Raw genomic sequence first — 47386 nt, forward strand, 5'->3', positions numbered from 1 at the left:
CAACCGCCGCCCAGACGCTCGAGATGCAGGGCCTGCCGCGGATCGTGACGAGCTATGCCGAACAGCAGCTGGGGACCGAAGCCGCCAAGCAAATCGCTCCCGACGCCTGGCGCGATGTGGTCGCCGCGCTGGCCGAGGATCCCGCGCTGATCGGGCACAGCGAGGTCTTCCACCTGCCCACCACCTCTGCGCTCGGCTCGGCGCTCCGGGGCGAAGGCACGCCCGCGATGCAGGCGTTGGCGAACAGGCTCGCCGCCGACGGCAAGCTCGCGCGCAACTGGGACTGGGGCTTTCTCTCCCGCTCGGACGCGACCACGCCGCAATCGGTCGGCATCTGGGGCGCGCTCAAGGGTTCGATGCTGACCATGCTGGTGACGCTGGTGCTGGCCTTCCCGATCGGGGTGCTCTCGGCACTCTATCTCGAGGAATATGCACCGCGCGGCCGCTGGACCGACATCATCGAGGTCTCGATCAGCAACCTTGCCGCGGTGCCTTCGATCATCTTCGGCCTGCTCGGCCTTTCGCTGTTCCTCGCCGCCTTCCCGGGCCTGCGTTCGGCGCCGCTGATCGGCGGCATGACGCTGGCCCTGATGACCATGCCGGTGATCGTCATCTCCGGGCGCAACGCGATCAAGGCGGTGCCCCCTTCGATCCGCGACGGCGCACTCGCGATCGGCGCATCGCCCGTGCAGGTGGTGTTCCACCACGTCCTGCCGCTCGCGCTCCCCGGCATGCTGACCGGCACGATCATCGGCATGGCCCGCGCGCTGGGCGAGACCGCGCCGCTGCTGCTGATCGGCATGCGCATCTTCGTTGCCACCCCGCCCGAAGGCTTCACCTCGCCCGCCACGGTGCTGCCGATGCAGATCTTCCTGTGGTCCGACGAGATCGACCGCGGCTTTGTCGAGCGCACCAGCGCGGCCATCATCGTGCTGTTGGTGTTCCTGCTCGCCATGAACGGCCTTGCCATCTACCTCCGCAACAAGTTCGAGAAACGCTGGTGACTGTGATCCATCCCAACATGGCTGACGAAGGCGCCAAGATCCGCGCGCGCGACGTCTGTGTCTTCTACGGCGAAAAGCGCGCGATCGATAATGTGTCGCTCGACATCTCGCCCGATTACGTGACCGCCTTCATCGGCCCCTCGGGCTGCGGCAAGTCGACCTTCCTGCGGTGTTTCAACCGCATGAACGACACCATCGGCGCCGCCAAGGTGACCGGCCTCATCGAGCTCGATGGCGAGGACATCCACGGATCGGGCATGGATGTCGTGCAGCTGCGCGCGCGGGTGGGCATGGTGTTCCAGAAGCCCAACCCCTTCCCCAAGTCGATCTACGAGAACATCGCCTACGGCCCCAAGATCCACGGGCTCGCCGAAAAGAAGGCCGATCTCGACGTGATCGTCGAACGCTCGCTGACCCGCGCGGGTCTGTGGGACGAGGTCAAGGACCGGCTCGATGATTCGGGCACGGCACTTTCGGGCGGGCAGCAGCAGCGCCTGTGCATCGCGCGCGCGATCGCGGTGGACCCCGAGGTGATCCTGATGGACGAGCCGGCCTCCGCATTGGACCCCATCGCCACCGCCAAGATCGAGGAACTGATCGACGAGCTCTCGGGCCGTTACGCGATCGTCATCGTCACCCATTCGATGCAGCAGGCCGCACGTGTCAGCCAACGCACCGCATTCTTCCACCTCGGCAAAATGGTCGAGTATGGTCCCACCTCCGAGATCTTCACCAATCCCATCGAGGAGCGGACGAAGGACTATATCACAGGGCGTTACGGCTGATGGCTGAACACACCGTCAAGGCATTCGACGAAGACATCACTCGCCTGCGCGGGCTGATTGCCGAGATGGGCGGCCTCGCCGAGGTCGCCATCGCGGAGAGCCTTGACGCGCTGGTGCGCGGGGACGAGGTGCTGGCCGATCAGGTGGTGGCCCGCGACAAGCGGATCGACGCGCTGGAAACCGAGGTCGACAAGCTCGCCGTCCGCATCATCGCCCTGCGTGCGCCGATGGCCGATGATCTGCGCGAAGTGATCGCCGCGCTCAAGATCGGCGGCGTGCTCGAACGCATCGGCGACTACTCCAAGAACATCGCCAAGCGCACCGGCATGATCGAGGGCCGCGCCCGGTTCGAACCGCTCACCCTGCTGCCCACGATGGGCGAACTCGCCGGCGAGATGGTCCACGACGTGCTCACCGCCTATGCCGCGCGCGACCCGGACCTCGCGCGCGAGGTGATCGCCACCGATGCCAAGGTCGATGGCTTCTACAATTCAATCTTCCGCAACCTGGTCAGTTACATGGTCGAGAACCCTTCGACCATTTCGAGCGCTGCGCAGCTGCTGTTCGTCGCCCGCAACATCGAACGGATCGGCGACCATGCGACCAACGTCGCCGAAATGGTCCACTTTGCCGCGACCGGCGTCTATCCCCCCGAGGGTGACCGCTGAGGCGCTATCGGCGCTGTAACGCTCCTGTTGAAAACTTGCCATGTGCGTTTTCATCAAAATGTAGCGGAAGTGAAACATAGGGGCGGCGAAGCGACCTCGTGGGGGAGGCGCAAGGAGGCAAGAGCCGCATGTCCGGTGCCAAACTTCTGCTGGTCGAAGACGATCCGGCGCTGTCCGAACTGCTCGAATACCGCTTCCAGAACGAAGGCTATGCCGTGCGCTGCACCGGCGATGGTGACGAGGCGCTGGTGCTCGCTTCCGAGGAAGTGCCCGATCTCATCATCCTCGACTGGATGATCGAGGGCACCAGCGGCATCGAGGTCTGCCGCCGGCTGCGCCGCGACAAGGACACCGCCCACGTCCCCATCATCATGCTCACCGCGCGCGAAGCCGAGGATGACCGCGTGCGCGGGCTCGAGACCGGGGCGGATGACTACCTTACCAAGCCCTTTTCCCCGCGCGAGCTGCTCGCCCGCGTTGCCGCGGTGATGCGCCGCATCCGCCCGGCGCTGGCCGGCGAGACGATCGAGGTCGGCGACCTCAGGCTCGATCCGGTTGCTCACAAGGTCCAGCGCCGCGGCCGCGCGCTGCAATTGGGGCCGACGGAATACCGCCTGCTCAAGTTCTTCATGGAGAGCCCGGGCCGCGTGTTCAGCCGCGGCCAGCTTTTGGACGGCGTGTGGGGCACGGGCTCGGATATCGAGCTGCGCACGGTCGACGTCCATATCCGGCGGCTGCGCAAAGCGATCACCGTCGATGCCGCCAAGGACCCGATTCGCACCGTGCGTTCAGCCGGTTACGCGCTCGAGGCGGTCTGAGGCCTTACCGGCACACGCCCGCCCAGCGATCGTCCTGATCGAGGTGGAAGTGGTCCGCGTGGGCCGCGTTGTAATCGGGCGAGAGCACGGTAGCAAAGCTCGTGCAGGCCCCTTTGCGCACGCTGCGCAGGAAGCGGGCCCTGGGGCCATCGCCGTTCCAGTCCTCGAGCACGCTGATCCGCCGGCCGTCTTCGAGCACGAAAGCGGCGATGTCGATCGCGTTGGCGGTGGCGTGCTCGCTCCACGGGCCGCGGCGGCCGCCATACATCCGGCGGCAGGAATAGGCGCCAAGGTGCTCGATTCGCGCGATTTCGCTGCCCATGATCCGGCGCGCTGCCGGGGCGACACTGTCGCGCCTCCAGATCTCCAGCGCGGCGGCGACGGGGCAGGTCACCGGCGGCGTGTCGGGCGCGAGCGGATAGTTGCCGAGCCTTGTGCGGTCGTGCCGCGCGCAGGGTCCCTCGCCGATCGGGGCGAGCGCGGTGAAGGCGATCTTGCTGCGTTCGAGCACCGCGCGGCATTCGGCAGCGTCACCTTTCAGCCGGGCGAGCTTGGCGCGAGTCGCCCAACCCGGCGGATCGTTGAGGTTCAGCGGCGCCCAGGGGTTGTGCTCGGGATGGCGAAGGAGCCACTGCCACCCGGCAAGGGCCAGCGCAAAGGGCACCAGTGCGGCAATCGCCAGACGGGCGGCGCGGTGGTGGCGATTGGCTGTCGTGCGGGGCATTGGCGGCGATCCTAGTGGAAATCCCGCGACTTGGGCAGAATTCTGTGATCGCGCGGGTGCCCGGTCACGTTGGGCTGGGGGGCGAGTTCATCGATCATGTCGCGCGGGCGGGGCCCGCGTTCGGGCATCGGCCTGTTGACCTCGTCCGCGCGGGCGAGCGGTGCATCGAGCAGATCGTCGGACAGCGCGTGGAGCCGCATCGTCGCATCGCTCATGTGGGCGGCGATCACATGGATCACCTCGTCGTCATACTCGACGCGGCCCCGCACCTCCATCAGCCGCGCGCCCATCACCACCTTGCGCTGCTTCTCCTTCAAGTCGGGCCAGACGACGAGATTGATCACCCCGGTCTCGTCCTCGAGGGTGATGAAGGTCACACCCTTGGCGCTGCCCGGGCGCTGGCGGATCAGCACGACGCCCGCAACCTGGACCATGCTGCGGAACTTGCGGGCCCGCAGATCGGCCGCGCGCACAAAGCCGCGCGCGGCAAGATCGGCGCGCAGGAAGGCCATGGGATGCGCCTTCAGGCTGAGGCGGGTGGTCTGGTAATCGGCCACCACTTCCTCGGACAGCGGCATGGCGGGCAGGCGGATCGCGGCGCGCTCGGCCCCCTCCTCGCGCGCACCCATGGCGCGGAACAGCGGCAGATCGGGCGCGGCGACGAGGCTCCTTGCATCCCACAGCGCCTGCCTGCGGGTGAGGCCCAATGACGTGAAGGCATCGGCGCTGGCGAGCCGCTCGATATGCGCCGGCGACAGCCCGCCCCGCGCGCGCAGATCGGCGATGTCGCGGAAAGCCCCCCCGCTCTCGCGCGCCGAGACCAGCGCGGCGGCGACGTGTTCGGGAAGGCCGTCGATCTGCCTGAGGCCAAGACGCAGCGCGAAGGGCTCGCCCTCGCCTTCCAAAGTGCAGTCCCATGCGGAGTGGTTCACATCGACCGGCAGCACCGCCACCCCGTGCCCCTGCGCATCGCGCACGATCTGCGCAGGCGCATAGAAGCCCATCGGCTGCGAATTGAGCAGCGCGGCTGCAAAGGCCGCCGGGTAGTGGCACTTGAGCCAGCTCGAGACATAGACCAGCTGCGCGAAGCTCGCCGCGTGGCTCTCGGGAAAGCCGTATTCGCCGAAGCCCCTGATCTGGTTGAAGCATCTCTGCGCGAAGTCGCGATCATAGCCGCGCGCGACCATGCGCTCGACCATCATGTCCTGGAGCTCGTCGACCATGCCCCGGCTGCGGAAAGTCGCCATCGCCTTCCTCAGCCGGTTGGCCTCGAGGCTGGAGAATTTCGCCGCGTCCAATGCGATCTTCATCGCCTGTTCCTGGAAGATCGGCACGCCCAAGGTGCGCCCGAGGATGCTGGTGAGCTCGTCCGGGGGGCCGTGCTCGGGCGCGGGCGCGGGGATGCGGACGGGCTCGGCACCCCGGCGGCGCTTGAGGTAGGGGTGCACCATGTCGCCCTGAATCGGCCCGGGGCGCACAATCGCGACCTGGATGACGAGATCGTAGAACTCGCGCGGGCGCAGGCGCGGCAGCATGTTCATCTGCGCGCGGCTCTCGACCTGGAACACGCCCAGCGAATCGCCCTTCCTCAGCATCGCGTAGGTCTCGTGGTCCTCGCGCGGGACGGTGGCCAGCGTCAGTGCGCGGTCGTGGTGCGCGCCCAGCAGATCGAGGCATTTGCGGATGCAGGTCAGCATCCCCAGTGCCAGCACATCGACCTTGAGGATGCCCAAGGCATCGATATCGTCCTTGTCCCACTCGATGAAGGAGCGTTCGGGCATCGCGCCGTTGCCGATCGGCACGGTCTCGCTGAGCGCGCCTTCGGTGAGGATGAAGCCGCCGACATGCTGACCCAGATGGCGGGGCATGCCGATCATCTGTTCGGTGAGCTTGAGCACGCGCCGCAGGTGCGGATCGGTGATGTCGAGGCCGGTTTCCGCCGCGTGCTTCTCGCTGATCTCGCGCCCCCACCCGCCCCACACGGTGCGCGCGAGCGCGCTGGTGACGTCCTCGGACAGGCCCATGGCCTTGCCCACCTCGCGGATCGCCATGCGCGGGCGGTAGTGGATCACGGTGGCGCACAGGCCGGCACGGTGGCGGCCATATTTGCGGTAGATGTACTGGATCACCTCCTCGCGCCGCTCGTGCTCGAAATCGACGTCGATATCGGGCGGTTCCTTGCGCTCCTCGGAGATGAAGCGGTCGAACAGGAGCTGGTGCTTGGCGGGGTCCACCGAGGTGATGCCGAGGACGTAGCAGACCGCCGAGTTCGCCGCCGAGCCGCGCCCCTGGCACAGGATCGGCGGCTCCTGGCTGCGCGCGAAATCGACGATGTCCTTGATGGTGAGGAAGTAGCGGGCAAGATCGAGCTTGGCGATCAGCGCGAGTTCGCGTCCGAGCGTCCGGCGCACATGGTCGGGCAGGCCGGAAGGATAGCGCCGCCCTGCCCCGGCCCACACCTCGCTTTCCAGAAAGGCCTGCGGGGTCTGGCCGTCGGGATGAATCTCCTCGGGGTATTCATAGCGCAATTCATCGAGGCTGAAATTGCACCGGTCCGCCACCTCGCGCGTGGCCGCGATCGCATGGGGCCAGCGGGCGAAGAGGCGCTGCATCTGTTCGGGCGATTTCAGATGCCGCTCGGCATTGGGATGGAGCAGGTGCCCGGCCGCCGCCACGGTGGTCTTGTGCCGGATCGCGGTCATCACGTCCTGCAGCGCGCGGCGTTCGGGGGCGTGGTAGTGGACATCGTTGGTGGCGAGCAGGCCGAGGCCGTTCGCGCGGGCAAGGGCGTCCAATCGCTCGATCCGGGCGATATCGTCGCCGCGGTAGAGGTGGCTTGCGGCGAGGTGCCTGAGCGCGGGGAGTTGGCGGACGAGATGGGGGAGGAGGTCGGTAAAGGGGGCGGTGAAGGGAGTGGGGCCGAAGGGGCTGGCGCTGATACTCCCCTCCCGCTTGCGGGAGGGGGTGATCGGAGGCGCGTGACTCCGATCACGGGTGGGCCCGTCCCCAAGCTCGCTGCGCTCGTGCCCAGCCCTAACCCCTCCCGCAAGCGGGAGGGGAATCACGTTGCTCGGCACTGCGATGGTCAGCCGTGCCTCCAGATCATCGGGCGGGAGCAGGATCAGCTGCACGCCCTCGGCATGGCCCGCCAGCATGGCGAGGTCGATCTCGCACACCCCCTTGTCCTGCCATTCGCCGGTGAGCGTCTGCATCCGCCCCGCGCTGATCAACCGGCACAGGCGTCCATAGGCGGCGCGGGTTTCGGGGTAGGCGAGGAAGGCGAGGCCACAGGTCGTCTCGATCCGGCAGCCGATCACGGGCCTGAGCTTCAGCGTCTTCGCCTCGGTGTGGATGCGCACCACCCCGGCCATCGAATTGACGTCGGCAATCCCCAGCGCGTCATAGCCCAGCGCGTGCGCCGCCAGCACCAGATCGACCGCATCGGACGCGCCGCGCAGGAAGCTGAAACAGCTGACGAGGCCGAGTTCCACAAAGGGCGCGCGCGGCGGGGGCACGATGCCATCGGGATCGACCTGCAAGGTGCGCTTGTCGGGGGTGAGCGGGCCCTCCGGCATCTCAGCCCGTCAGCGCCGCGAGCCGTGCCTGCACGGCCGCAAGGTCGGCTGAAAACAGCGCCGCCTGCTCCGCGCGTGCCGCCCCGTCGAGGCGCAGCAAATAGGACGGGTGAACCGTCACCCACAGCTCCGCCCCGTCATCGAGCCGGATCGCCCGCCCGCGCTCGCGCGTGACGCTGACGGTGCGGCCGAGAAGCCCGCGCGCCGCGCTCGCCCCCAGCGCCAGCACGATCCGGGGCCGGACCAGCGACCGCTCGGCCTCGAGCCACCAGCGGCAGGTGTCGATCTCCTTCGCGCCCGGCGACTGGTGGAGGCGGTGCTTGCCCTTCCACGTGAACTTGAAGTGCTTGACCGCATTGGTGACGTAGGCCGCCTCGCGCTCGATCCCGGCACGGGCGAGGTGATCGTCGAGCAGCTGCCCGGCAGGTCCCACGAAGGGCCGTCCGGCCTGATCCTCCTCATCGCCGGGCTGCTCGCCGATGATCATCAGGGGAGCGCCAGGCAGCCCCTCCCCCGCCACGGCGCGGGTGCCGCAGTCGGCGATTCCGCAATCGCGGCAGGCCCCGGCCCCTTGCGCGACCTCGGCGAGGCTGGCGGGCCGCGCCCGCTCGGCCCGCGCGCCCGCGGTCACCATCGCCGTCTCGCGCGCCTGCGCCCCGGCGATGAGCTGCGGGATCAGCTCGGCCTCGGGCAGGTTCTTCCAGTATTTCTTGGGCATCTCCGAAAGCATCGCACCGACCTTCAATCGCGCCGGATTGAAGATCGAGGCGTAGTAGGAACGCCACAGCGCCTCGACCGGATCGCCCTGCGGCGCATCCTCGCGCCGCGCCGGTGGCCCCTCGCGCATGGTCTCGCCGTCCCAGTGGATGCTCCCGCGCGGGGTCAGGATCGACCAGCGCATGTTGGCGAAGCGGCGTATGAAGAAGCCCGCTTCGGCGCGAAGGATGTGGTGATCGGGCTCGAACCAGGCGACGAAGTGGGGGGTGCCATCTTCCTCGATGACCTCGCGGAAGCGGACGAAGGCATGCATCTTGTGGGCGTCGCGCCGCACCGCTTTGGCGAGCTCTTCGCAGCGGCGGACTTCGGGGTCGGCCGTGTCCTCCATCAGGCGGGGGTTGCTCTGAAGCCGCCACAGCAGACGGTAGAGCAGGCCGAAGCGCGTGCGCTCGGAATGGAGCGCAGCGCTGCGGGCGACCGTCAGAAACCGCTGGCTGGCGCGCACGGGACGCGGATCGGCGGGCGGCGGGGGAAGGCGCTTCTCGCCGCGTGCCAAAGAACCTTGGTGCCCTTCGGAGGCGAACAGATCGCCCGTCCCGCCCGGCTCGATCCACGAGACGCGGTCGGGCGGCACATCGCCCTGGACGAGGCCCCGCGCCCGCTCACACCAGAAGGCGAAATCATCCGGAGCCGGCAGGTGGACGGCGTAGTGCGCGCCGAGGCTGACATGCTGCATCGCGGTCATTTTGCCCCCCTCCCGCCCGCGGGAGGGGTTGGGGGTGGGTGCGCGAAGCGCTGGGCCGGGAGGCCCACCCCGCTGCGACTAGCGAGCAAGCTCGCAAGTCTCGCTGCCCCTCCCGCAAGCGGGAGGGATGATGAGAGCGCCCGCACCATCAGAACAGCTCCAGCTGCTCGGACTTCGTCACCAGCAGCCCGCGCAGATCGGCGCGGTCGGTGAGGAAGGTCGGGCGCCAGTCCACCGTGCAGATGAAGGGCCGCACCTTGGCGACCGACGCCGTCAGCCGCGCCACATCGTCAAGCCGCAATGTCCGGTGCCGCCGCGAGGCGAGGATGCGCGCCACCGCCTTGGTGCCCAGCCCCGGGACCCGCAGCAGCATCTCCCGGGGCGCGCGGTTGACGTCGACCGGGAAGCTTGCGCGGAACTTCAATGCCCAGGCGAGCTTGGGGTCGATATCGAGCGGCAGGTTGCCATCCGCCCCGGCTGCGTCCGCCACGTCCTGCGGGGCAAAGCCGTAGAAACGCATCAGCCAGTCCGACTGGTAGAGCCGGTGCTCGCGCAGCAAGGGCGGGCGTTTCAAGGGCAGCACGGCAGAGGCATCGGGGATCGGCGAGAAGGCGCTGTAATAGACCCGCCTGAGGCCAAAATCGCCATAGAGCCGGCTCGCCTTGCCGATGATCGCGCTGTCCGAGGCTCCGTCCGCGCCGACGATCATCTGGGTCGATTGGCCCGCCGGTGCAAAGCGCGGGGCGTGGCGGAAGCGCTTGCGCTCGTCCCTGGCCTCGACGATCCGCGCCTTGGTCCGCGCAATCGCGCCCTCGATCTGCCCGGCATTCTTGTCGGGCGCGAGGCGGGTCAGCCCGGCGGTGGTGGGCAGTTCGACATTGATCGAGACCCGGTCGGCATAGAGCCCGGCCTGATGGATGATCTCAGGCTCGGCCTCGGGGATGGTCTTCAAGTGGATATAGCCGCGAAAGTCATGCTCCTCGCGCAGGATGCGCGCGACCTCGACCAGCTGCTCCATCGTGTGATTGGCGTTTCTGACGATCCCCGAGGACAGGAACAGCCCCTCGATATAGTTGCGGCGGTAGAAATTGAGCGTGAGGTCGACCACTTCCTGCGGGGTGAAGCGCGCGCGCGGGGTGTTCGCGCTCTTGCGGTTGATGCAGTAGTGGCAATCGAAGATGCAGTGGTTGGTCAGCAGGATCTTGAGCAGCGAAATGCAGCGGCCATCGGGTGCATAGGCGTGGCAGATCCCCATCCCCTCGGTCGATCCCACACCCTTGCCGCCCAGCGAATTCTTCTTCGCCGTGCCGGAGGACGCGCAGGAGGCATCATATTTCGCCGCATCGGCGAGGATTTCGAGACGCTGGCGTAAGGATTGCTGGGCCATGGGAACGCGGGAACACCTTTCGAGCGTTCCTTATATGTTCCTATGCCTCGCCTGCCAAATGCAAAGCTTGCAAGCAGTGCGTGCCTTGCGATCAGTGGACGGATCAGTAGATCCGGCGCAGCACCGGCGGGCTGTTTTGCAGGGCGCCGCCTTCGCACAGATAGTCGATCACCGCAGGGTGCATCGCGCCCTCGAAGGCGACCCCGGCAATCCCCCCTTCGACCCAGGCGATCACCCCGAGCGGGGCGTTGATGCCGCCCACCTTCATCGTCACCCGGTCGCCCACCTCGGCAAAACCGGGCTTTGCGCGGATCTTGCAGCCGCCTTCGGACAGGTCGACCAGATCGACGAACACCACCCGCGAGCGCACACGGCTCTTGACCGTCAGGCTCATCGGCCGACGCTCCGAAGCACGAGGGATCGAATTCAGGCTCATGGTGCCGGCATCGCATAAATGGGTAAAGGAATGCTGAGTGATGCGGCGCGAAAGTCAGGCATAAAGGCCTTGCAGGAACCAGTCGGGCACCCCGCCGCGCCCGTCTCCGGCAAGGCCTGCGCGGTAGATCCAGTAGCGCCGCCCGGCCGCATCCTCGATCCGGTAATAGTCGCGCAGCCGCGTGGTGGAGCGTTCGCGCCACCATTCGGGGGCGATGCGTTCGGGCCCCTCGACCCGCGCCACCTCGCGCACTTGCCCACGCCAGCGGAAGCGCTGGGGGACGCCGTCGGGCGCGGCATGGAGCACCGCGATCGGCTCCGGCCGGTCGAGCAGCTTGAGCGGGCGGGCGTGAAAGGCGAGCGGATGCTGGCTGGCGGGCACGGGTTCGAGCGGCGGCTGCCAGCTCTGTGCGCGTTCGGGGATGTGGCTCGCCCGGGCGACCGGGCGGGTGACAGCGCGGGGCCCGAGCCGCACGCCGAGCCGGTCGATGCAGGCGGCAAGCGCGGTGCCGTGGTCTTCGGCTGCGGCATCGAGATCGGCCTGGGCAAGGTGCAGCGGCTCGCTCCAGCTGGCGCGCAGCTGCACCATCTCGATCCCGAACCCGGCGTCGATATCGTCGAGTCGCGCCGCGAAGAGCCGGGTGATGTGCGCAGCCTCGCGGGTCGCGGCGGCAAGCTCGATGCGGCGCTGGAGGACCTCGCCGTCGACCCGCCACAGCGCCAGTTCGAGCCGCCGCGCGCCATGCCCGCGCGCCTCGAGCACGCGCACCATGTCGGCGGCAAGATCGGCAAGCACGGTGTCGAGCGGGGTGCGGTGGCGCAGCGGCTCCATCAACCGGCGCTGCACCAGCGGCATGGCTCGCGCGATCACCGGCAGCAGCGGTTCGGGCACCTTGCCCAGCAGCTGGTCCAAGCGCAGCAGCGGATTGGCGGCGGGCGAGTGGCGGTTGCGGAACCGGCGCCGCAGCGCGTCGCGTGCGGCGGCCTCGCGGTCCGCGTCATCCTCCCCCGCCCCGCCGACGCCTGCAAGCTCGCCCATGCGCTTGATCCCGAGGCGGCGCAGCGCGGTGAGCACGTCATCGTCAAGCCGCAGCGCCGCGACCGGCAGATCGGCGAGCAGGCGCAGCATATCCTCCCCGGCACGGGGAGGGGGACCGCGGCCCGCAGGGTCGGGGTGGAGGGGCGAGCGGCGCTGCCCCGATAGACCAGCTTTCGGATCGCGGTCGCTCGCCCCTCCACCACCTTCGGTGGTCCCTCTCCCCTGAAGGGGAGGAATGATCGCGCCGCCCCGCCCGTAATGCGACAGTGCCCAGGCCGCCCCCGCAGTGGGCGCGAGCGCAGGCCGGGCGGTAAGGCCGGCCCGGGCGAAGGCGGCGGCGACGTCCGCCAGCAGGCGCTCCTCACCGCCGAACAGATGGGCCGTGCCGGTGACATCGACCAGCAGGCTGTCGGGCGGATCGAGCGCGCTCCACGGCCCCCAGCGCTGCGCCCACACGGCGAGCTTCTCCAGCGCGGCAAGATCACCGGCCGGATCGGCGGGAACGGCGGCAAGATCGGGGCACAGCGCGCGCGCGTCGGCCAGCAGCATGCCGGCGCGCGCGCCCGCTGCAAGGCCGGCATCATTGGCGGCGGTGATGCGGGGGCCGTGCGCGGTCTCGAGGATCAGCGCGGTGGGGGCCCTATCGGCCTCAGGCGTGGACGCGCGCCGCCAGCGATCGACCGACAGTCGGACGAGCCAGATGGACAAGATCCGGCGCGGCCCCGGACTCCATTGGCTGTGCGAGATCGGGATCGCCGGCAAGGCGCAGGGTTCCGGCGTCATCGCAGAGGCTCCATTGACCAGGCGCGTGGCTGCGCGCGCGGAACAGTTCTGCCTGCCAGGTGGCAGGCCCGGGGGCGGCCGCGTCCCAGCGGCCCGGCGCGGAAGGGGCGGCGCGCGCGCTCCAGCGCATCCGGGCCGAGGAGAGATCGGGCGCGGCATCGAGGCGCACCAGCCACAGCCTGACCCCGTGGCGCTCGGCCGCCAGGCTGAGCCGGCGCGAGGCGGTGAAGGAGAGCGCGCGCGGATTGCCCGCGATCTCGCCGATCACGCAAGCAAGATCGCGGCACTTGAGGCCTTCCTCGAGCGCGAAAAGAGCATCCTCGGGCGTGGCGGCGGCAACGTGAATCAGGCGATGGGCGAGGTCTTGCGGCAGGCCCGCAAGGCATGGCCGCCCGCCCTGCCGGATCGTCGCGCGGTCCTGCACCCACATGACCTGGCGGGTGTCTTCCCCCTCCCCCGAAACCGCCGCCAGAGCGTCGCGCGCCAGTGCCAGCGCCAGCCCCGCCCCGCTCGCCTCCCCCGCAGGCGCGAAGATTTCCGAATGGAACGGCTGCGCATTGAGGCCCGGCCGCCAGCGCGGTTCAGGCTGGCCGCACGACAGGACGCGGGCGGGCGAGGGTTTGGAGAACATGGAGGAACGACTCATATGTTCACTTTATGTTCCATAATCGCTCCGCTGGCAATACATGAGGGCGCGGGAAGCGATGTGCCTCCCGCGCCCTCCGACGCCTTTCCCGCAGGTCAACGGTCAGTCGACCACCGGCCCCGGAAACTCGCCCATATCGGGCGCATCATCCTGCGGATCGCCGTGCTGGAGGTTCGAGTTGTGGATGCCGTAGATGAAATACAGCGCCACCCCGCCCACCATGTACCAGGCGAAGAAGGTCAGCACATTGAGCGGCACGGTGTAGATCAGGTAGGCGCAGGACAGGATCCCCAGCACCGGCACGACCGGATAGAGCGGCACCTTGAAGCCGCGCGGCAGCTCGGGCGCGACACGGCGCAGGTAGATCACCGAAAGGCACACGATCGCAAAGGCCGCCAGCGTTCCGACCGAGGTCATGTCGCCCAGCACGTTGATGTCGAAGAAGCCCGCCGCCACGGCGGTGACAAGGCCGACCACGAGCGTATTGAGCGCCGGCGTCTGGAAGCGCTTGTTGACCCGGCTGAACACCTTGGGCAGCAGCCCGTCGCGCGCCATGGTGTAGAAGATGCGCGTCTGCGCATACATCAGCACCAGCACCACGGACGTGAGGCCGATGATCGCGCCGATCTTGATGATCTTGGCAAGCCAGCCCCAGGCCGGGCCGAAATTGTCGACCACCACCGCGACCGGATCGGGCACGTTCAGGGTGTTGTAAGGCACCAGCAGCGTCATGATCGCGGCAACCAGCATGTAGATCACGGTGCACACCACAAGGCTGCCGATGATTCCGAAGGGCATGTCCTTGGCCGGATCCTTGGCTTCCTGCCCGGCGGTCGAGACCGCCTCGAAGCCGATATAGGCGAAGAACACGATCGAGGCGGCGCGCATGATCCCGTCGACCCCGAAGGCGCCCTCGCCCTTGTTGGCGGCGGCATCATAGGGCGGGATGAACGGCACCCAGTTCTGGGCCATCAGTTCGGGCAGGTTGGCAAGCACGATCGCACCGCCGACGAGGATGAAGGCGGCCAGCACGCTCACCTTGATCGCGACGATCACGTTGTTGACCTTGGCGCTCTCCGACACGCCCACCACCAGCAGCCCGGCCAGCGCCATGCAGATCAGGAAGGCGGGGAGGTTGAACAGCGTCGTCACCGTCTGGCCGTCGACCAGCACCGGCGCGCCGTCGCGCATCAGGGTGTAGCCCGCAGGGCCCGTCAATTGCGGCGGGATCTGCAACCCGAAATCGGCAAGCAGGCTCACGACATAGCCGCCCCAGCCCACCGCCACCACCGAGGCGGCCAGCCCGTATTCGAGCAGCAGCAGCGCGCCCATGATCCACGCGATGAATTCGCCCAGCGTGGTATAGCCATAGGTGTAGGCCGAGCCCGACACCGGCAGGGTCGAGCTGAGTTCGGCATAGCACAGGCCCGCAAAGGCGCACACGATCCCGGCGACAACGAAGCTCAGCAGCACCGCCGGCCCTGCATGGAGCGCCGCCGCACTGCCGGTGCGCACGAAAATGCCCGCCCCGATGATGCAGCCCACGCCCAGCAGCAGCAGGTTCCACTTGCCGAGCGAGCGCTTCAGCTCGCTCGCCTGGGTCTCGCGCTGGACCTGCGCGATCGATTTGCGCGCGAACATGCGCTGGATGACGGAACGGTTCGGTTGGCTGGCCATTAGCAGTTCCCCCTGCACGCCAGCGCAGCGCGCGGCATTACCCGATCAAGAAACATCTGGAATTGCACTCCCACTGATCGCGAGGCCAATTTCCCCCGCGCGATCGTCACGGCGTCATGCTAGCGCAACATCCACACAAGACAAGCGACAATCGCCGCTCTTTCCCCCGGGGCGCGCAGACGCTAGACCGCCGCCCATGTCCACAACCTTCCAGCTCGACACGAGCACGAGCCGCGCCAACCCCACACCCGCCCCGATGCGGCGCCTGACCGTGCCCGCGATCCGCGCGCGCAAGACCGATGGGGTGACCGGCGAACCGCTGGTCATGCTCACCGCCTACACCGCCCGCCAGGCCCAGCTGCTGGATAGCCATTGCGACCTCCTTCTGGTGGGCGATTCCCTCGGCCAGGTGATCTACGGCCTGCCCTCGACCGTGCCGGTCACGCTCGAGATGATGGCGAACCACGGCGCGGCGGTGGTGCGCGGATCGTATCATTCGGTGGTGGTCATCGACATGCCTTTCGGCTCCTACGAGGCCTCGCCAAGCCAAGCGTTCCAAAGCGCCGCCTTCCTGATGAAGCAGACCGGAGCGGCGGCGGTGAAGCTCGAAGGCGGGGCGGCGATGGCGCCGACAGTCGCCTTCCTCAACAGCCGCGGCATTCCGGTGATGGGGCACGTGGGCCTCACCCCGCAGGCGGTCAACGTGCTCGGCGGCTACGGCGCGCGGGGCCGCTCGGATGCCGAGGCCGAGAAGATCGTCTCCGACGCCAGGGCATTGGACGAGGCCGGGGCCTTCGCCATTGTCATCGAGGGCGTGGTCGAAACCATCGCCATCGCCGCCACCAAGGCGGTGGCCTGCCCCACCATCGGCATCGGCGCCTCGGCGCAGTGCGACGGGCAGGTGCTGGTCACCGAGGACATGCTCGGCATGTTCGAACGCGTGCCGCGCTTCGTGAAGCGCTACGAGGATATCGCCGGGGTGATTGACCGCACCGTGGCGAAATATGCCGAGGAAGTGCGCGCCCGCAGCTTCCCCACGGCAGACCAGACCTACCAGCCCAAGGCATAGACCCCCGTTTTCGAGGCTTCGAAGTTCACGAAGTTCACACCGTGAATTTCGCTTTCCTACAGGTATTTCTCTTTATTCCCAATATCTTCGCGCTGAAAAGCGAAGTTCACACATGGCGCGCGATTTGCGCGTTTTCGCGTCCGCTCAACAGGCTGGCCGACAATGTGAAAGAACAGGGGCGATCCTATACTGCCACGGCCGTGTAGGAAACCGCCCTAGCGCACCCCGCCGCGCGCGAGGCGCATCGCCAAGGGTGCCGCCAGCACCAGCTGGGCAAGGTGATAAAGCAGCAGCGGCGCGATCACGAAGCCCGCGCTCGCGGGCGGGAACAGGATCGCTGCCAGCGGCGCGCCGACCGCGACGCTCTTTTGCGAGCCGGCGAACAGGAACGCGATCCGGTCCCCGCGCGGCAGGCCCAGCAGGCCGCCCGTCCCCCATGCCGCCGCCAGCGCTGCCGCCAGCATCGCCAGCACCAGCACCACCAGCGCCGCCCAGTCGAAGCCCGAAAGCATCGTCCCCAGCCCCTGTTCGACCGCGCCCGAGAACGCGACATAGACCGCAATCCCGATCACCGAGCGGTCAAGCCAGGCAGCGGTGGCCTTGTGCGCGATCAGCCTGTCGATGAAGCGGTCCTGCACCGCCTGTCCGATGGCGAAGGGCAGAACCAGGATCAGGCCGATGCGGATGATCGCCTCGCCGCCGATATCGGCAGCCCCCACCCCTCCGGCCAGCGCGAAGAGCGGCGCGCTGATCGCGACGCCCGCGATGTTGATGAGGGCCGCGCCCACCACCGCCAGCGCGACATTGCCCTCGGCAAGGCTGGTGTAGGAGGTAGCCGATTGCACCGTCGAAGGCAGGCAGCCCAGAAACACGAAGCCCAGCGCCACCAGCGGCGGCAGCACCGCGCCCGCGAGCATCGCGAAGCCCGATCCGAGCAGCGCCATCGCGCCGAACACGAAGATCATCAGCGGCCCGAAATAGCGCCAGTTGGCGAAACCCCGCGCGATCTCGCTGCGGCGGATGCGCATGCCGTTGACCAGGAACAGCACGAAGATGCCGAGATTGGAAGCCAGGGTGGCGCTGCTGCGCGCATCGCCCGCCGCAGGCAGCACCAGCGCGAGCGCGGTCGCGATCACCAGCACGGCGATCATCGGGTCTCTGAGGAAGGGGAGGTGTTGCAGGATGCGGGGCATGGACTCCCCGCGTCCCTGCCCTGTGCGGCAGCGCTTGTCTATCGCGCCGTCAGCGCGCGCGGGCGGACCTCGGCAAGCAGGGCGGCGAAACGCTCCGCCTCGCCTGTCTGGCGCAGGCCGCGCGCGGCGCGCAGGCGCAGGCCGAGCAGCCAAGGATCGTGGCCCGCGCCCAGCACCATCGCATGATCGAGCAGCAGCGCGGTGCGCCGCCAGTCCCCGCGCGCGGCCTGCTTTTCGGCAAGCGCCACAAGCGCGCTGGCATTCCCGGTCTCGCCCGCGACCTGCCGGGAAAGCAGCATTTCGGCCGCCGCCGGGTTGCCGTGGCGCGTAAAGGTCCACACCGCCTTGCGGGTGATCGGCCAGGGCCGCCGCGCCTCGGAGGCGAGCACATAGGCCGTAAGCCCCGCGCGCGGATCGCCTGCGCCCAGCATCGCATCGCCCGCCAACGCGGCGACATCGGCCGATGCCGGAAAGCGTACGCGCAGCGCCAGCGCCTCGGCGCGGCCCCCCGCAGCATTGTCGTTCCACAAGGCGCGGCGCACCGCATTGGTGGGCTGTGGCAGATTGTCGCGCAGCGCCAGCAGCACCGGGCCGCGCCGGGGCGCATAGGCGCGGGCGAGCAGCGGCGCGGCGGCAGCGCGGTTGCCGAGCCGTTCGTGCGCGCGCGCAACCAGCATCAGCAGATAGGGCGAGGCTTCGGGCAGGCTTGCCTCCGGGCCGAAGCGGCGCACCAGTTCGGCATCGCGCCCGCCTTCATAGATCGCCCGGGCGAGCAATTCGCGCACCCGCGCATTGGCGGGCTGGCGGGCGGCGAGCACTTCGAGCATTGCCGCCGCGCTGTCGGCATTGCCTTCCGCGAGGCTGATCACCGCATCGAGCAGCTGCGCGGCCGGCACGCCCCTTGCGGCCATCCCGCTCTTGCCCAGCAGGCTGCGGGCGATGGTGAACTGGTGCCCGCGCGCCGCGATCACGGCCTGGACGTAGAGCGCGCGGGGGTCCCCCGGCGCCGCTTCGGCAAGCGCGCGCGCGGCCTTGAGGCTGGCGCTCGCCTCGCCGGCATCGCCGAGGGTGGCGGCATAATCGGCCAGCGTATCGGGATTGCCGGGATCGGCGGTGCGCGCGGCTTCGAACCACACCAGCGAATCCGCCGCGCCGTGGGCGTCGCGGACCATCAGCGCCCGCAGGCGCAGCGCGGGCGCGTAATCCGGGCCGAAGGCGAGTGCGCGGTCGGCGGCCTCCAGCGCGGTCAGGTGCTCACCGCCGCGCAGGCGCAGCCGGGCGATGGCGAGCCACAGGTCGGGGCTTTCCGGCGCGAGGCCCCGCGCCTCGTCGAGCAGGTGTCCGGCATCGGCGAGCTTGCCGTCGGCCATCGCGGTGTCGGCATCGGCAAGCAGGCGGGTGAAGGCCTCACTGCCCTCCCCGATCCCGCGATGCGGCCGCTGCGGGGGTGGCTGCGAGCAGGACGCCAGCACCAGCCCCGCCGCCGCAAGCGCAGCAAAGGCGCTAGGCCTGAAGGTCATACTGCTTGAGGAGGTCATAAAGCGTCGGGCGGCTGATCCCGAGCAGCTTGGCGGTGCTCGAGATATTGCCCTCGCTGCGCGACAGCGCGTGGCGGATCACGCGGCGGTCGGTCGCCTCGCGCGCGGCCTTCAGGTTGAGCAGCTGCGCGTCCTGGTCCTCGCGGTCGGCAAGGTCGAGGTCCTCGGCGTTGACGAGCTTGCCATCGGCCATGATCACCGCGCGCTTGATGCGGTTTTCGAGCTCGCGGACATTGCCCGGCCAGTCATGCGCATCGATCGCGGCAAGGGCATCGGGGGCAAAGCCGGTCACGGCCGGGTTCATCTCGGCAGCGAAGCGCTTGAGGAAGGCCTTGGCGAGCAGCACCGGATCGCCGTAGCGTTCGGCAAGGCCCGGGATGCGGACGACGATTTCCGCGAGGCGGTAGAACAGGTCCTCGCGGAAGGCGCCGCCGGCGATCATGCCTTCAAGGTCCTGGTGGGTGGCGCACACGACCCGGGTGTTGACCGGGATCGCCCGCCTGCCGCCGACGCGCTCGATGGTGCGTTCCTGGAGGAAGCGCAGCAGCTTGACCTGGAGCGGCAGCGGGATGTCGCCCACCTCGTCGAGGAACAGGGTGCCCCCGTCGGCGCTCTCGATCTTGCCCTCGGTGGTCTTGACCGCGCCGGTGAAGGCGCCCTTTTCGTGGCCGAACAGCTCGCTTTCGAGGAGGTTCTCGGGGATCGCGGCGCAGTTGATCGCGATGAAGGGGCCACCAGCGCGGTCACTCGCCTCGTGGAGGCCCTTGGCGAGGAGTTCCTTGCCCGTCCCGCTCGCGCCCAGCAGCATGACCGAGACATTGGTGCGCGCGACGCGTTCGATGGTGCGCGCAACCTTCACCATTTCCGGCGCGCCGGTGATCATCCGGCCGAGCACGGTCTTGTCCGCGCTGGAGGAGGCCACCAGGCGCCGGTTCTCCTGCTCGATCGCGCGCAGATTGAAGGCGCGGCGCACGATCAGGCCCAGCGCGTCGATATCGATCGGCTTCTGGTAGAAGTCGTAGGCCCCCCGCGCGATCGCCGCGAGCGCGCTTTCGCGTGCGCCGTGGCCCGAGGCGACGATCACCTTGGTATCGGGCTTCAGCGCCATGATCGTATCGAGCACGGCGAAGCCCTCGGTGGTGCCATCGGGATCGGGCGGCAGGCCGAGATCGAGCGTGACCACGCCCGGCATCTCGTGGCGCAGCGCGGTGATCGCGCTGTCGCGGTCGCCGGCGATCACCACCTCGAAATCGTCATAGGCCCACTTGAGCTGGGCCTGGAGGCCCGGATCATCCTCGATCACCAGCAGCACGGGTTTCCTGTCGGGCATCACATCGCCTCCTGATTGGCTGCATCATCGCTCGCACCGGCAAGCCGCACCGCCTCGGCAAGCGGCAGGGCGACGGCAAAGCGCGTGCCGATCCCCTCGCGGCTTTCGACCGTGACCCGCCCGCCCATCGCCTTGACCAGCTCGCGCGCCTCGAATGCGCCGATCCCGAAGCCGCCGGGCTTGGACGAGACGAAGGGCTTGAACAGGCCGGTGCGCACGAATTCCGGGCTCATGCCGTGGCCGGCATCGACCACCTCGATGCTGCCCGTCACGCCCTCGGCGGTGACATCGAGGAACACGGGGCTCGCGTCGTGGCTCGCATCGACGGCGTTCTGGACGAGATGGATCAGCGCCTGTTCCAGCGCCTCGCGGTTGCCGATCACCCGCACCGGCTCATCGCGGGTGAGGTGGACCTTGCGGACCCCGCCAAAGCGCGCGGCGATCCCCCGTGCGAGCGCCACCAGTTCGATCTCTCCGCTCGCCGAGGCCTGCCCTGCCCCGTAGCGCCCGAGCCGGGCGAGCAGCGCGGAAAGCTTGTCGGCCGAATTGCGCAAGGTGACCAGCATGTCGGCGCGGAAGGCCGGGTTGTCGGCGTGCTTTTCGGCATTGGCGGCAAGCAGCGAGAGCTGGCTGACGAGGTTCTTGATGTCGTGCATGACGAAGGCCATGCGGCGGTTGAATTCGTCGAAGCGGCTGGCATCCATCAGCGCCTGCTGCCCGGCCTGTTCGGACAGGTAGCTGGCCAGCTGCTGGCCGGCGACGCGCAGCAGATCGAAGTCCTCCCAGTCGAGCTGGCGGGCGGTGCGCGGGCGGGCAAGGACGATCACGCCGACGAGGCGGTCGAAATGGATCAGCGGCACCAGCGCCCAGGCGTCTTCGGCCTCCATCAGCCAATGCGGCACATGCAGACCCTCGCCGTGGTGGTCGGTCCCGGCGCGCGCTTCATCGAGCGCGAGGACAAGGTTGTGCTGTTCGAGCAGGCCCGACAGCGCGAATTCGCCCGCCACCGCCGGCACGGCGATGGTCGGCCAGTTCCAGCGCGCGGTGAGTTCGAGCTGGGCCTGTTCGTTGGGCATGAGGAGCAGGCCCGCCGGGCTTTCGGTGATATCGGCCAGCGCCTTGACCACGCGTTCCTCGAGGCTCGCGCCGCCGGCCGTGCCGCGGCCGATGGTGCGGGTGAAGCGCAGCCATTCCTGGCGGTAATCGTAGCGGTGCTGGAACAGGTGCTTGGTCGCGGTCACCCGCAGCCACCCGCGCAGCCGCGGCGAAGGCAGCGCCAGCCCCGCGGCGAGGATCGCGGCGACCACGAACACCGCCTGGCTCGCCCGCGCGACATCGCCGCCGAGCAGCGCCAGCGACTTGGCGATCAGCACCATGCCGCCAAGGTATCCGCCGATCAGCAGCAGCGACAGGGTGCGGAAGGTGACCGTGCGCGAAGGGCTGAACTGCACGCGGGGGCCCGCCGCATTCATGCCGAGCGCGAAGATCACCGCCATTGCACCCGCAAGCAGCCCGCGCACATCGCTCAGCACCGGCGGCATCGCCCCGCCCAGATAGGCGAGGGTATGGAGGTTCAGATCGTAGGCGAAGATCCCGGTCAGCGCCATGCCGGTCCAGCGCAGCACCGGGCGCATCACCGCCGCCGCGCCCGCATAGAGGTTGTGGAGCAGCATCAGCGCGCCGATCGCCACCAGCATGTCGATCAGCACCCGCGCCTCGAAGGCGGCCTGGCCAACCTCGGCGCTGCTCCCCAGCGATGCGCCGATCCACAAGACCACCAGCTGCATCAGCTGCACCATCACCAGCGCGACGATCACCGGGCGCACCGGCTTCAGGCTGTTGCTGCGGCCATCGGCGGCAAACAGGCTGAAGATGGTCGCGATCAGGGCAAGATTGCGCATCATCGCCGCGATCACCGCAGCGCCGTGATCGGGGCCGAGCGCGGCGGCCAGCGCGCACCAGACAGCGCTCGCCGACGAGGCGGCCATCAGCCCGAAGCGGTCCGGGCGCGCGCGCTCGCCGTGGTGCCAGATCCACAGCAAGGCGCCCGCACTCAGCACCGCGCCCGCGATCCACGCAAACAGGCCGGCAAGCGGCAGCACGGCTTCGGGCCAGATCACCGCGCGCCCTCCGGCCACAGGATCACCCGCAAGGTCTGGAGCAGGATCACGAAATCGAGGAAGGGCGTGTAGTTCTTGGCGTAGTAGAGATCATATTCGAGCTTGCAGCGGCTATCCTCGACCGAGGCGCCGTAGGGATAGTTGATCTGCGCCCACCCGGTGATGCCGGGCTTCACCATGTGGCGTTCCGAATAGAAGGGGATTTCCTCCTCGAGGCTTTCGACGAATTCCGGGACTTCGGGGCGGGGGCCGACGAAGCTCATCTCGCCCTTGAGGACGCTCCAGGTCTGGGGCAGCTCGTCGATCCGCACCTTGCGGATGAAGCGCCCGAGGCGGGTGATGCGCGGGTCGTTTTCCTCGGCCCACTTGGCCCCGTCCTTCTCGGCATCGGTGCGCATCGAGCGCAGCTTGATGAGCGTGAAGGGCTCGCCGTAGAGCCCGACGCGGCGCTGGCGGAAGAAGGCCGGGCCCTTGCTGTCGAGCTTCACGAGCCCGGCAAACAGCACGATCACCGGCAGCGTCAGGGCGAGCAGGGTGCAGCTGGCGGTGATGTCGAAGATGCGCTTGACCGCGCTCGAGAACATCCGCGAACTGGAAAAGCCGTCGGAGAAGATCAGCCACGAGGGGTTGACCGTGTCGAGATCGACGCGGCCCGTCTCGCGCTCGATGAAGCTGGAAAAGTCGTTGACGTGGACGCCCTTGGTCTTGATCCGCAGCAGGTCCTTCAGCGGCAGCGCATTGCGGCGTTCCTGAAGCGCGAGCACCACTTCGGAGACGCCGAGGTTCTCGACGAACCGGCCGAGATCGTGGATCGCGCTGCGCGGGATCGCTTCCTCGACGACGCGGTTGTCATCGCTCATGGCGATATAGGCGACGATCGCAAAGCCGGTCTCGGGCTTCTCGCCCAGCTCGCGCAGGCGCTGCGCGCGGTCGCCCGCGCCCAGCACCATGACCCGGCGGCGGAAGGCGGAGGAACCGAGAAAGGAGTTGAGCAGCAGCCGGTCGGCGACCAGCACCAGAATGGCGAGACCCATGGTGTAGAGCAGCGTCGATCGCCAGAACAGCTCGCTCGGGATGATGAAATCGACCACCGCCAGCGCAATGATGCCGAGGCTGATCGCGACCAGCACCCGCGCGCCGGCAAAGCGCAGGCTGCGCAGCGCGTTGGGGCCGTAAACCCCGACCGCGATCATCGCCAGCCAGATCACCATCGCGGTGCCGGACAGCGCCATCGAGCGGCCGCCGAGCTCTCCCAGATCCATCCCGATCTGCGCCGCGCGCCACTGCCATGCGATCTCGCTCGCCAGGATCAGCAGTCCCAGATCGAGCAGGCCGAGCAGCAGCACGGCGTGGGGGATATAGTGCTTGAACAGGCGGATCATCGCGCGGGGTGCCTCTGGTGCATGCCCGGATGCTTCTAGGGGTCAGACCTTAAGTGTCGGTAAATTTTACACCCCACTGTAAAGCGCGCGCATTCCTGCGGGATGCGAGGGTTAACGCGGGCTTTGCAATCACGGCCGCGGCCGCGGCAGGGTGCTGGCGAGGCGCGCCGGTGCGGGGGTGAGGCATTCGGCCTTGCCGCAGCGCCCGCACGGGCTGCCGAGCGGCACCGCGTCGAGCCGGTCGAGCGAGACCCCGCGCGCATGGGCGAGGTCTGCGGCAAAGCGCGCCTCGATGCCCAGCACCACCGCGCGGCGGCCGGAACACATCACCCCGTCGCCATCGACGGTACGGGTGATGGTGAACCAGTGCCTGCTCGCGCTCTCGCCCTCGCCGAAGGTTGCAGCCTGGGTGAGTACCGTGCCGGGCCGCTCGAACGCGGCGTAGGGCACCCATGCCGGCCAGCGCGCCCCTTCGAGCGGGTGGACTGCGCCGCTCCCCCCGGCGGTGAAATGGGTCATGCGCCCGGCCCGGTCGATCACCGCCATGAAGAAGGGCAAACCCCGCTCACCGACGCGGCCCAGGGTGGTGAGGCGCTGGGCGACCTGATCGAAGCTGACCGCGAAGCGGCGTTGCAGCACCGCAAGATCATAGCCCGTCGCCTCGCAGGCGCGCAGGAAGCGGCGGTAGGGCAGCAGCAGCGCGCCCGCGAGGTAATCGGCGATATGTTCGCGCAAGGCATCACGCGCCTCGAGGCTGGCGAGGTTCGCGCCGGCCACCAGCGTCTCGATCCCCTCGCGCATCTCCAGCTGCCCCACCTGCCGCGCAATCTGGAAGCGCCGGGCGGCGCCGGGGAGCATTTCGGAGAGCTGGAGCTGGCGGGCATGCAGGTCGAGCCGGTGGACCTGCCCCGGCATCACCTCGGCCGGAAGGATGCGCACCTGGAGCTGGTGCCGCTCGCGCAGGCGTTCCGAAAGCGCGGCGCTGATCTCTCCGCGCGACAGGCGCAGTTCGTCGGCGAGATCCTCGGCGGCGTGATCGAGATCGGCGAAATGGTTCTGCCAGCGCTCGACCGCGCGGCGCGAGGCGGTGGCGGCGTCTTCGATGGCAATCCGCTCGCCCCCGCCCCCGCTGTCGTAGAGCCGCGCGAAAGCGGCGGCCACCTGCGGCGCGGCGGCGAGGAATTCCTGCACCTCCTCGCGGTCGATCCCCAAGTCGGCAAAGCGCTTGTCGGCCATGCGCCGCACGAGGCCGTCGAGCCCGCCGATATTGTCATCCTCGCGCAGGGATCGCGGATCGAAGTCGAAGCGTTCGATCACCTGCACCAGCACGCGCGCTGAAAGGGGGCGCTGGTTGCGCTCGATGAGGTTGAGGTAGGAGGGCGAGATGCCGATCAGGCTGGCCATCGCAGCCTGGGTGAGGCCCTCGCGCTTGCGCAGGCGGCGCAGGGCAGGTCCGGCGAGGAGAGTGTCGGTCATGCGCCTTTGTAAACTTATTTACCGATTGACACAAGATTGCGGGCAATTGTCCGCATGCTGACACGATTTTCTGTAATTTTTCCTGTCATGCTGCGCCGCAACACGGCACAGCGGGCCCATCGCAGCGGCGCGAGTCCGACCGGTCTCGCACCTCCCCGCCGACGGACAGGAGATACCCATGACCTACCAGAACACCATCAGCCAGATGCAGGCCGTCGTCGCCGCCAACGGGCCGAGCTGGGCCGCGATCGATCCCGAAAGCGCCGCGCGCATGGTCATCCAGAACCGCTTCCGCACCGGCCTCGACATCGCCAAGTACACCGCCAGGATCATGCGCGCCGACATGGCCGCCTATGACGCGGACCCGGCCAAGTACACCCAGTCGCTGGGCTGCTGGCACGGCTTTATCGCGCAGCAGAAGCTGATCGCGATCAAGAAGCACTTCGGCACCACCAAGCAGCGCTACCTCTACCTCTCGGGCTGGATGGTCGCCGCGCTGCGCAGCGAATTCGGCCCCCTGCCCGACCAGTCGATGCACGAGAAGACGAGCGTTCCTGCGCTGATCGAGGAGCTTTACACCTTCCTGAAGCAGGCCGACGCGCGCGAACTGGGCATGATGTTCCGCGCTCTCGATGCCGCCCGCAAGGCAGGGGACGCCGTCGAAGCCAAGCGCATCGAGAACGCGATCGACAATTACGAGACCCACGTGGTGCCGATCATCGCCGATATCGACGCAGGTTTCGGCAATGCGGAAGCCACCTACCTCCTCGCCAAGAAGATGATCGAGGCGGGGGCCTGCGGGCTCCAGATCGAAAACCAGGTCTCGGATGAAAAGCAGTGCGGCCACCAGGACGGCAAGGTCACCGTGCCGCACGAGGACTTCCTCCAGAAGATCCGCGCCTGCCGCCATGCCTTCCTCGAAATGGGCGTCGAAGACGGGATCATCGTCGCCCGCACCGATTCGCTCGGCGCCGGCCTCACCAAGCAGATCGCCTTTTCGAAGGAGCCGGGCGATCTGGGCGACCAGTACAACGCCTTCCTCGATGCCGATGAGGTTGACCCCGCCAACATCACCAATGGTCAGGTGTTCATCAGCCGCGACGGCAAGCTGCTCGCCCCCAAGCGCCTGCCCTCGAACCTCTACAGCTTCCGCGCCGGCACGGGCGAGGACCGCGTGGTGCTAGATTGCATCACGTCCTTGCAGAACGGCGCCGACCTGCTGTGGATCGAGACCGAAAAGCCGCACGTGGAACAGATCGCCGGCATGGTCGACCGGATCCGCGCTGTCGTGCCGGGTGCCAAGCTCGTCTACAACAACTCGCCCAGCTTCAACTGGACGCTGAACTTCCGCCAGCAGGTCTTCGATGCCTGGGAAGCGGCGGGCAAGGACGTGTCGGCCTATGACCGGGCGCGCCTGATGAGCGTCGACTATGACGGCACCGAACTGTCGGACGAGGCCGACGAGAAGATCCGCACCTTCCAGCGCGATGCGGCTGCGCGGGCGGGCATCTTCCACCACCTCATCACCCTGCCGACCTACCACACCGCAGCCCTCAGCACCGACAATCTCGCCCGCGAGTATTTCGGCGAGGCGGGCATGCTCGGCTACGTCAAGGGCGTGCAGCGCGAGGAGATCCGTCAGGGTATCGCCTGTGTGAAGCACCAGAACATGTCGGGCTCCGACATCGGTGACGACCACAAGGAGTATTTCGCCGGCGAAGCCGCATTGAAGGCGGGCGGCGTCCACAACACGATGAATCAGTTTGAGGCTGCCTGACCGCAGCCTCGTGGGAACCAGTTCGAGGCGGCCTGAGCCACCCGGGAGAGGGCCGGAGGGCTGCGATTTGCAGCCTTCCGGTTGCCCCCAAAGCCGCCTAAGGGACGCGGGTGACATCACCCAGCGGAGAGTGACATGACCGATACCGACACCCCCAAGACCGAGCCCGCCCGCGCCCGCGCGCTGCTCTCGACCGCCGACATGAAGCTGCTGCGCCGCGCGCTCGAAAGCCATGCCCGCGCCACCGAGGACCGCGAGGAGCTGTCCAAGATCAACGCCTTGCACCACCGCCTCGGCACCTACGTGCCGTCCGGCGAGTAACCCGTTTCACAGTTCTCCTGGGGAGGAGAAACGGCCGTCGGAGCGTCCCGCAAGGGCTGCGCTCCGGCGGCCGGATTGTGTGGTGGGCGAGCGCGGTCTCTAGTTCTTCGCCATGATCTTCAGCGTCGCCGCGGTCAGCGCCTCGGTCGCGGTCGCGATCACCAGCGGTGCGTCGGGCGCCCAGAACGGCGAATGCAGCGAGGGAAGCTCCACCTCGCCCTTCTGCGCCTTGTCCCACTGCGCCTGCGGCACCCCGCCGACCCAGAAGATCAGGCTTTCGACGTTCGCCTTGTCGGCACGGTAGAAACGGCCGAAGTCCTCGCCGCCCATCACCGCGGGCACCTCGAAGACCCGGCCCGCGAAGCGGGGCTTGAGGCCGGCCATGACCTTGTCGGTGAAGGCGGGGGTGTTGTAGGTCGCGGGCGTATAGGGGTCCTGCACGCTCACCCTGGGCATCCTGTCCTCGGGCATGCCGGCCGCAATCGCCTCTCCTCGCGCGATGCGGGCGATCCCGTCGAGCAGGTGCTTCCTCGTCTCGTCCGAATAGCTCCTCACCGTCAGCTGGAGCCGTGCCTCGTCGGGGATGATGTTGTGCTTGGAGCCCGCCTGGAAGCTCCCCACGGTCACCACCGCCGGATCGCCCGGGTTCTGCTCGCGACTCACCAGCGTCTGGAGGCGCATGACGATCGACGCGGCGAGCACGACCGGATCCTTGGTGGTATGCGGATAGGCCCCGTGCCCGCCGACGCCGGGCACCACCACATCGACGCTGTCGACATTGGCGAGCGCGAAGCCCTTGGTGTAGCCGATGAAGCCCGCCGGGGCCTGGGCTGCATCGTGGAAGGCAAGCACGTATTGCGGCTTGGGAAAGCGGGTGAACAGCCCGTCGTCGAGCATCGCCTTGGCGCCCTCGCCGGTCTCTTCGGCGGGCTGGAGGATCATCACCAGCGTGCCCGACCACTCGGCCTTGCGCGCCGCCATCAGCTGGGCGGTGCCGATCCATGCGGTCATGTGGGTATCGTGCCCGCAGGCGTGCATCACCCCGGTCTCGATGCCGGTCGCGGGCACGGCGCGCTTCTTGGAGGCATAGGCAAGCCCGGTCTGCTCGATCACCGGCAGGCCGTCCATATCGGCGCGCAGCATCACCACCGGGCCATCGCCGTTGCGCATCACCGCCACGACGCCGGTCTTGCCGACGCCCACGGTCACCTCCAAGCCCAATGCCCGGGCACGGGCGGCGAGCTTGCTTGCGGTCTCGACCTCCTGCATCGAAAGCTCGGGATTGGCGTGGAGGTCCTTGTAGAGGTCGACCAGCGCCGGCATCTGCGCTGCCACCGCATCGCGCAAGGCATCCGCCTGCGCGGGCACCGCCGCCAGCACCAGCATGCCCGCCCCTGCCACACCCGCCATCATCCGCATCACTCGTCCCCTTGCCATCGTTGCGTCCCTGCGTCCTTGTAGGAGACACATGAGACACTGTCCTGGGCCAAAAAAGTCAGCACCCGCGCCGCTGCTCCAAGGCCGCCCCGGCGGGGCACGAAAGCTGGGGCACAAGCGCGTTCACGGCCGCACCATGACACATGCGCCATGCTGTAGGAAAGGGCTGCGTGGCGGCGCGGGGCTTGCGCTGCCCGCCGCGCGGCACATCGGCGCGATAAGAGTGGTGCCCCTGGCCAGACTCGAACTGGCACATCTTTCGATAACCGATTTTGAGTCGGTCGCGTCTACCAATTCCACCACAGGGGCTGACCAGAGCGGATGTCCGGCGCTGTTAGCGGGGCGCCTGCGCCAAGGCAATGGGTCTAGCGCAAGGCTCCGGCGAGGAGCTTGTGGAGCTTGGAATGCAGCGCGTCGTTCGCGGCCAGCACCTGCGCCGAATGGATCGCCTCGCTGCGCCCGCGAAAATCGCTGACGAAACCGCCCGCCTCGCGCACCAGCAGGCAGCCTGCCGCCGTGTCCCAATCGGCAAGGCCGCTTTCCCAGAAGCCGTCGAAGCGGCCCTGCGCCACGTAAGCGAGATCGAGACTGGCGGCGCCGAAGCGGCGGATCCCGGCGACCTCGGGGCCGATGGCGCCGAAGATCTTGCTCCACTCGGCAAAGTCGCCGTGGCCGAAGAAGGGCACGCCGGTTGCCACCAGCGCGTCCGACAGCCGCGAGCGGGCCGAGACGCGCAGGCGCGCATCGTGGAGCCAGCTCCCTCGCGATTTCTCCGCCCAGAAGGTCTGGTCGGTGATCGGCTGGTAGACCACGCCTGCAACCACATCGCCCCAGCCCTTGCCGTCCGCGCGCGGTTCCTGCGCGGCGATACTGATCGCGAAGTGCGGGATGCCGTGGAGGAAGTTGCTGGTGCCATCGAGCGGATCGACGATCCAGCGCGGCATGCCCGGATCGCCCTCGATCACGCCGGCCTCTTCCATCACGAAGCCCCAGCCCGGACGGGCGGCGGTCAGTTCGTCATAGATCGTGCGTTCGGAGCGCATGTCGGCCTTGCTGACGAAATCGGCCGGGCCCTTGCGGGAGACCTGCAAGTGCTCGACTTCGCCGAAATCGCGCCGCAAGCGCCCGCCCGCCTTGCGCGCGGCGCGTTCCATGACGCGGATGAGGCCGGAGATCGCTGCCATGGGACTGGTTAACCCGCCTTGCCGATATAGGCCTGCTCGTAGACATCGACGATGATGCGCGTGCCGCTGCCGATGTGCGGCGGGACCATGATGCGCACGCCGTTGTCGAGGATCGCGGGCTTGTAGCTCGACGAGGCGGTCTGGCCCTTCACCACCGCGTCGGCCTCGACGATGGTGGCTTCGACCTGTGCGGGCAGTTCGACGCTGATCGGCTTTTCGTCCCACAGTTCGAGCGCAACCTGCATCCCGTCCTGCAGGAAGGGGCGCGCGTCGCCCAGCAGGTCGCCGGGGAGCGTGATCTGGTCGTAGGTGTCGTTGTCCATGAAGACGAGATCGTCGCCCTCGGCATAGAGGAACTGGAAGTCCTTGGTATCGAGCCGGACGCGCTCGACCGTGTCGGCGCTGCGGAAGCGCACGTTGGTCTTGCGGCCATCCTGGAGGTTCTTCATCTCGACCTGCATATAGGCCCCGCCCTTGCCCGGCTGGGTGTGCTGGATCTTGGCGACCTTCCAGATGCCGCCTTCATATTCGAGAATGTTGCCGGGGCGGATATCGACGCCGCTGATCTTCATGGGGCTTGGGCCTTCTTGCGAGGTGGAAAGAGCTTGGCAGGCGGGCGGCCGCGAAGGCGCCGCACCCGAAAGGATGCGCGCCCATAGCCGAGCGCGGGCGGCTCGGCAAGCGGGCCGCAGGCGGTTGCGCCGGGGGTGGCTGGAGGACGTGGTTAATGACATGGCGCGCCCGCACGAGGGATGGTACAGGCGGGCGCATGAAGACCCGTTACGTGTTCCTGCTGCTGGTCAGCGCCGCCGCCACTGCCGCTTTCCTGCCGGGCCGCGGGCACGGCATGGAGCAGGCGCAGGACAGTTCCAACCGCACCGCCTCGCGCCCGGAGGCATCGGCCGGGATGCCGGCAGGCGGGATGCTCGGCATCCTGCGGCACGGCGACTGGGATTGCGCGCTGCCCGGCGATGCGGGGGGCGATGCCTTCGTCCCCGTCCCCGCCGAAGCGTTCCGCACCGGCACCGCATCGAGCTATGAAAGCCCGGCAGGCGGCGGCATCTACCTGATGCGCGGCACCGAGGTGGTGTTCACCCGCGGCCCCAAGAAGGACGAGCGCTACAAGGTGCTGGGCGAGAACACCCTCCAGAAGCTGGCGCGCGATGGCGCGGCGACGCGGCTGATCTGCACGCGGGTCAGCAACGGCAACTGAGCGGGCACGGGCGGGCCATGACCGCGATCCCCAAGGCGCTGGCCTTCGACGTGTTCGGCACGGTGGTCGACTGGCGCACCAGCGTGGCGCGCGAATCCGCTCGCTTTCTGGCGCAGATCGGCGAGGACCCCGCCGGTGCCCCCGCCTTTGCCGATGCATGGCGCGCGCAATATATCGCGGCGATGGTGGGGATGCGCAAATCGGGCCGCGCTTTCGTGCCCTTGGACGTGCTCCACCGCGAGATGCTCGAGGCGGCCTTGAGTGCGCGGGGCGTCGATCCGGCAGGATTGGACGAGGGCATGCTCGCCGACTGGAACCGCGCCTGGCACCGGCTCGATCCTTGGTCGGATACGGTCGAGGGCCTGACGCGGCTCAAGGCCCGCTTGCCGATTGTCACCTGCTCGAACGGGAATATCGCGCTGATCATGAACATGGCGCGCCGCGCCGGGCTGCCGTGGGACGCGATCCTCGGCGCGGAGGTCAGCGGCGCCTACAAGCCCGAAGCCCGCGCCTATCTCCACCCCGCCGAGGTGCTGGGCATCGCGCCGCACGAGCTGTGCCTCGTTGCCGCGCATCACGGCGATCTGGCCGGCGCGCGGGCGGCGGGGTTGATGTGCGCCTATGTGGGGCGCCCCGACGAATATGGCGGCGCGCCTGCGCCCGACGCGCATTTCGCACAGGCATGGGAGTGGTCGGCGACGAGTTTTCTCGACTTGGCCGATCAGCTGGGCTGCTGAGGCCGGGGCATTATATTCGCATCAGCCAGAAGACATGCATGAACCACACCTCGCGCGCGAGGAAGGGGATTTGCGTGCCAAGGCTGCGGTAGCGGGTGGCGGGCGTGGGCGCGGGCCTCGCATCGAAGCCCTCGGCCGCCGCCATCGCCATCGCGCGGCGCAGGTGGAGCGGGTCGGAGACGATCAGCACGGGCTTGGTCCGCATGGGCCCCAGCACGACCGCAGCATTGGCGAGGTTCTGGCGCGTGGTGCGCGAGCGGTCCTCGATCAGGATCGCAGCCCGCGGCACTCCGCGCGCTTCCAGAAAAGCTGCCCCTGCCGCCGCTTCGGACAGCCTGTCCTCGCCAGAGCGGCCGCCGGTGACGAGAATGCGCACCGCCCTGCCCTCGCGATAAAGCGCTGCCGCATGGTCCAGCCTTGCGGCAAACACCGGAGAGGGCGTGTCGCCGATCACCGCCGCGCCGAGCACGATGGCAGTCTCGCCGCGCTCCTTGCCCGTCACCGCCGGGCCGACCACGATCCACGCGGCCACCGCGCCAAGCCACAGGACAAGCGCCCCCGCCAGCGTCGCCGGCACCGGGACGAGCCGGCGCTTCACCCCCGCATCACCTTGGCGAAGGCCTCGATCGCGGCAACCTCGTCCCCGCCCCACACGGCGTGGGAAACCGCGAGGAAATCCGCCCCCGCCTCGACCAGCGGCTTGCAGTTCTCCGGCGTGATCCCGCCAATCGCGACGCAGGGGATTTCGAACAGCTGGCTCCACCACTGGAGCAGTTCGGGGAGCGGGCGTTCGGCGTCCCCCCCCCTATCCTTAACAACGTCCTTGGTGGTCGAGGGATAGAACGCGCCGAAGGCGACATAATCCGCCCCCGCCTCGCCCGCTTCCATCGCCATGTGGCGGCTGGCGTGGCAGGTGACGCCGATCTGCGCCTCGCGGCCCAATTCCGCCCGCGCGTCCCTGGGTGAGCCGTCGTCCTGCCCGAGATGCACCCCGTCGGCCTTCAAGCGCTTGGCGAGTGCCACCGAATCGTTGACGATAAAAGCCACGTCATGCGCGGCGCAGATCGCCTGCAAGGGCGCGGCGAGGCGCGCGGCCTCGTGGCTGTCCACCCCCTTCACCCGGAACTGGAAAGCAGTGACAAGATCGCCGTGCCGCCGCGCGCCGGCTGCCAGCGCGCGCTCGAGCCGGGCGGGAAATTCGCCGCCCACGTCAAGCGGGCTGATGAGATAGAGCTGTGTCTGGGTCATGGGCGCGTGTCGCTAACGCCTCGCGGGGCGCCTGTCACCTGTTCAGGCGGCACTCAGGCGGGCTTGCGCTTAACCAGGGGCATGACACGGACCCCGCGCACCCCCCTTCGTCTTGCCATCTCCGCCCTGCTGCTCGCCGGCCTGTCCGCCTGCGCAGTGATCCCCGATCCGCCGAGCCCCGAAAGCGCCGCGCTGGCGCAGGGCACACCCGTCGCGCTCGGACAGGCGGTGACCGTCGGCCCGGTCGTCGCCACGCCGATGGCCGTGGTCGAGCACAGCCGCTGCCCGGTCAACGCGCGCTGCGTGTGGGCCGGGCGGCTGGTGGTCACGACCCGCATCGACGGCCCCGGCTGGCGCGACACCGCCGACCTCACCCTCGGCGAGCCGTGGAGCACCCACGGCGTGGGTATCGCGCTCGCCGCGGGCGAGCCCGGCCGGATGGCGGGCGAAGGGCAGGAGACGCCGAAGGGGGCCTACCGCTTCACCTATGAGGCGCGCTAGGGCCTAGACGCTCGCGCTCGCGATCTGGTCGATCGCCTTGCCGAGCACCGTGTTGAACTCCGCGTCCGACTGGCCCTTGCGCAGGTCCTGGAGCAGCCCGCGGCTGAAGCTCGCGATCATCCCGGGGTTGTGCGACAGCCGCGCGCAGGCATCGTCGGTCGAAAAGCCGCCCGACAGCGCGACCACGCGCAGCACCTTGGGGTGCGCGATCAGCGGATCGTAGAGCCCGGGCGTGGCGGGGATCGAGAGCTTGAGCATCACCTGCTGGCTTTCGGGAAGCGCGTCCAGGTGCTTGAGGATCTCGGCCATCAACAGCGCCTCGCCTTCGGCACGATCTGCGGCGCTGATGTCATATTCGGGCTCGATGATCGGCATCAGGCCGGCCGCGATGATTGTCGCGCCGACCTCGAACTGCTGGGCGACGATCGCGGCGATGCCTGCCGGGTTCGCGGCCTTGATGACCGAACGCATCTTGGTGCCGAACATGCCGGCCGCCACCGACTTGGCGAGCAGCGCATCGAGCTTTGCCATCGGCTTCATCAGCTGCACCCCGTCAGCCTCGTCGGCAAGGCCTTCGTCGACCTTGATGAAGGGGACGATCCCGCGCGCCTTCAGCGCCTCGGCGGTGGGCTTGCCGTCCACCTCGCCGTCCATGGTCTTCTCGAACAGGATCGCGCCGATCACCTTGCCGCTGGAAAAGCAGGGGCTGGTGATGACGCGGGCGCGCATCGCGTGGATCTGGGCGAACATCTCCTCGTCGCCCGACCATTCGCTGTCCTCCACCCCGTAGCCGCGCAGCGCCTTGGGCGTGGAGCCACCCGACTGGTCGAGCGCGGCGATGAACCCCTGTCCGGTGGCGATGCGCGTCGTCATTTCCTGGGTGTTCATGGCAAGCTGTCTCCAAGTCGCGAGAGGTGGTGTTTTGCGGCCCTGCGCGGTCCGTGCATAGGTATGCACAGACCCCCGCCAGCGCCATTAGCGAGGGCTTTTAGATGCTGCAACCGCGAAGAACTAGCGCTTTGACAGGCGGCGGATGATCCCGGTGAAACTCAAGGCTGGCTTGCCGTCGCCGGTGATCAGCCCGCGCACGAAAATCGTCTTGCCGCCGCCGCGGGTCACTTCCCCGCGCGCCTCGACCAGCGCGCCTTCGTTGATCGCGCCGAGGAAATCGCCCGCCAGATTCAGCGTTACGGCATGATCGCCCGCGAGCTCGTCGGTGGCAATGGCGAACAGCGCGAAATCGGCGAAGGTCATCATGCAGCCGCCATGCATGAAGCCGCCACCGTTCATGTGGCGCGCCTCGGCGCGGAAGGCGCTGACATAGGAGCCGTCCGCCTCGCGGCGGTGGTAGAAGGGGCCCGAGCGGGTCTCGTAGGGATCGCCCAACCAGTATTGCCACCCGGCGAATTCGCCCTCTTCCATGGTGGTCAACTGGCCGAAGGACTGTTCGCTGGCGTCGCTCATGAGATCACTTCCACAATTGCAGGCGGCTGATGGCACCGGCGACATCCTGATCGGGATCGAGCCGCGCGAGGCTGAGGTCGGCAAGCAGCAGCCTTCTCGACCACGCGCTCTTGCGGAACAGCGCCGAGACCAGGAACGCGCCGGTCCACGCCCGCCTGCCCAGCGCCAGGTCGAGTTCGGCGCCGGCCACAAACCATGCCGCATCGCGGTGCCGGCGCGCAATCACTTCGCGAAAGGCAAAGCGGGTGCATCCGAAGCCCCCCGCCATCGCGGCAAGGAAACTCGGCCGGTCAAGCAGTTGCGGCGGCGTGCTGCCGACCAGCATGAGGAAATCGCGGGTCGTCAGCTGCTTCATCGCCTTGGCATCGCCCGCGACCCAGGCGCGCATCGCGCCGAGCGCCAGCGCCTCGATCTCGGCTTCGCTGATTGTGGCCACGGATCAGGCTTCGAGCGCGGCGACGCCGGGCAGGATCCGGCCTTCCATCCATTCGAGGAACGCGCCGCCAGCGGTTGAAATATAGGTGAAATCTTCAGCGGCCCCGGCATGGGCGAGCGCGGCGACCGTATCGCCCCCGCCCGCGACGCTGATGAGCGAGCCTTCGAGCGTCAACGCTGCCGCGGTGCGCGCCAGTGCCACGGTCGCCGCGTCGAAGGGCTCGGTCTCGAAGGCGCCCATCGGTCCGTTCCACACCAGCGTGCGGCAGGTCTTGAGCACGTCGGCCAGAGCCTCGACTGCGGTCGGGCCGACGTCGAGGATCATCTCGTCCTCGGCGACCTCGTGGACATTGCAGACCCGCAAGGAGGCGGGGTTGGCAGCGAATTCCCTGGCGACGACCACGTCATAGGGCAGGTGCACGGTGCAGCCCGCGCGCTCGGCCTCGTCCATGATCGCGGTGACGGTGGGGGCAAGATCGTGCTCGCACAGGCTCCTGCCGACATTCACGCCGCGCGCGGCAAGGAAGGTGTTGGCCATGCCCCCGCCGATGATGAGGTGCTGGACCTTGCCGACGAGGTTTTCCAGCACCGCGAGCTTGGTCGAAACCTTGGCTCCGCCGACCACCGCCGCGACCGGCTGTTCGGGGGTGCCGAGGGCGGCGTCGAGCGCCTTCAGTTCGGCCTCCATCGAGCGGCCCGCATAGGCCGGCAGCAGATGCGCCAGCCCCTCGGTGGTCGCGTGCGCGCGGTGCGCGGCGCTGAAGGCGTCGTTGACGTAAAGCGTGCCGTGGGCAGCGATGGCTTTGGCGAGGTCGGGATCGTTCGCCTCCTCGCCCGGCCAGAAGCGGGTGTTGTCGAGCAGGCCGATATCTCCGCTGCGCAGGATGCCGATCGACTGTTCGACCACGGGCCCGGCGATCTCGGGGATGAACATGATCTCCTCGCCGATCACGCGTCCGACATCGCCGATCACCATGCTGGTGGAGAGGGTGGAGGAGCGCTGCCCCCCCGGACGGCCGAAATGCGCCAGCAGCAGCACCTTGGCCCCGCGCCCGGCGAGTTCGAGGATGGTCGGCTTGACCGCCTCGACCCGGGTCACGTCGGTCGCCGAGCCGTCCTTCATGGGGAGGTTGAGGTCGACGCGCACCAGCGCGATTTCGCCGGTGAGGTTGGCGGGCAGATCATCGAGGGTCTTGAACTTGGGAATTGGCTCACTCCGTTCCTCCCCCGCCGGGGGAGGGAAACCGCGCGCGGGACGCACGGGGTGGAGGGGCACCCTCGAATGATCCGAACAGTGGCGGGTGCCCCTCCACCATCCTGCGGATGGTCCCCCTCCCCCGAAGGGGAGGATCAGCTCACAAGAACTTCGCCACCACCCCGGCGGTGTCGATCATGCGGTTGGAGAAGCCCCACTCGTTGTCGTACCAGCTGACGACGCGGGCGAGCTTGCCTTCCATGACGCTGGTTTCCAGCGAATCGACCGTGGACGATGCCGGGTAGTGGTTGAAATCGCTCGAGACCAGCGGCTGGTCGGTAAAGTCAAGCACGCCCTTCATCGGGCCCTCGGCGGCGGCCTTGAGCGCCGCGTTGATTTCCTCGGCGGTGGTCTCGCGCGAGGGCACGAAGACGAGGTCGACCATCGAGACGTTGGGGGTCGGCACGCGCACCGACGAACCGTCGAGCTTGCCCTTCAGCTCGGGCAGCACCAGCCCGACCGCGCGCGCGGCGCCGGTGGTGGTCGGGATCATGTTCTGCGCCCCCGCCCGCGCACGACGCAGATCGCTGTGGATCTGGTCGAGCATGCGCTGGTCGTTGGTGTAGGAGTGGATCGTGGTCATGAAGCCGCGCTCGATCCCGATCGCATCGTTCAGCACCTTGGCCACCGGCGCAAGGCAATTGGTGGTGCACGACGCGTTGGAGATGATCACGTCCTCGGCGGTCAGCGTCTCGTGATTGACGCCGTAGACGATGGTCTTGGAAACGCCGGTGGCGGGCGCCGAAATCACCACGCGCTTGGCCCCTGCGGCCAGATGCGGGCGGCTGGCTTCATCGCTCTGGAAGAAGCCGGTGCATTCGAGCACGATGTCGATGCCCATCGCCGCGTGCGGCAGGTTGGCTGGATCGCGCTCCTTGGTCACCGCGATGCGCTTGCCATTGACGATGATCGCATCGCCATCGGCGGTCACTTCGCCGTGGAAGCGCCCGTGGATCGAATCGAACGCGAACAGCAGGGCATTGGCCTTGGCGTCGGCAAGGTCGTTGATCGCGACGAGATCGAGATCATGGTCGGTGCGCTCGAGAATGGCGCGGGCGACGAGACGGCCGATGCGGCCGAAGCCGTTGATGGCGACTTTGGTAGCCATGAGAGGTACTCCTGCTTATGCGTTCAACGTGTTCAGGATTTGCGGGACAATCGCCTCCGCGGTGAAGCCGAAATGGGCAAACAGATCGCCCGCCGGCGCCGAAGCCCCGAAGCTGTCGATGCCGATGTTGAGCCCCCCGGTCCCGGTATAGCGCTGCCACCCGAAGGTGCTCGCCGCTTCCACCGAGACGACCAGCGCATCGGCGGGGAGGAGATCGGCGCGGTAAGCGGCGGGCTGCTCGTCGAACAGTTCGGTGCAGACCATCGAGACGACATCCGTGCCGATCCCCTGCGCTTCGAGCTGCGCGGCGCAGGCCGCGGCAAGCTCGACCTCGGAGCCGGTTGCCAGGATCACCACCTTGCGCGGGCCCTCGGCGGCCTTGAGGCGATAGCCGCCCTTGGCCGACAGGTTCTCGCCCGCATCGGTGAGGCGCAGCTGCGGCAGGTTCTGGCGGGTCAGCGACAGCACCGTGGGCCGGTCCTTCTGCGCGAGCGCGATCTGCCAGCACTCGGCGGTCTCGACCACATCGGCCGGGCGCATGACGAGAAGGTTCGGCATCGCCCGCAGCGACGCGAGGTGTTCGACCGGCTGGTGGGTCGGGCCGTCTTCGCCAAGCCCGATCGAATCATGCGTCATCACATAGATCACGCGGGCGTGCTGGAGCGCCGACAGGCGGATCGCCCCGCGCGCGTAATCGGTGAAGACGAGGAAGGTCCCGCCATAGGGGATCACCCCGCCATGCAGCGCCATCCCGTTCATCGCCGCGGCCATCCCGAATTCGCGGATGCCGTAATAGACGTAGCGGCCCGCGTAATCGGCCTTGGAGAAGGTCCCGATCCCGCCTGCGAGCGTGTTGTTCGAGCCGGTGAGGTCGGCGCTGCCGCCGATCGTGTCGGGCAGGCGCGGATTGATCTGGGCGAGCGCCATCTCGCTGGCCTTGCGGGTGGCGACCTTCTGCGGGTTTGCGATCAGCGAGGCGATATATTCGCCTGACCCATCGCCATGCGGCAGATCGCCCGCCATGCGGCGCTCGAACTCGGCCTTGTGGGGGCTTGCTTCGAGCCGGCCTGCCCAGGCGCCATGGGCGCTGCGCCCCGGCTCGCCCGCGCTGCGCCAATCGGCAAGGATTTCGGTGGGCACCACGAAAGGTTCGTGCGGCCAGCCCAGCGCCGCGCGCGCAGCGGCAACCTCGCCCGCGCCCAGCGCCGCGCCGTGGACCCCGCTGGTGCCCTGCTTGTTGGGAGCACCCTTGCCGATCAGCGTGCGGCACGCGATCAGCGAAGGGCGCGGGTCGGCCTTCGCCTCGGCAAGCGCGCGGTCGATATCGGCGAAATCGTGCCCGTCGCAGGTCGTCACGTGCCAACCGGTCGCGATGTAACGCGCCTTGATGTCTTCGGAGGTGGACAGATCCGTCGCCCCGTCGATGGTGATGCGGTTGTCGTCCCACAGCACATTGAGGCGGCCAAGCCCCAGATGCCCGGCGAGCCCGATCGCCTCGTGATTGATGCCTTCCATCAGGCAACCGTCCCCAGCGATCACCCAGGTGCGGTGGTCGACGAGAGCCTCGCCGAACACGGCGTTGAGATGCCGCTCGGCCATCGCCATGCCCACCGCCATCGCCAGGCCCTGCCCCAGCGGGCCCGTGGTGCACTCCACCCCGTCGAGCAGGAAATTCTCGGGGTGGCCCGCGCAAGGGGAGCTGAGCTTGCGGAAGTTGCGGATGTCGCCAATCGTCGGCGCGGCATAGCCGGTGAGGTAGAGGAGGCTGTAGATCAGCATCGAGCCGTGACCGGCCGAGAGCACGAAGCGGTCACGGTCGGCCCACCCGGGCGCGGCGGGATCGAACTTCAGGTGCCGGGTGAACAGCACGCTCGCCACGTCGGCCATGCCCATCGGCATTCCCGGGTGGCCCGAATTGGCCGCCTCGACCGCGTCCATCGACAGGGCGCGGATGGCGTTGGCCATCGGCTGAAGGCGGGCGGCATCGAGGCTCATCGGCACGCTGTTCTCCTGCACGGACCGGTTTGACTGCAATCGCGCGATTCGACCCCGGTCCCGGTCGCGCTGTGCCATTGCCGAGGGGACGGGGGAGGTCAACCTTTGCCGCCGCCGATCCCCGTCTCGCGCCCCCGAGGCACTTATCAACAGCCCGCCCCAAGGCTTTGCGCCGCCTTGATTGTGTTGGTATCGTCTCTCCTCATGACCGCCGACCGCATCGCATCCGCGCTGACCCGCATCCAGGCCGCGATGGCGCGCATCGCTGCCGCGCGTGACGCTCTTGCAGCAGACGATGCCAGAGCCGGGAGCAGTTCGGCGCGGGTCGTCGAGCTGGTCAATGTCCATGAGAAGCTGCGCGAACAAGTCGCTGAGAGCCTTCGGGAACTTGACGATCTGCTGGCGGCGCTGGAGGAATAGGCGCAAGGCATGAGCACCGTCACCCTCAGCATCGGCCCCAAGAGTTACGCGGTCGCCTGTGCGGACGGGCAGGAGGCGCATATCCGCGCGCTGGGGGCGATGATCGCGGATAAATATGCGCAGCTCGGCAGCGCGCGCGCGCCGCTCGAGGCGCAGAATCTGGTCTTCGCCGCGCTGTTCCTCGCCGACGAGCTGGCCGAGGCAAGGATGCGGATCGCCGAAATCCCCGAGCCGGCCCCCGCGCCCGAACCCGATACCGCCGAACTCGATGCCGCGCGCGAGGTGATCGCGCGGCTCGAGGCCGAGCTGGCCGAAGCGCGCGAGATCGCCGCGCATCCGGCCCCCGCGCCCGAGGCCCCCGCCCCGTCACCGGTTCCGCAATTCGACCTGTTCGGGAGCGCACCTGCGGCCGCCGCCGTTGATGCGGACCTCGCCGCGCGGCTCGAAGCGCTGGCTGCTGCTGCCGAAGCCAGCGCCGCCGCGCTTGAAGCGGCGGCTGCCAGCGCCTAGATAGCCTGGCGGCGGGACTGCCCGGCACGAGCCGATTGAATATCCCTGAGGCTATAAGCAATCCAATGGGAGTTGTCCCTGCCCGGGTCCACTGGTTCGTCCGGGGGTCTCGGGCATACGGCGCCCACCTGACGTTAAAGGCGTCAGAGGATTTCTAGCGCAAACGACCCATGGTGGTTCCGTCACTTTCTTGTTTTCCGCATCGCCTCCGCGATGCGGTTCGTCCGGGGGCCCGGCCCTGCGGGCCACCCCTGTGGGCGCGCGTTCGCGCTTGCGGCCTGCGGCCGATAATCCTCCCCTTCAGGGGACGGGGACCACCGAAGGTGGTGGAGGGGCGAGCGGCCATCGCACTTGCCGCCATAAGACGCGGGGTCTACCGCTCGAAGCGATGACCCACCCCACCAAATCGGAACTCCGCCAACAGCTCCGCGCCGCGCGCCGTGCGCATGTTGCGGCGCTGCCGGACTCCATTCGCGGCCTGCTGTTCCATCGCCCCCCGGCCCCGCTCCTCGCACGGATCGGCGACGAGGCGGTGATCGGCCTCTACCACGCCGCCGCCCACGAGGCCCCTGCGAGCGGCTATGCGCGCTTCTTCCACGAGGCGGGGCACACCATCGCCCTCCCCCGCTTCGCCGCGCGCGGCGCCGCGATGACCTTCGCGCGCCACACCGACCCCCATGACGAGAGCGACCTTGAAGTCGGCCCCTTCGGCATGCTCCAGCCCGCCGCCGAGGCCGGGGCGCTGGTGCCGGACGTGCTGTTCGTGCCGTTGGTGGGGTTCACCCCCGATCTCGACCGGCTGGGGCAAGGCGGCGGGCATTATGACCGCTGGCTCGCGGAACATCCCCCGCAGCTGGCCGTTGGCCTTGCATGGGACGCACAGGCCTGCGCGACCCTGCCCACCGAACCCCACGACAAGCCGCTGGGTGCGGTCGTCACCCCCACCCGGATCTACGGAAGCCTCTGAACCATGCGCGAGACCCCGACCTGGCGAATTCCTCTCGGCATCTTCGCGTTGTTCATCGCCCTGATGGTCTACGGCATCGTGATCGCGCGCTATGCCCCCGACATCATCGGCGGCTGGCCGGGCGCGGCGCAGACCGTGGTCTACGTGATCCTCGGCCTTGTCTGGCTGCTGCCCTTGCGGCGCTTCCTGATCTGGATGGAGACCGGCAGCTGGAGCCCGCCGGAATAGCCAAAAGAAAAGGCGGACCGAAGCCCGCCTTGTCGCTGCCCCAAGGGCTGTCCGGGAGACAAGTGGCGCGAGTGACGGGGCTCGAACCCGCGACCTCCGGCGTGACAGGCCGGCGCTCTAACCGACTGAGCTACACCCGCGCATCTTGTCCTGAACGAGCGTTCCGGCAAGGCCGTCCCGCTCGTGGAGCAGCGCCATTAGGGCGGAGGCTTCGGGCTGTCAACGCCCTCTTGGCCTGCCTTGACGCAATAATTTCACCTAATCGACCAGCAGCAGCGCCGGGGTCTCGATCAGCCGCTTCATGCCCTGAATGAAGCTCGCCGCATCGTGCCCGTCGACCACGCGGTGATCGCAGGAGATCGAGATGTTCATCAGCTTGCGCCTGGCGATGCGCTCGCCTCCCATCCCGTCGGGGACGAACATCGGGCGCTCGACGATGCGGTTGGGGCCGATGATCGCGACCTCCGGCCGGTTGATGACGGGCGTGGTCGCAACGCCGCCCAGGGGCCCGAGCGAGGTGACGGTGAGGGTCGAGCCCGAGAGCTCCTGGGAGGTTGCCTTGCCGGTGCGGGCAGCCTCGGCCAGACGGCCGATCTCGCGGGCAAGCTGCCACAGGTTCAGGCCTTGCGCGTCGCGAATCACCGGCACCATCAAGCCGCTTGTCGTCTGCGCTGCCATCCCGAGATGCACCGCGCCATAACGGGTGACGACATTCGCCTCGTCATCGAAGCGCGCGTTGATCATCGGGAAGGCCGGAATGGTCTTGCAGATCGCGGTGATCAGCAGCGGCAGCATGGTGAGCTTCGGCCTGTCGCCCCGCGCAGCGTTCAGCTGCGCGCGCAGCTCTTCCAGATCGGTGACGTCGCACTCCTCGACATAGGTGAAGTGCGGGATGTGACGCTTGGCCGCGGCCATGTTCTGCGCGATGCGCTTCCTGAGACCGATCACCTTGATCGTCTCGTCGCCCCGCGCCTTGCCCGCCGCACCGAAGCCCCCGTTATAGGCGAGGAAGGCGTCAAGATCGGCGTGGCGCACGCGGCCATCGGCGGCGGGCCTGACCTGCGCAAGGTTGATGCCGAGATCGCGCGCGCGCTGGCGCACGGCAGGGGAGGCCAGAACCTTGGCCTCGGCCCGGTGTTGGGACGCAGGGGCCGGTGCTGCCGTGGCAGCCTCGCCGGCGTCCGAAGCAGCCGGCGATTCGGCCTCGATCCGCTCGGCCACCTCTTGCGAGGTCGGCGCATCGGACATGTCATCTTCGGCCTGCACGGCGGCGGCTTCGGCTTCCTCTTCGGTCACCTCGCCTTCGGTCTCGATCACCAGCAGCATCGCGCCGATCGCGACCACCTCGCCGGCTTCGCCCGCAAGCGCCGTCACCACACCCGACACCGGGCTTTCGATGTCGATCGTCGCCTTGTCGGTCATCACGTCGACGATGTGCTGGTCTTCCTCGACCCGGTCGCCGACCTTGACGTGCCATTCGACGACTTCCGCCTCGGCCACGCCTTCGCCCACGTCGGGCATTTTGAAGATGAATTTCGCCATGACGCGGTCAGTCCTTGAGCAGCTTGTCGATTGCCTCGCCGATGCGGACCGGGCCCGGGAAATAGGCCCATTCGAGGCTGTGGGGATAGGGCGTGTCGAAGCCGGTGACGCGTTCCACGGGCGCTTCGAGGTGGTAGAAACAGCGTTCGGTAACGAGCGCCGAAAGCTCCGCCCCGAAGCCCGAGGTGCGGGTCGCCTCGTGGACGACGAGGCAGCGCCCGGTCTTTGCGACCGAGGCTTCGATCGCCTTGATGTCGAGCGGGACCAGCGTGCGCAGATCGAGGATTTCGGCATCCACGCCCTTGGCCGCGCACACCGCCTCGGCGACATGGACCATCGTGCCATAGGCGAGCACGGTCAAGGCCTCGCCCTCGCGCACCGTGCGCGCCTTGCCGAGCGGCACCTTGTAATAGCCTTCCGGCACCACGGAATCGGGGTGCTTCTTCCACGGCTCGACCGGCTTGTCGTAATAGCCCGAGAACGGTCCGTTGTAGATGCGCTTGGGTTCGAAAAAGATGACGGGGTCATTGTCCTCGATCGCCGAAATCAGCAGGCCCTTGGCGTCATGGGGGGTTGCCGGGATCACGGTCTTGAGACCCGCCACATGGGTGAACAGCGCCTCGGGCGACTGGCTGTGGGTCTGGCCGCCGAAAATGCCCCCGCCGAAGGGCGAGCGCACGGTCATCGGCGCGATGTAATCGCCCGCCGAACGGTAACGCAGCCGCGCGGCTTCGGAGACCAACTGGTCGAGGCCGGGATAGATGTAGTCTGCGAACTGGATTTCCGGGACCGGCCGGAGCCCATAGGCCCCCATCCCCACCGCCACGCCAATGATCCCGCATTCGCTGATCGGGGTGTCAAAGACACGCGTCTTGCCGTGCTTGGCCTGAAGCCCGGCGGTGGCGCGGAACACGCCGCCGAAATAGCCGACATCCTCGCCCATGATGATCACGTCGGGATCGCGGGTCAGCATGATGTCGAGCGCTTCGTTGATCGCCTCGATCATGTTGAGGCGGCGCCCGGCGTCCTTGGCCCCGATCACGGCCTCGCCCAGAGTGGCAGGTTGCTCGCTCATCCAAAGGGCCTTTCGGTGCCGAACTTGGCGATGCGCTCGCGGATCGCCTGCTCGGCCTGCTCCTCGAGGTGCCAGGGGAGTTCCTCGTAGACGTCCTCGAACATGGTGTGGAACGGGTGGTGGAGGCCATGGCCCAGGATGCCGTTCTTCTCGGCTTCCTTGGTGGTCGTCTTGACCCGCTCGGCGCATTCGAGGTCCATCGCGCTCTGGCGCTCCTCGTCCCATTCGCCGATGGCGATAAGGTGGTTCTTGAGGCGGTTGACGGGATCGCCGAGCGGCCATTCATCGCGCTCTTGCGCAGAACGGTAGCCCGAGGGGTCGTCCGAGGTGGAGTGGCCTTCCGCGCGGTAGGTGAAGTATTCGATGAGGCTCGGCCCGTGATTGCCCCGCGCGCGGGTTGCGGCCCATTCGGCGGCAGCATAGCAGGCGAGCGGGTCATTGCCGTCGACGCGCAAGGCGGCAATGCCATAGCCAAGCCCGCGCGCGGCAAATGTGGTGCGCTCGGCGCCTGCAAAGCCCGAGAAGCTGCTGATCGCCCACTGGTTGTTGACCACGTTGAGGATGACCGGCGCGTTGTAGACGGCGGCAAAGGTGCAGGCCGAGTGGAAATCGCCCTCGGCGGTCGAGCCCTCGCCCACCCAGCTTGCCGCGATCCGGCTATCGCCCCGGCAAGCGCTCGCCATTGCCCAGCCCACCGCTTGCGGACACTGCGTGGCGAGGTTGCCCGAAATGCTGAAGAAGCTGTGCTCTCGGCTCGAATACATGATCGGCAGCTGGCGGCCCTTCAGCTTGTCGGCCTTGTTCGAATAGATCTGGTTGATCATCTCGATCAGCGGATAGCCGCGCGCGATCAGGATCCCCTGCTGGCGGTAGGAGGGGAAGATCATGTCGTCGCTGGCGAGCGCCATCGCGGGGGCGATCGAGGTTGCCTCTTCCCCGGTGCACTTCATGTAGAAGCTGGTCTTGCCCTGCCTTTGCCCGCGGAACATCCGCTCGTCGAAGGCGCGCACCAGCGCCATGTGGCCGAGCATGGTGCGCAAGCGATCGGGCGAAAGGCGCGGGTTCCAGGGGCCGTGCGCAAGGTTGTCGTCACCCAGCACCCGGACGAGACCATAGGCAAGGCCCGCCATCTGCGAGGGGTGGACGCCCTCGTCGGGACGCGGCTGGTCGCCGGGCGCGCCGATATCGATATGCGAGAAATCCGCGGTGTCGCCGGGGCGGTATCTGGGCTCGGGCACGTGCAGCGCAAGCGCCGGGCGGTTGCCCTCTGCGGGATTGCCAGAACCGGCCATATTGCGCGCTCTCCCCATGCCGGCACGCCGCGCGGGAGCGGGTGCGATCATTGCTTGAATACGTATTTTTATTTCACCGCCGGTGAGCGGTCAAGCACGGCGAGCGCGGCGGCCTCACACCGCAACAGGCGCGCTGATCGGGGGCAGCGGGGTGTAATCATGCACCACAAAGTCCTCGATCCGGTAGTCGAATATTGTTTCGGGCAGCCTTGTGATGGCGAGCCGCGGGTGGCCCTGCGGCTGGCGCGCAAGCTGCTCCGCGATGAGGTGCGCGTGGTTGAGGTAGAGATGCACGTCGCCCCCCATCCACACCAGCTCGCCCGGCTCCATCCCCACCTGCTGCGCGATCATCGCGGTGAGGAGCGCCGCCGACCACAGGTTGAACGGCAGGCCAAGCGCGACATCGCAAGAGCGCTGGTAGAGCAGGCAGTTGAGCCGCGCGCTGCTACCCTCCCCGCTGACGTGGAACTGGTAGGTCTTGTGGCACGGCGGCAGCGCCATGCGGTCAAGCTCGGCAACGTTCCAGCCCTCGATGATGTGGCGGCGGCTGCCGGGTGCGGTGCGCAGACTCTTGATCACCTGCGCGATCTGGTTGATGCCTTCGCCCTTCTCGTAGAGCCCGTCGGGACGGTAGCGGTAGGTCGGCCAGTCCACCCACTGCTTGCCATAGACCGGACCGAGATCGCCCCAGCGGAGGGCGAAGGCCTCGTCCTCGGCGATGCTCTGGACGAAATCCTCGAGGCTGACCTGATCGCCCGTCTCGCGCACATAGCGCGCGTGGGGCCACTCGTTCCAGATCTTGACGCCCTGGAGCACCAGCGGGCGAATGTTCGTCTCGCCGGTCAGGAACCACAGCAATTCACGCGTCGCGGTCTTCCAGTAGACACGCTTGGTGGTGAGCAGCGGCATGGCGCCGCCGCCAAGATCGAATCGCAACATCGCCCCGCACACCGAACGCGTGCCGATCCCGGTGCGGTCGATCCGTTCGCTCCCGGTCTGCCAGATCTGCCGCATCAGATCGAGATACTGCTGTTCAGGGTGGGCTGGTGCCGGGGAAGAGAAGGGAATCGCGCTGCTGGCCATGGGCGCGACTATAAGCCGCAATTGCCCGCTTGCCACCATGCCCATCCACACCTATAGGGCGCGCCTTGCCTCGACCCGCAGGGCCTTCCGGGCGCGCGGGAACGACACGGTCGGGGAGTAGCTCAGCCTGGTAGAGCACTGTCTTCGGGAGGCAGGGGCCGGAGGTTCGAATCCTCTCTCCCCGACCATAACTACCTGAAAAACAAGTGGTATTTTTTGGGCCAGTTGGAGCACTGTCTCTTTCAGGGTCCGGTTTGGGGTCCGGTTTCGATTTTTATCTGAATCTCTTTCGCGGTCGAATCCGAACAATGACTACTGGTCACAGTTTCTTCGTTGGATCACTGTCTTCTTTTGGGGACGCACAAGCGACGGTATTCTAGCCCGGCCGTCGAAGCCGAGCGGCCCGTCCTATCGCTGTTGACGTGACCCCCTGATTTTCCTCCACGAGCGATTAGAGTCTGGCCTGAAGGAAGGACAGACGAT

General features: G+C 68.0%; 43 protein-coding genes, 3 tRNA genes and 1 other RNA gene (1 of these 47 cut by a window edge). 16 read left to right on the plus strand and 31 right to left on the minus strand.

Translation table 11 applies throughout. The annotated features are described in order from the left end of the window. The 4 genes from pstA to phoB all read left to right on the plus strand — a co-directional run. On the plus strand, positions 1-1004 hold the 3' portion of the coding sequence (pstA, locus tag D620_RS0101695) for a phosphate ABC transporter permease PstA (protein ID WP_017664051.1). 289 nt of this gene lie to the left of the window's left edge; the window shows 1004 of its 1293 coding nt (coding positions 290-1293); the start codon falls outside the window, past its left edge; the stop codon is at positions 1002-1004. Positions 1005-1021: 17 nt separating this feature from the next. After that, positions 1022-1789 carry a phosphate ABC transporter ATP-binding protein PstB gene (gene pstB, locus D620_RS0101700; protein ID WP_033375895.1) on the plus strand — a complete coding sequence of 256 codons (768 nt, stop codon included), beginning with the start codon at positions 1022-1024 and terminating at the stop codon, positions 1787-1789. Beyond that, positions 1789-2457: a phosphate signaling complex protein PhoU gene (gene phoU, locus D620_RS0101705; RefSeq protein WP_017664053.1), complete on the plus strand. Its 669-nt coding sequence runs from the start codon at positions 1789-1791 to the stop codon at positions 2455-2457. The genes pstB and phoU overlap by 1 nt, the downstream gene beginning before the upstream one ends. A gap of 128 nt (positions 2458-2585) precedes the next feature. Then, a complete protein-coding gene (gene phoB, locus D620_RS0101710; RefSeq protein WP_017664054.1) occupies positions 2586-3275 on the plus strand; it encodes a phosphate regulon transcriptional regulator PhoB in 690 nt (229 codons plus the stop codon). Between the two features lie 4 nt (positions 3276-3279). Here phoB and D620_RS14435 read toward each other — a convergent pair whose 3' ends face one another. From D620_RS14435 to D620_RS0101750, 8 genes are all read right to left on the minus strand, one after another. Further along, on the minus strand, positions 3280-3999 hold the full coding sequence (locus D620_RS14435) for an extensin family protein (RefSeq protein ID WP_017664055.1): 720 nt from the start codon (positions 3997-3999) through the stop codon (positions 3280-3282). Positions 4000-4010: 11 nt separating this feature from the next. After that, positions 4011-7574 (minus strand): error-prone DNA polymerase, encoded by a 3564-nt coding sequence (locus D620_RS0101720; RefSeq protein ID WP_017664056.1) that lies wholly within the window; start codon positions 7572-7574, stop codon positions 4011-4013. A gap of 1 nt (position 7575) precedes the next feature. Continuing rightward, the gene (locus tag D620_RS0101725; protein WP_017664057.1) at positions 7576-9036 is read right to left on the minus strand and encodes a UdgX family uracil-DNA binding protein; all 1461 of its coding nucleotides are present in this window, start codon (positions 9034-9036) and stop codon (positions 7576-7578) included. A 148-nt stretch (positions 9037-9184) separates the two neighbouring features. Further along, positions 9185-10423, minus strand: coding sequence for a putative DNA modification/repair radical SAM protein (locus D620_RS0101730; RefSeq protein ID WP_017664058.1), 1239 nt, complete (start codon positions 10421-10423; stop codon positions 9185-9187). 103 nt (positions 10424-10526) lie between these two features. After that, positions 10527-10859: a PilZ domain-containing protein gene (locus tag D620_RS0101735; RefSeq protein WP_081596494.1), complete on the minus strand. Its 333-nt coding sequence runs from the start codon at positions 10857-10859 to the stop codon at positions 10527-10529. Between the two features lie 54 nt (positions 10860-10913). Continuing rightward, positions 10914-12605 carry a DUF6504 family protein gene (locus tag D620_RS0101740; protein WP_017664060.1) on the minus strand — a complete coding sequence of 564 codons (1692 nt, stop codon included), beginning with the start codon at positions 12603-12605 and terminating at the stop codon, positions 10914-10916. Further along, positions 12547-13311, minus strand: coding sequence for a hypothetical protein (locus tag D620_RS16720; protein ID WP_017664061.1), 765 nt, complete (start codon positions 13309-13311; stop codon positions 12547-12549). Before D620_RS16720 ends, D620_RS0101740 begins: the two co-directional genes overlap by 59 nt. Positions 13312-13428: 117 nt before the next feature. Continuing rightward, complete coding sequence (locus D620_RS0101750; protein ID WP_017664062.1) at positions 13429-15003, minus strand: amino acid permease; 1575 nt, start codon at positions 15001-15003, stop codon at positions 13429-13431. 196 nt (positions 15004-15199) lie between these two features. Here D620_RS0101750 and panB point away from each other — a divergent pair, with 196 nt between their 5' ends. Continuing rightward, complete coding sequence (gene panB, locus D620_RS0101755; RefSeq protein ID WP_017664063.1) at positions 15200-16072, plus strand: 3-methyl-2-oxobutanoate hydroxymethyltransferase; 873 nt, start codon at positions 15200-15202, stop codon at positions 16070-16072. 215 nt (positions 16073-16287) lie between these two features. Here panB and D620_RS0101760 read toward each other — a convergent pair whose 3' ends face one another. The 6 genes from D620_RS0101760 to D620_RS0101785 form a co-directional block, all read right to left on the minus strand. After that, positions 16288-17265, minus strand: a complete 978-nt coding sequence (locus tag D620_RS0101760) for a bile acid:sodium symporter family protein (RefSeq protein ID WP_017664064.1) — start codon at positions 17263-17265, stop codon at positions 16288-16290. Positions 17266-17303: 38 nt separating this feature from the next. Next, positions 17304-18785 (minus strand): tetratricopeptide repeat protein, encoded by a 1482-nt coding sequence (locus D620_RS15630; protein ID WP_017664065.1) that lies wholly within the window; start codon positions 18783-18785, stop codon positions 17304-17306. Further along, the gene (gene prsR / locus D620_RS0101770; RefSeq protein ID WP_017664066.1) at positions 18769-20133 is read right to left on the minus strand and encodes a PEP-CTERM-box response regulator transcription factor; all 1365 of its coding nucleotides are present in this window, start codon (positions 20131-20133) and stop codon (positions 18769-18771) included. Before prsR ends, D620_RS15630 begins: the two co-directional genes overlap by 17 nt. Continuing rightward, positions 20133-22271 carry an XrtA/PEP-CTERM system histidine kinase PrsK gene (prsK, locus tag D620_RS0101775; protein ID WP_017664067.1) on the minus strand — a complete coding sequence of 713 codons (2139 nt, stop codon included), beginning with the start codon at positions 22269-22271 and terminating at the stop codon, positions 20133-20135. Before prsK ends, prsR begins: the two co-directional genes overlap by 1 nt. After that, positions 22250-23635 carry a TIGR03013 family XrtA/PEP-CTERM system glycosyltransferase gene (locus tag D620_RS0101780; RefSeq protein WP_017664068.1) on the minus strand — a complete coding sequence of 462 codons (1386 nt, stop codon included), beginning with the start codon at positions 23633-23635 and terminating at the stop codon, positions 22250-22252. The genes prsK and D620_RS0101780 overlap by 22 nt, the downstream gene beginning before the upstream one ends. A 129-nt stretch (positions 23636-23764) precedes the next feature. Continuing rightward, positions 23765-25111 carry a helix-turn-helix domain-containing protein gene (locus tag D620_RS0101785; protein ID WP_017664069.1) on the minus strand — a complete coding sequence of 449 codons (1347 nt, stop codon included), beginning with the start codon at positions 25109-25111 and terminating at the stop codon, positions 23765-23767. A 178-nt stretch (positions 25112-25289) separates the two neighbouring features. Between D620_RS0101785 and D620_RS0101790 the strand changes: the two genes are divergently transcribed. Together D620_RS0101790 and D620_RS0101795 are read left to right on the plus strand one after the other, a co-directional pair. Further along, complete coding sequence (locus D620_RS0101790; protein ID WP_017664070.1) at positions 25290-26888, plus strand: isocitrate lyase; 1599 nt, start codon at positions 25290-25292, stop codon at positions 26886-26888. Positions 26889-27023: 135 nt separating this feature from the next. Continuing rightward, the gene (locus D620_RS0101795) at positions 27024-27209 is read left to right on the plus strand and encodes a hypothetical protein (RefSeq protein ID WP_017664071.1); all 186 of its coding nucleotides are present in this window, start codon (positions 27024-27026) and stop codon (positions 27207-27209) included. 99 nt (positions 27210-27308) lie between these two features. On the opposite strand, the gene D620_RS0101800 is transcribed toward D620_RS0101795, so the two are convergent. The 4 genes from D620_RS0101800 to efp form a co-directional block, all read right to left on the minus strand. Further along, positions 27309-28628 carry an amidohydrolase gene (locus D620_RS0101800; RefSeq protein ID WP_017664072.1) on the minus strand — a complete coding sequence of 440 codons (1320 nt, stop codon included), beginning with the start codon at positions 28626-28628 and terminating at the stop codon, positions 27309-27311. 242 nt (positions 28629-28870) lie between these two features. Continuing rightward, positions 28871-28955: transfer RNA gene (locus D620_RS0101805), tRNA-Leu, on the minus strand. A 56-nt stretch (positions 28956-29011) separates the two neighbouring features. Beyond that, positions 29012-29830 (minus strand): inositol monophosphatase family protein, encoded by an 819-nt coding sequence (locus D620_RS0101810; protein ID WP_017664073.1) that lies wholly within the window; start codon positions 29828-29830, stop codon positions 29012-29014. Positions 29831-29838: 8 nt separating this feature from the next. Next, entirely contained in the window at positions 29839-30402 is a 564-nt protein-coding gene (efp, locus tag D620_RS0101815; RefSeq protein ID WP_017664074.1) for an elongation factor P, read from the minus strand. Positions 30403-30599: 197 nt separating this feature from the next. On the opposite strand from efp, the gene D620_RS0101820 reads away from it, so the two are divergent. Together D620_RS0101820 and D620_RS0101825 are read left to right on the plus strand one after the other, a co-directional pair. Then, positions 30600-31043: a hypothetical protein gene (locus D620_RS0101820; RefSeq protein ID WP_017664075.1), complete on the plus strand. Its 444-nt coding sequence runs from the start codon at positions 30600-30602 to the stop codon at positions 31041-31043. 17 nt (positions 31044-31060) lie between these two features. Further along, entirely contained in the window at positions 31061-31780 is a 720-nt protein-coding gene (locus D620_RS0101825; RefSeq protein ID WP_017664076.1) for a haloacid dehalogenase type II, read from the plus strand. Positions 31781-31790: 10 nt separating this feature from the next. On the opposite strand, the gene D620_RS0101830 is transcribed toward D620_RS0101825, so the two are convergent. Together D620_RS0101830 and thiE are read right to left on the minus strand one after the other, a co-directional pair. Further along, positions 31791-32378, minus strand: coding sequence for a YdcF family protein (locus tag D620_RS0101830; RefSeq protein WP_017664077.1), 588 nt, complete (start codon positions 32376-32378; stop codon positions 31791-31793). Further along, entirely contained in the window at positions 32375-33028 is a 654-nt protein-coding gene (gene thiE, locus D620_RS0101835; RefSeq protein ID WP_017664078.1) for a thiamine phosphate synthase, read from the minus strand. The genes D620_RS0101830 and thiE overlap by 4 nt, the downstream gene beginning before the upstream one ends. 81 nt (positions 33029-33109) lie before the next feature. Between thiE and D620_RS14450 the strand changes: the two genes are divergently transcribed. Then, a complete protein-coding gene (locus tag D620_RS14450) occupies positions 33110-33529 on the plus strand; it encodes a hypothetical protein (RefSeq protein ID WP_017664079.1) in 420 nt (139 codons plus the stop codon). A 3-nt stretch (positions 33530-33532) separates the two neighbouring features. On the opposite strand, the gene D620_RS0101845 is transcribed toward D620_RS14450, so the two are convergent. The 6 genes from D620_RS0101845 to tkt all read right to left on the minus strand — a co-directional run bounded on the left by D620_RS0101845 (position 33533) and on the right by tkt (position 39786). Next, positions 33533-34417, minus strand: coding sequence for a fructose bisphosphate aldolase (locus D620_RS0101845; RefSeq protein ID WP_017664080.1), 885 nt, complete (start codon positions 34415-34417; stop codon positions 33533-33535). Positions 34418-34540: 123 nt separating this feature from the next. Continuing rightward, positions 34541-34993, minus strand: a complete 453-nt coding sequence (locus tag D620_RS0101850) for a PaaI family thioesterase (protein WP_017664081.1) — start codon at positions 34991-34993, stop codon at positions 34541-34543. A 4-nt stretch (positions 34994-34997) separates the two neighbouring features. Continuing rightward, positions 34998-35429: a nuclear transport factor 2 family protein gene (locus tag D620_RS0101855; RefSeq protein ID WP_017664082.1), complete on the minus strand. Its 432-nt coding sequence runs from the start codon at positions 35427-35429 to the stop codon at positions 34998-35000. Between the two features lie 3 nt (positions 35430-35432). Then, positions 35433-36635 (minus strand): phosphoglycerate kinase, encoded by a 1203-nt coding sequence (locus D620_RS0101860; RefSeq protein WP_026091876.1) that lies wholly within the window; start codon positions 36633-36635, stop codon positions 35433-35435. Between the two features lie 148 nt (positions 36636-36783). Then, positions 36784-37791, minus strand: a complete 1008-nt coding sequence (gap, locus tag D620_RS0101865) for a type I glyceraldehyde-3-phosphate dehydrogenase (RefSeq protein WP_017664084.1) — start codon at positions 37789-37791, stop codon at positions 36784-36786. A 15-nt stretch (positions 37792-37806) separates the two neighbouring features. Next, entirely contained in the window at positions 37807-39786 is a 1980-nt protein-coding gene (gene tkt / locus D620_RS0101870; RefSeq protein WP_026091877.1) for a transketolase, read from the minus strand. 204 nt (positions 39787-39990) lie between these two features. Between tkt and D620_RS0101875 the strand changes: the two genes are divergently transcribed. From D620_RS0101875 to D620_RS0101890, 5 genes are all read left to right on the plus strand, one after another. Further along, on the plus strand, positions 39991-40206 hold the full coding sequence (locus D620_RS0101875) for a hypothetical protein (protein WP_017664086.1): 216 nt from the start codon (positions 39991-39993) through the stop codon (positions 40204-40206). Positions 40207-40215: 9 nt separating this feature from the next. Then, positions 40216-40716, plus strand: coding sequence for a cell division protein ZapA (locus D620_RS15635; RefSeq protein WP_017664087.1), 501 nt, complete (start codon positions 40216-40218; stop codon positions 40714-40716). An 11-nt stretch (positions 40717-40727) separates the two neighbouring features. Continuing rightward, a non-coding RNA gene (ssrS, locus tag D620_RS15895) (6S RNA) lies at positions 40728-40900 on the plus strand. A gap of 204 nt (positions 40901-41104) precedes the next feature. Then, complete coding sequence (locus D620_RS0101885) at positions 41105-41683, plus strand: 5-formyltetrahydrofolate cyclo-ligase (protein ID WP_017664088.1); 579 nt, start codon at positions 41105-41107, stop codon at positions 41681-41683. Positions 41684-41686: 3 nt separating this feature from the next. Beyond that, positions 41687-41911, plus strand: coding sequence for a DUF2842 domain-containing protein (locus D620_RS0101890; RefSeq protein WP_026091878.1), 225 nt, complete (start codon positions 41687-41689; stop codon positions 41909-41911). A gap of 63 nt (positions 41912-41974) precedes the next feature. On the opposite strand, the gene D620_RS0101895 is transcribed toward D620_RS0101890, so the two are convergent. The 5 genes from D620_RS0101895 to thyA all read right to left on the minus strand — a co-directional run bounded on the left by D620_RS0101895 (position 41975) and on the right by thyA (position 46903). Continuing rightward, positions 41975-42051: transfer RNA gene (locus D620_RS0101895), tRNA-Asp, on the minus strand. 118 nt (positions 42052-42169) lie between these two features. Further along, complete coding sequence (locus D620_RS0101900) at positions 42170-43453, minus strand: dihydrolipoamide acetyltransferase family protein (RefSeq protein WP_017664090.1); 1284 nt, start codon at positions 43451-43453, stop codon at positions 42170-42172. Between the two features lie 7 nt (positions 43454-43460). Then, on the minus strand, positions 43461-44528 hold the full coding sequence (locus tag D620_RS0101905) for an alpha-ketoacid dehydrogenase subunit beta (RefSeq protein ID WP_017664091.1): 1068 nt from the start codon (positions 44526-44528) through the stop codon (positions 43461-43463). After that, complete coding sequence (locus D620_RS0101910) at positions 44525-45820, minus strand: thiamine pyrophosphate-dependent enzyme (RefSeq protein WP_017664092.1); 1296 nt, start codon at positions 45818-45820, stop codon at positions 44525-44527. The genes D620_RS0101905 and D620_RS0101910 overlap by 4 nt, the downstream gene beginning before the upstream one ends. Positions 45821-45934: 114 nt before the next feature. Beyond that, a complete protein-coding gene (gene thyA, locus D620_RS0101915) occupies positions 45935-46903 on the minus strand; it encodes a thymidylate synthase (protein WP_017664093.1) in 969 nt (322 codons plus the stop codon). Positions 46904-47014: 111 nt separating this feature from the next. On the opposite strand from thyA, the gene D620_RS0101920 reads away from it, so the two are divergent. Next, positions 47015-47091 (plus strand) — tRNA-Pro (locus D620_RS0101920). The last annotated feature ends 295 nt before the right edge of the window (positions 47092-47386 follow it).

It is taken from the genome of Porphyrobacter sp. AAP82 (assembly GCF_000331285.1).
Classification (GTDB): domain Bacteria; phylum Pseudomonadota; class Alphaproteobacteria; order Sphingomonadales; family Sphingomonadaceae; genus Erythrobacter.

What these genes read in the sequence shown, in the direction of transcription:
- pstB (WP_033375895.1), top strand. Translation starts at nt 1,022, where the DNA reads ATGGCTGACGAAGGCGCCAAGATCCGCGCGCGCGACGTCTGTGTCTTC.
- phoU (WP_017664053.1), top strand. Translation starts at nt 1,789, where the DNA reads ATGGCTGAACACACCGTCAAGGCATTCGACGAAGACATCACTCGCCTG.
- phoB (WP_017664054.1), top strand. Translation starts at nt 2,586, where the DNA reads ATGTCCGGTGCCAAACTTCTGCTGGTCGAAGACGATCCGGCGCTGTCC.
- D620_RS14435 (WP_017664055.1), bottom strand. Translation starts at nt 3,999, where the DNA reads ATGCCCCGCACGACAGCCAATCGCCACCACCGCGCCGCCCGTCTGGCG.
- D620_RS0101720 (WP_017664056.1), bottom strand. Translation starts at nt 7,574, where the DNA reads ATGCCGGAGGGCCCGCTCACCCCCGACAAGCGCACCTTGCAGGTCGAT.
- D620_RS0101725 (WP_017664057.1), bottom strand. Translation starts at nt 9,036, where the DNA reads ATGACCGCGATGCAGCATGTCAGCCTCGGCGCGCACTACGCCGTCCAC.
- D620_RS0101730 (WP_017664058.1), bottom strand. Translation starts at nt 10,423, where the DNA reads ATGGCCCAGCAATCCTTACGCCAGCGTCTCGAAATCCTCGCCGATGCG.
- D620_RS0101735 (WP_081596494.1), bottom strand. Translation starts at nt 10,859, where the DNA reads ATGAGCCTGAATTCGATCCCTCGTGCTTCGGAGCGTCGGCCGATGAGC.
- D620_RS16720 (WP_017664061.1), bottom strand. Translation starts at nt 13,311, where the DNA reads ATGTTCTCCAAACCCTCGCCCGCCCGCGTCCTGTCGTGCGGCCAGCCT.
- D620_RS0101750 (WP_017664062.1), bottom strand. Translation starts at nt 15,003, where the DNA reads ATGGCCAGCCAACCGAACCGTTCCGTCATCCAGCGCATGTTCGCGCGC.
- panB (WP_017664063.1), top strand. Translation starts at nt 15,200, where the DNA reads ATGTCCACAACCTTCCAGCTCGACACGAGCACGAGCCGCGCCAACCCC.
- D620_RS0101760 (WP_017664064.1), bottom strand. Translation starts at nt 17,265, where the DNA reads ATGCCCCGCATCCTGCAACACCTCCCCTTCCTCAGAGACCCGATGATC.
- D620_RS15630 (WP_017664065.1), bottom strand. Translation starts at nt 18,785, where the DNA reads ATGACCTTCAGGCCTAGCGCCTTTGCTGCGCTTGCGGCGGCGGGGCTG.
- prsR (WP_017664066.1), bottom strand. Translation starts at nt 20,133, where the DNA reads ATGCCCGACAGGAAACCCGTGCTGCTGGTGATCGAGGATGATCCGGGC.
- D620_RS0101780 (WP_017664068.1), bottom strand. Translation starts at nt 23,635, where the DNA reads ATGATCCGCCTGTTCAAGCACTATATCCCCCACGCCGTGCTGCTGCTC.
- D620_RS0101785 (WP_017664069.1), bottom strand. Translation starts at nt 25,111, where the DNA reads ATGACCGACACTCTCCTCGCCGGACCTGCCCTGCGCCGCCTGCGCAAG.
- D620_RS0101790 (WP_017664070.1), top strand. Translation starts at nt 25,290, where the DNA reads ATGACCTACCAGAACACCATCAGCCAGATGCAGGCCGTCGTCGCCGCC.
- D620_RS0101795 (WP_017664071.1), top strand. Translation starts at nt 27,024, where the DNA reads ATGACCGATACCGACACCCCCAAGACCGAGCCCGCCCGCGCCCGCGCG.
- D620_RS0101800 (WP_017664072.1), bottom strand. Translation starts at nt 28,628, where the DNA reads ATGCGGATGATGGCGGGTGTGGCAGGGGCGGGCATGCTGGTGCTGGCG.
- D620_RS0101810 (WP_017664073.1), bottom strand. Translation starts at nt 29,830, where the DNA reads ATGGCAGCGATCTCCGGCCTCATCCGCGTCATGGAACGCGCCGCGCGC.
- efp (WP_017664074.1), bottom strand. Translation starts at nt 30,402, where the DNA reads ATGAAGATCAGCGGCGTCGATATCCGCCCCGGCAACATTCTCGAATAT.
- D620_RS0101820 (WP_017664075.1), top strand. Translation starts at nt 30,600, where the DNA reads ATGAAGACCCGTTACGTGTTCCTGCTGCTGGTCAGCGCCGCCGCCACT.
- D620_RS0101825 (WP_017664076.1), top strand. Translation starts at nt 31,061, where the DNA reads ATGACCGCGATCCCCAAGGCGCTGGCCTTCGACGTGTTCGGCACGGTG.
- thiE (WP_017664078.1), bottom strand. Translation starts at nt 33,028, where the DNA reads ATGACCCAGACACAGCTCTATCTCATCAGCCCGCTTGACGTGGGCGGC.
- D620_RS14450 (WP_017664079.1), top strand. Translation starts at nt 33,110, where the DNA reads ATGACACGGACCCCGCGCACCCCCCTTCGTCTTGCCATCTCCGCCCTG.
- D620_RS0101845 (WP_017664080.1), bottom strand. Translation starts at nt 34,417, where the DNA reads ATGAACACCCAGGAAATGACGACGCGCATCGCCACCGGACAGGGGTTC.
- D620_RS0101850 (WP_017664081.1), bottom strand. Translation starts at nt 34,993, where the DNA reads ATGAGCGACGCCAGCGAACAGTCCTTCGGCCAGTTGACCACCATGGAA.
- gap (WP_017664084.1), bottom strand. Translation starts at nt 37,791, where the DNA reads ATGGCTACCAAAGTCGCCATCAACGGCTTCGGCCGCATCGGCCGTCTC.
- tkt (WP_026091877.1), bottom strand. Translation starts at nt 39,786, where the DNA reads ATGAGCCTCGATGCCGCCCGCCTTCAGCCGATGGCCAACGCCATCCGC.
- D620_RS0101875 (WP_017664086.1), top strand. Translation starts at nt 39,991, where the DNA reads ATGACCGCCGACCGCATCGCATCCGCGCTGACCCGCATCCAGGCCGCG.
- D620_RS15635 (WP_017664087.1), top strand. Translation starts at nt 40,216, where the DNA reads ATGAGCACCGTCACCCTCAGCATCGGCCCCAAGAGTTACGCGGTCGCC.
- D620_RS0101885 (WP_017664088.1), top strand. Translation starts at nt 41,105, where the DNA reads ATGACCCACCCCACCAAATCGGAACTCCGCCAACAGCTCCGCGCCGCG.
- D620_RS0101890 (WP_026091878.1), top strand. Translation starts at nt 41,687, where the DNA reads ATGCGCGAGACCCCGACCTGGCGAATTCCTCTCGGCATCTTCGCGTTG.
- D620_RS0101900 (WP_017664090.1), bottom strand. Translation starts at nt 43,453, where the DNA reads ATGGCGAAATTCATCTTCAAAATGCCCGACGTGGGCGAAGGCGTGGCC.
- D620_RS0101905 (WP_017664091.1), bottom strand. Translation starts at nt 44,528, where the DNA reads ATGAGCGAGCAACCTGCCACTCTGGGCGAGGCCGTGATCGGGGCCAAG.
- D620_RS0101910 (WP_017664092.1), bottom strand. Translation starts at nt 45,820, where the DNA reads ATGGCCGGTTCTGGCAATCCCGCAGAGGGCAACCGCCCGGCGCTTGCG.
- thyA (WP_017664093.1), bottom strand. Translation starts at nt 46,903, where the DNA reads ATGGCCAGCAGCGCGATTCCCTTCTCTTCCCCGGCACCAGCCCACCCT.